This is a genomic window from Streptomyces sp. NPDC021356, assembly GCF_040641015.1.
Lineage (GTDB): Bacteria > Actinomycetota > Actinomycetes > Streptomycetales > Streptomycetaceae > Streptomyces.
The window spans coordinates 56428-106810 of the sequence record NZ_JBFACU010000030.1; the positions used below are offsets into that span (position 1 = coordinate 56428).

The following is a 50383-nucleotide window of genomic DNA, read 5'->3' on the forward strand; positions in this document are numbered from 1 at the left end:
CGTCGTTCCGTGCGGCGAGTTCGTACGCCCGCCCGCACGAAGGGGGAATTCCCTGTCCGTCCCCCTCGAAGATGTCCTGCCACTTCGTAGGGTCGAGTACGCTCCTCGTCCACTCTTCCGCAAGCTGCTTGCGGGCGTCCTGGGCTACCGCGAGTGCCGCCGCATCTGCGGCAGTCTGAGCGCTGCTTCGATTCACCGTTGCTTGGCCGACCGCGAAGTATGCCAACGCCAGGAAGAGCAGACCCGCCACCACCGTGATGTAGATGGGGAAGGCCTGCCCTGCGTCGCCACACCGGCGCAGGTGCGTCAATTGCCGACCTTGCCGATCAGCCCTGTGATCTTGCCCAGGATCGTCTGCCCGATGCTCGTGCCGTTGATGACCAGCACGATCGCGACGACGACGGCGAGGATGCCCAGGTACTCGACCGCCGTCTGCCCCTTGTCGCCGGCGCGGTCGCGCATCGCCTTTGTTGTCGTGTGCTTCCAGCCGTTCACGCGGACCTTGGTCGCCACCACGGTCTTCAGCATCAGGTCGCTCATGGTGTTCCCCTCCGGGTTCGGGCTCCATGCCGGTTGCGGCAGGGGCACCGTACGGCCGGGGCGCCGGGGTGGCCGAGGGTCCGTGGGCCCAATTCCGGGCCCAGATCCGTCGCGGCATCGCCGGTCACCTCGCCTCTCGCGTGGCGGAGCCCGGGGCCGTGCCCAGCCACTTCGCGGCGGCCTCGGCGCGACTGGTGCTGTGCAGCTTGGCGAAGATGCGGTTGATGTGGTTCTTGACGGTCTTCTCGCTGATGAAGCAGGCGGCGGCGATCTGCTGGTTCGTCATGCCGGACGCGATCAGGTCCATGATCTCCGCCTCCCTCGCGCTGAGTTGGAACCTCGATCTGTCGACCGGGGACGACTGTCTCACAGGTCGTTGCATCTGCGAAAGAGGTTCGACAGTGACACGCGGATTTCGGTGAGTTGAGGACATGAAGGTGTGTGCATTCGCATTGCCCAGGTCCTCCGGCAGGGAGCCCTCCGCAGGCGCCGGGCTCCGGCGCAGCCGGTCCAGCAGCGCTCCCGCCGCCGTGGCCGTGAGGTGGGCGCGGCCGTGCACGATGTCCCGTACGGCGTCCACCAGCTGGTCGGCCGTGAACTCGCCGTGGACCAGGTAGCCGCCCGCGCCCCTGCGCAGGGCCTCCTGGACGATCTCGGTCTCGCGGCTGTAGGTGAGCATCAGGACCGGGGCCACCGGGACCAGGTACGGCAGGGCGGAGATGCCGTCGACGCCGGGCATGCGGACGTCGAGGAGGACGACGTCCGGGCGGTGCCGGTGAGTGGCTTCCCAGGCCTCGCGGCCGTCCGCCGCCTGGGCGACGACCGTGATGTCCTCGCGGCCGCAGAGCAGGGCGGTCAGACCGGCGCGGACCACCGGATTGTCGTCGGCGACGACGACGCGCAGGGGCGCGGAGGGCGGGCGGGGCGGTGTCTCGTGCGGCATCGGGCCTCCTCTCGGGTGGAGTGGCGGGGGCGGCAAGGATGGATCGGATCGGGAACTCAGCGGGAGGGGGGCGGCAGGGCTGTGTCCTGGGGAACGTCCAGGGACACTTCCGTGCCCTTGGCCTGGCGGCCGGGGCCGATGCGCAGGCGGGCGCCGAGCGTCGCGGCCCGTTCGGCCATGCCGACCAGGCCGAAGTGGCCGGTGCGGCGGAGTTCGTCGAGGGTGGTGCCGGGGGGCAGGCCCCGGCCGTCGTCGTGGACGCTGAGGCGCAGCAGGCCGCCGTCGAGGCGCACCCGTACCTCCACGCGGCTCGGCGCTCCGTGGCGGTGGGCGTTCTCCATCGCCTCCGCGGCGATGGAGCGGAGCTGGCGGGCCACGGCGGGCGCCACCGGCAGGGCGCCGCTCGCCGCGTCGGCGCCCTCGGCGGGGAGGCAGGTGACGGGCAGGCCGGTGCGGTCGGTGAAGGCTTGGGTTTCGGCGACCAGTTCGGTCATCAGGTCGCTCGTCCGGGACGGACCGTGTTCGCACCGCAGGTCGGTGAGCAGTTCCCGTGACTCGGCCGCCGCGCGGCGGGCCGAGCGGGCCACGAGGTCCGCCTGCTGCCGCAGTATGGCCGGGTCCGGGCGGCCCGCACCGGCCGAACGGGCCAGACCGTCGGCGGCCAGGGCCACACCGTGCAGGGTCTTGGCCACCGAGTCGTGCATCTCCCGGGCCAAGCGGGCCCGTTCGGCGCTCACGGCCTCGGTGACGGCCAGCCGGGCCTGGACCTCGGTCAGGGTCCTGGTGGCCTCACCGAAGCGGAGGAGCAGTGTGCGCTGGGTGGCGCCGGCCGCGCCCGCGACGATGCACAGGCCGGGGAAGAGCGCGGACTGGGCCAGGTTGGCGTGCAGTTCCCGCGTCGCGGCGTAGACGAGGAAGAGGATGAGCGACTGGAGCGAGGCGAAGATCGCGGCGCCGCGCCAGCTGTAGACGAGACCGGCGAGCAGGGGTGTGCAGACGCTGACGTAGGCCAGGGTGCTGTCCGGTCCGGCGGCGACGAGCAGGAGGGCGCCGAAGAGGGTGTCCACGGCCAGCAGGGTGGGGTGGCGCAGCAGGAGTGGGCCGAAGCGTTCCCAGTCCCGGAAGAGGACGTAGGAGCCCATGACGGTGACCACCACCGCCGCGCCGACCAGGCGGACGGCCAGGCCGGGGGCTGCGTGGACGAGTGCGGCGGGGGCGGACAGGGCGATCATCGCCAGGCGGAAGGCGAAGACGTGGCGGCACATCGCCTGGAGGGCGCTGATCTGGAGCTTCTCCGGTGCGGCGAGGCCGCCGGGCGAGGCTGTCGCGGCGCCGGTCACCGCTGCGGGGGCGGCGACGGCCGCGGCTCCCGTGGCGGCAGCGGCCTCGGCGTTTGTTGCGACAACGGGAACCGCCGCATGTGGCGCGGCATCGGCCGTGGCATGCGGTGCGACGTCAGACACGGCATGTGGCGGGACGTCAGGCGTGGCATGTGGCGCGGCATCGGCCCGGGCGCCGGCTGCGGCACCGGGCACGGCAGCAACACCACCGGCGGTGGTTACGACGTCCCTCGCATCCTCGGCCGCGGGCCTCTGTCCGCGTGCGTCCGCCGCCCGGCCGTCGGTCACGGGGGCGGGCGTCCGCACCGGCGCCTTACGAGCGCCCGGCTGCCGCGGCAGCCCCGGCAGGCCCGAGTCCGCCGCAACCACCGGGGCCGCCGGGGCCCCCGCACCCCCTCGCACCCCCTCAGCCCGAGACGTCCCAGAGCCCTCAGGGTCCCCCTGGCGCGCCCCCTCGGCCACCGAGGCCACCGAGGCCACCGAGGCCACCTCGGACGCCCCGGCCGCCCCGGACGCCTCCGCGCAGCGGTGCGGCGGGCTCGCGTGGGCTTGTTCCTCCGTGGTGGCCATGGTCGTACCCACCTGCCCTCTACTTCCCCGTGACGGAGCCGAAGTCCACGCCGGAGCCCAGGAGGAGGCCCGCGCCGAGGAGGATGAGCGTGGCCGGGACCATGAAGGTGGTGATCATCATGGTGGCCTTGGGCACCGCGCGGGCGGCCTTGCGGCGGGCGTTCTGCGCGTCGGTGCGGCGCATGTCCTTGGCCAGGGACACGAGCGTGTCGACGATCGGCGCGCCCAGTTCCTCGCCCTGCTGGAGAGCGGTGACGAACATCGCGACCTGTTCGGAGTCGTTCCTGCGGCGCAGTTCCGCGAAGGCCTCGCGGCGGCTCATGCCGAGGTCCATCTGGCGCAGGGTGATGCGCAGTTCGTCGGCCCACGGGCCCTCGTAGCGGGAGGCGACCCGGTCCAGTGCCTGGCGGAAGCCGAGGCCCGCGCTGACGACGACGGCGAGGACGTCGAGGAAGTCGGGCAGCGTCCGTTCGATCACGTCCCGGCGGATGCGGATCGCCGACCAGATGCCCACCTCGGTCCAGAACGCGCCGAACGCGAAGAGGAGCAGGGCGACGACGAACTGGCCGCGCAGCAGGCAGATCAGGCCGCCGAAGCCGCCCAGGAAGCCGTACACCGCCCGGCGGGCCGCGTAGCGGTCGATGGTCAGGCCGCCGGGGTTGCCGGCCAGGTCGATCTTGCGGCGGTACCGGGCCACCAGTCTGGGCCCCATCAGGCGCAGTACGGCGGGGGCATAGCGCATGCCCAGGCGGTCGATGACCGAGCCCACGGCACCGGTGCGGGTGGAGCCGACCTCCAGGGCGAGCGCGAGGTCGCTGGGGAGCCGGGCGTCCGCGCGGTACATGCGGATGCCGGCGAAGGCTCCCCAGACACCGAGGCCCATCACGAGTGCGAGCAGCCATGCCATCGTCGATCCCCTCTCGTCCCGTTCCGTCCCACCCGGTTCTCTCCTGTCCCGTTCCGTCCCATCCGTTGCTCTCCTGCCTCTCCCAGCCGCGCTGTCTTCCTGCCGGCACCCGGTCAGACGTCGATGCGGGACATCCGGCGGATGAGGAAGAACCCGACGGCGTACAGCGCGAACGCGGTGATCACGGCAGCCTGGCCGAGGGGGGAGCCCGTCATGCGGTCCAGGGCGCCCGCCTTGACCCCGTTCATCAGGAAGAGCGCGCCGACGCCGAGCACCGGCACGGCGTACGAGGTCATGTTGACCTGGGACAGCTGGGTGCGGACCTCGCGGCGGGTCTCCTTGCGCTCCTCCAGGGTCTCCGTGAGGTTGCGCAGGGCGCTCACCACCTGGCCGCCGGCCCGGTTGGACAGGACCAGTGTGGTGACCAGGACGACGAGTTCGCGCGAGGGCAGCCGGTCGGCCAGTTCGCCGAGGGCGTCGTCCATCGACGCGCCCAGCGCCAGCTGGTGGCCCACCTTGCCCAGTTCCTCGCCGGCCGGGGCCTCCAGTTCCTCGGCGGCCATGCCGATGGCGGTCCGCAGGGCGAGCCCGGCCTGGGTGGCGTTGGCCAGGATGCGGGCCAGCTCGGGGAGCTGGTTGATGAACTTCTCGATGCGTCTGGCCCGCTGCCAGTTGAGGAACTGCACCGCCGCCCAGACGCCGAGGAGGCCGGCGAGCGGCCCGAAGAAGGGGGCGAGGGCGGCCTGGCCGATCAGCCAGAGGGCGGCGACCACGGCGAGCATGCAGGCGAAGAACTCGCCGGGGGTGATGTCGAGGCCGGTGGCGGCCAGTCGCCGTTCGAGTTTCCGGCCGAGGGTGGTGCGCCGCAGGCGGCGGTCCAGGGAGCGGAAGCGGCGCCGGCGCCCCGGCGCGCTCGCGCCGGTCAGGGCGAGCCGGTCGACGAGTTCCGCCCGCTGGGCCCGGCCCGTGCTGTAGGCGTGCACTCCGGTGACGGCCAGGACGCAGGCCAGCAGGGTGATGCCGGTGGTGAGGGTGACGAGGGTGCTCAGGTCCATGGGGGCTCCTACCTGGCTTCCCGGGTGGCCAGTTGGTCTGCGGACCGGGCGACGCCGAAGGCCTGGGGGACGGGCTGGCTCGCCATGTAGAGGCGGTCGGCGGCGCGGCGGGGCAGCGGGTGGTGCGCGTAGGCGCCGTGGATGCGGCCGTCGGCGGTCATGGGGCGCGCGTCGAAACGGGCCACGGTCGCCAGCCGGTACGGTTCGCCGCCGTGGCTGTCGAGCAGGGCGATCTCGGTGACGCGGCGGGCGCCGTCGGCGAAGCGGGTCAACTGGACGATGACGTCCACGGCGCTGTTGATCTGGTCGTGCAGGGCGGGGAAGGGGATCTCCACGTCGGACATGGAGGCGAGGGTCTGCAGGCGCATCAGGGCGTCCTCGGCGCTGTTGGCGTGCACGGTGGCGAGCGAGCCGTCGTGGCCGGTCGACATCGCCTGGAGCATGTCCAGCGACTCGCCGCCGCGGACCTCGCCGACGACGATGCGGTCGGGGCGCATGCGCAGCGAGTTGCGCACGAGGTCGCGGATGCTGATGCGGCCCCGGCCCTCCACGTTGGGCGGGCGTGCTTCGAGCCGTACGACGTGGGCCTGCTGGAGCTGGAGTTCGGCGGAGTCCTCGATGGTGATGATCCGGTCGCTCTCGGGGATCAGGCCGGAGAGGGCGTTGAGGAGGGTGGTCTTGCCGGTGCCGGTGGCGCCGGAGACGATGATGTTGAACCTGGCCTGCACGAGGGCGGCGAGCAGGTAGAGCATGTGCTCGTCGAGCGAGCCGAAGCCGATCAGCTCCTGGAGGGTGAAGGAGCGCGGGAAGCGGCGGATGGTGAGGGTGGGGCCGGTCAGCGCCAGCGGCGGGATGATCACGTTGACGCGTTCGCCGGACGGCAGCCGCGCGTCGACCATCGGGTTCGTCTCGTCGACGCGCCGGTTGACCGTGGAGACGATGCGTTCGATGGTCTGCATCAACTGGTCGTGGGAGGCGAAGCGGAGGGGGAGCTGTTCGACCCGGCCGCCGCGTTCGACGAAGATCGCGTCGGGGCCGTTGACCATGATCTCGGTGATGGAGGCGTCTTCGAGCAGAGGTTCGAGTATGCCGAGCCCGAGGGCCTCGTCGACCACCCGGCGGATCAGCTGGGAGCGCTCCGCGGTCGACAGGACCGGGCCCTCCCGGCTGATGATGTGCCCGAGCACGCGCTCAAGGCGTACCCGCCGCTCCGCCGGGGCGAGCGCGCTCATCTCCGCGAGGTCGATCTCCTCCAGGAGTTTCGCCCGGTAGGAGGCTACGAGGTGGCCGTCCTCGCCGCGGCTGCCGTGCTCCTCGGGGGAGTTGATGCGTGCGCGCAGGCTCATGGGTGCGGGGCTCCTCGTCCTCGGTCAGTGGTCGCGCGGGGGTCGTCGAGCGGCATGGTGGCGGTCTTGCGGGCGTCGCCGACGGGGTCCCACAGCGGGATGATCGACGGGATGCGGACGGTGGCGGTGACGGTGACGGTGTCGCCGCCCCGGGCCTCGGTGCAGCTCGTACGGCCGCTCAGCGAGTCGGACACCCCCTCCTGGCAGCCCTCCTGGGCGCTCCGTCCGAGCGAGGCCGCGCGCGCCCCGGCCCGTGCCGCGGTACCGGCCTGCTGGGCGGCGTAGGCGACCAGGCCGATCTGGATGACCGCGACCGCGACCAGCATCAGGATCGGGATGAACCCGAGGTACTCGATGGCGACCTGACCGCGGTCGCGGGGCCGGTGTCGTCGCACGTGAGGCGCGTCAGTACGCCACTCGCGGGGCATGCCCGTACGCCGCTCGCGGGGCATGCCCGTACGCCGCTCGCGGGGCACGTCAGTACGTCGCTCGTGAGGCATGTCAGTCCGTCACCTCCGCCACCGCGCCGGCGCGAGCGGTGACCGGGATCGGGAAGCCGACCAGGCCGGGGACGAGCACGGGGACCTCCAGCGTCACCGTGGCCCTGACGTAACCGGCCGCTCCGGGCACGCAACTGATCTCCGCGTCGCCCCGCCACGCGCTCGGCAGATCCTCCAGGCCCGCGCGTTCGCAGGCACCCTGCATGTCCCCGGTGGCGGCCGTCCCGGCCCGTACGGCCTCGTCCGCCGCGTTGCCCGCCAGCGTGTACGTGTATCCCAGCAGCGCGCACTGCCACAGCAGCACCAGCGTGATGAGGATGGTCGGCGCCATGCCCAGGAACTCGACGGCGACCTGGCCGCGGTCGGAGCGTAACCGCTGCCGCGCGCGCCCTGCCCCGCGTCCTCTCCCGCACCCTCTCCCCCTCCTCATCCCCCCGCCTCCCTGCGCCGCCGGAAGCTGACCGCGCCCCGGTCGCCGCGCATCCGGCCGTGGCCCTTGTGACCGCCCGCCGGGCCCTTGACCAGGCCGAGTTCGGCGGCCAGGCCCCACAGGGCCTGCTTGACCGTGCTCCTGGCGTCCAGCTCGTGGATGCGGCCGGCGTCGACCAGGCTCTGGAGTTCCTTGAAGTTCGCGGGGACCGCCGTGCCTGCCACCGGCGTGCCGGTGATCTTCCCGATGAGCGCCGGCTGGATCTCCGTGGCGCGGGTGTGGCGGTTGACGACGACGGTCGTCTCCTCCGCCTTGCGGATCTGCAGCCGGTCCCACATCCGCACGGTCCGCTTGGCGGCGCGCACCGCGACGACGTCCGGGGTGGTGAGGAGCAGAGCCGTGTCGGCCATCTCGACGGCGGCTGCGCCGGCGCCGCCGAGCTGGGCGCCGCAGTCCAGGACGACGACCTCGTAGCGCGAACGCAGGGCGCTGACGATCTGGCGGGCGGCCCGGTCGGTGACCTCTTCGCCGCGCTCGCCCTCGCCGGGGGCGAGCAGCAGGGCGATGCCCGTCTCGTGACGGAAGACGGCGTCGGCGAGGACGCGCGGGGAGATGTCCGTGATGGCGGCGAGGTCGACGACCGAGCGGCGGAACTGGACGTCCAGGTAGGAGGCGACGTCGCCGGTCTGGAGGTCCATGTCGACCAGGGCGGTGCCGTGACCGGAGGCCTGGGCGGCGAGGGCGAGCTGGATGGCGGTCAGGGTGGCGCCGACGCCGCCCTTGGCCCCGCTCACCGTCACGACCCGCCCGCCGGCCCCGCTGAACGCCTCGGCGCCGTGGCCGAGGTGGCGCCGGACGCCCACCGACCACTGGGCCACGGCCTGGACGCGGCTGGCGAGTTCCTCGTAGCTCAGCGGGAGGGAGACCAGGCCCCGGGCGCCGGAGTCCATGGCGGCGGAGAACAGGCCGGGGCTCGCGTCGGAGGTGACGAGGATGACGCCGACCGCCGGGAAGCGCAGCGCGACCTCGCGGATCAGCTCCAGAGCGGGGACGGGCCCGATCCGTTCGTGCACGACCACGATCTCGGGCAGCTCGTCGACGGATTCGGCGGCCAGGCGGGCCAGGGTGTCGATGAGCTGGGTGGAGTCGGCGACGGAGGTCACCGGCTCCGCGTCGGGGAGCTGGCTGAGCAGTGTCGTGAGGGACCGGACCGCGTCCGCGTCGCCGACTGCCGGGAGGATCCTGGTGGGCATGGCTGCGGGCCTCTCACTTGTCGTTCGCGAGTTCGTAGGTCCGGTCCTTGGCCGGGACGTCCGTGGCGCCGCCCGGCGCGACCAGTGCGAGCCGGACCCGCTGTGCGAAGGACTCGGCGTAGGTGAGGCGCTGGGCGTCGATCGTGGAGAGCGCGAAGGTGATGGGGACGGCCTCGGTGGGCTGCTGGTTCCTGTTGTCGGCGCCCGGGTCGAGGGCGGTGATGCGGCCGACGTCGAGCACTCTGGCGTTGGTCACGATGATCTTGGACTGGGCGGGGTCGCCCTGCCGCTGCCCGGGGAAGGTGGCGTAGACGTTGACCGAGGCGCCCGGGGTGATCTTGCCGGCCACGCCGGTCGCGGCGTCGATCATGATGGCGACCTCCTGCTGCCCCGGCCGCAGGGCGGGCCGGCTCACGATCATGTCGCTCTGGAGCAGGGAACCCTGGCGCAGGGTGGTGACCGCGATCTTGCCCTGCACCTGGCCGAGGTCGGTCACGGCGTTGGGCGAGAGCCACCGCTTGGGCATCCGGATCTTCTCGAACTGGCTTGCGCTGAGCGGCGTGTACGGCTTCACGTCGGCCTTCAGCTGGTACGCCGTGACCTCGGGGCCGACCTTCGACTTGACGTCGCTGATGACGGAGAGCACGCCCGCGAACGCGCCGAGGGCGCAGATCACGGACAGGACCAGGAGTATCACGCCGCGGCGCTGACGGGAGTTCATGAACCGTACGACCTCGTTGGGGGGTTGGTCCGAGCGGATTCGACGGATGACGGTGGGCGCGTGGGTGGCTCGAGTGACAGTTGTGGCGGCGGTGGCGGTGGCGGTGGCGGCGGTGGCGGTGGCGGCGGTGGCGGCGGTGGCGGTGGTGCGGGCTCACCCGGTGGGTGTGCGGCTCTCGGGGGCGGTCCGGTACGGCGCGTACGTCCCGGGGCTCCCGTACTGCCCCAGCTGCCCGTACTCCCCCTGCATGCCGTACTCCCCCTGTCTCCCGGGGTCCCCCTGCCTCACGGGGTCGTCCTCGCCGCCGGGGCCGGGCGGCGGGACGGCGGAGCAGAAGACGCAGCGGTCACCGATGACGTCGATGCCGCACCAGTGGCACACCCTCTGCCGCACCGAGGTGACCAACTGGTAGAGGACCGACAGGTCGGGCAGGTAGCTGCAGAACTCGATCAGCTTCCCGGTGCCCCACCAGGTCGCGGACTCGGCGGGCAGCGCGGCCTCCCGCAGGCCGAGCACCTTCCAGGCCGGGGCGAGGTGCGCGCCGACCCAGTCGGACTGGAACTGTCCCTTGGCGACGAGCATCCAGGTGCCGAAGTCCGGACCCGGCAGGGTCGCGCCGGGGCCGATGCGCACCAGGTGCGGGACGGGATGGGCGGTGACGCCGAACTGGCTGCCCGGCACCCAGGACCTCGCGTGGGCCTTGAGGTCGACCGGGACGCGGTCGAGGCGGGCGACGGAGCCGAGGACGGCGCCGCAGTGGACGTAGTGGGTGAGCAGGCGGCCCGCCGAGGCGAGGACGCCGGGACCTAGGTCGCAGGAGGCCAGTTGCCGTAACTGGCGGGCCAGGACGGCGGTGCCGAGCGGCGGCAGGTCGGGGCGGAAGAGCGCGATGCGGTCGCTCTCCAGCAGCGAGCGGATCGTGTGCAGCCGGCGCTCCGCGGCGGGGGGCAGGGCCCCGGAGTGGACGACGATCACGTGGCCGTGCTGGTCCAGCAGCGTCCGTATGCCGTCGAGGGTCCCGTCGAGCGGTTCCCGGTCCAGGTCCGGCAGGACGGCGGCGGGCACGGTCCGTTCGTCCTGCGCGGGCAGTGCCATGTCCGCGCCGGTCACAGCGATCGCAGTTGACACGCCAGCTCCCCGTCTGCCGCCTGTCGGGCCGCCGTCGCAGAGCCGGCGCACCGAGTTGACTTCACTGCGTGACTACTTGAGCACTGTATCCACGCCTCCGTGGCCGGAGAACAGCGATTCGTCAGCTCCGCGGCAACTGCGGTCGCACAAGTCACGTCAAAACGGGGCAGGTTACGCCTTCCGAGCGGGCTCGAAAGCATGGCGGCACGGCTGCTCGTTGACCGCGGCCGGAGGGCGGGGCGGCGACGATTTTGGTCTGGACCTCTTGACAACGCAATTGGTCTGGACCAACTTGTACGACCAGCGGCGGCACCGCAGTTCATGTCTCTCCCCCCGGACTCCCCCGAACTCCCCGGACTCCCCGGACTTCCCGGACTTCCCCCCGCCCGATCCCTTCCCCGCTCCGTTCCCCCTCTCCCCCTCCCTCTCCTCTCCCCCGGAGGCCCCAGTGGACCGCGTCCCAGGCACACCCGGCACCAGACGGCTTCGGCCGCTCGGCATCTGGTCCGGAGCCGTCACCGCAGCCCTCGCCCTCTCCCTCGCGGGCACCGGCCAGGCGTCGGCGGCCGACGTCAACAACGCCAAGAACGCCGGCTTCGAGTCGGGGCTGAGCAACTGGACCTGTTCGGCGGGCAGCGGTACGACCGTCTCCTCGCCCGTGCACGGCGGTTCGGCCGCGCTGAAGGCCACCCCGGCCGGGCAGGACAACGCCCAGTGCACCCAGACGGTGGCCGTCAAGCCCAACTCGACGTACAAGCTGAGCGCGTGGGTCCAGGGCGGGTACACCTACCTGGGCGCCACGGGCACGGGCACGACCGACGTCTCGACGTGGACGCCCGACACGACGGCCTGGAAGCAGCTCTCCACCACCTTCACCACCGGCTCCTCGACCACCTCGGTGACGGTGTACCTGCACGGCTGGTACGGCCAGGCGGCGTACTACGCCGACGACGTCTCGGTCTCCGGCCCCGACGGAGGCGGCGGCGGTGACCCCGCCCCGACGGTTCCGGCGGCCCCGGGCGGCCTCGCGGCCGGCGCCACCACCTCGTCCTCGGTCACCCTGTCCTGGAACACGGTCGCGGGCGCCACCGGCTACAACGTCTACCGCGACGGCACCAAGGTCTCGGCGGTCACCGGCACCTCGGCGACCGTGACCGGTCTGACGGCGTCGACCGCGTACTCCTTCCAGGTCACCGCGACCAACACGGCGGGCGAGTCGGCGAAGTCCGCGACCGTGACGGCCACCACGGCGGGCACGGGCGGCGGCGGTGACGGCGGCCACACCGGCCTGCCCAAGCACGCGGTGACGGGCTACTGGCAGAACTTCGACAACGGCGCGACCGTCCAGAAGATCTCCGACGTCCCCTCGGCCTACGACATCGTCGCGGTCGCCTTCGCCGACGCCACGACCACGCCCGGCGCCGTCACCTTCAACCTCGACTCGGCGGGCCTGAAGGGCTACACGGTCGACCAGTTCAAGGCGGACATCAAGGCCAAGCAGGCGGCCGGCAAGAAGGTCGTCATCTCCATCGGCGGCGAGAAGGGCACCGTTTCGGTCAGCGACCCGGCCTCCGCGACGAACTTCGCCGACTCGGTCTACTCGCTGATGCAGACGTACGGCTTCGACGGCGTCGACATCGACCTGGAGAACGGCCTCGACCCGACCTACATGACGCAGGCGCTGCGCGCGCTGTCCGCGAAGGCCGGCCCGAACCTGATCATCACCATGGCCCCGCAGACCATCGACATGCAGTCGACGTCCGCCGGGTACTTCAAGACGGCCCTGAACATCAAGGACATCCTCACGGTCGTCAACACCCAGTACTACAACAGCGGCACCATGCTGGGCTGCGACGGCAAGGTCTACTCGCAGGGCACGGTCGACTTCCTCACCGCCCTCGCCTGCATCCAGCTCGAAGGCGGCCTCGCGCCCTCCCAGGTCGGCCTCGGCCTGCCCGCCTCCCCGAGCGGCGCCGGCGGCGGCTACGTCTCCCCGACGGTGGTGAACAACGCCCTCGACTGCCTGGCGAAGCTGACCAACTGCGGCTCCTTCAAGCCGTCGAAGGCCTACCCCGACGTGCGCGGCGCGATGACCTGGTCCACCAACTGGGACGCGGCGGCGGGCAACGCCTGGTCCAACTCGGTGGGCGCACACGTGCACGCGATGCCGTAAGCGGCACTCGCGCCCTCGGCGCCCGTCCCCGGCCGGGGGCGGGCGCCGCTCGCGTGACGGTCAGCCCAGGGCCGGCCACGCCGGGTCGGTGGCGATCCGCTCCAGTCGCGCCAGGGCGAGGGCCGGGGTCCTGCGGGTCGCCGGGGCGTTCTAGGCGCCCGAGTTGAAGGCGCTGATCACGACGCGGCGGCCGCCGGGGCGGATGGTTTCCACCGTCCACATGACGCTGCCCCCGGTGTGTCGTCCGGCGCCGGCTTCGGCCACTGGGCGCGCGGGATCGCATCGGCGGCCTGCCCCCACTCGCGTGCGGTGACGAGCGCCTTCGACTGATCGGCCGACAGCGGGGGTTCCGCCCGGGTGACGGGGGCGTCCTTCTCGGCCGCGGCGTTCACGGGCACGGACGCGTGGGCGTGCGCCGGGCGCCGGGCGCCGGGGAGGCTCTGACGTGAGGTCAGTCCTGCTCGCCCTGCTCCTCTTTCTCGTCCTGCCCGTGTTCCCCGTCCTCGAAGTACGCGTCCAGCACCGCGTCCAGTTCCGTCTCCCAGACGCTGAAGCGGGACCGTGCCGGGGCCTCGATCTCGATGGGGTACCAGCGGCGGTCCGGGGTGTGGACGACGACGGTGAACCGCTTGCCGAAGCGGGAGGTCGCCGTCTCGACGGCACCCATCTCGTCCCAGCCGAACTCGCACTCCTGGTCGTCCAGGGCGAGGCGTACGCCCCGGTGGTCGGCGACGATCCGGGCGCGGCGGTCGGCGGCCTCGAAGACCGGGCCGTCGGGGGTCTCCTCCCCGGCGGCCTGCTCGTCGTCCCCGGCGGCGGGCTTCTCCACGGCGGACGCCTCCTCGGCGGACTCCCCTGCCGTGCCCGGGGCCGGTGCCTCGGCGTCCGGGGCGGTCCCCTCCGCCGCAGGCGTCCGCTCCGGCTCCTCCGGTGCCGCGTCCTCGGCGGACGCGGGTGAGGTGAGGCCGGGGACGAACGCCGGGTCGAATCCGGCGCCCTTCACGGGCTCGCTCTTCAGGGGCTGACTGCTCGAACCTATGCGCTGCTCCACAGCGGGCAGTATGGTCGACGATCCTGTGCCGGGGACAGCCAGCCCCTACTTCGTTATCAGACCCCTACAACCGGCCCGCCGACGCGGGCCGGACGGGCGTACGTCCGTCCGGCGGGCGACCGCTCACCGATCTCTTGCGAGGAGGCCCCGGCGTTCACGTCGGGGAGGAATCGCCTCCCTCGCCGCACCGGCTTGTCAGGGGCGCGGAGCGCCCCAACCGCCAGCCCTGGCGGAACCCAGCAAACGCGAACACCCTTACTACTGTTCACGGGTTGGAGTGAATGTGGCGAAAAGGCGTGCAGACGTTCCGGATTCGCACATACGGTCAGTGCAGGTCGGCCGTTCGGGGTCGGCTGACCGGAATCGGAACACGGGGCGGGGGGTGTGGCGGAGGTGCGGGAGGCCGAGGAGGCGGTGGGGCGTGCCCGGTACACGTACCGGCTACGCCTGTCCGTCACCGCCCGGGCCGGGCTGGAGGCGGAGTGGGACCGGTGCCGGTGGATCTGGAACGAGTCCGTCGCCCGCTCCCGGAAGGCCTACGCCGAGACGGAGGGGTGCGGTCCGGCCCGGCTGGACCGGATGCTCACCCAGGCCCGCGCGGTGACACCGTGGCTGGCTGCGGGCGCCTCGGTCCCGCAGCAGCAGACCATCCGGGACTTCGCCGCCTCCCGCGCCAAGGCCCTGATGGACATCAAGAACCGGCTCCCGCTGAAGCGGCGGGCCGGGATGCCGAGGCACAAGAAGAAGCACGGAGCGGACCCGAGCCTGAATTACACCCGGCGCGGCTTCCGGCTCAAGGACGGGCGGTTGCACCTGGCGGGTGGGATCGTCGTGACGGTGGTGTGGTCCCGTCCGCTGCCCGCCGAGCCGTCCTCGGTGCGGGTGTACCGCGACAGTCTCGGCCACTGGTATTGCTCCTTTGTGGTCCCCGCCCCGGTGGAGCCCCTTGCGCCCACCGGCCGGGTGATCGGTATCGACTGGGGCGTGACGCAGACGGCCACGACCACCTCCGACGCGCACGACCTTCCCCACCCGCAGCACGGCCGGAAGGCGAAGGAGAAGCTGTGCCGGTACGACCGGATGACGGCCCGCCGCAAACCTAAGCCAGGGCAGGCGGCGTCGAAGGGGTACCGGGAGGCGAAGCGGTGGCGGGCGAAGACTTACGCGAAGATCGCCCGGCAGCGGCAGGACACCGCCAGAAAGTGGGCGAAGAAGGTCGTCCGGGACCATGACGTGATCGCGGTGGAGGACTTCAGGCCCAAATTCCTCGCCAAGACATCGATGGCGCGCAAGGCGGCCGATGCCGCGATCGGCGCCACCAAACAGGCCCTGGTCGAGATGGGCCGCAAACACCGTCGGGACGTACGCCTCGTACGTCCCGCGCACACCACCATGGACTGCGGCAGGTGCGGAGCAAGAACCAAGCACGCACTCCCGCTGTCCGAACGCACCTACACCTGCACCACCTGCGGAGCCCTCTCCCCGAGGGACAAGAACTCCGCGCGTGCGATGCTCGTCCGGGCAGGTCTGGACCCGGCTGGTGTCGAGGGCGCAAGACCTCCCGGAGTGCCGCTCCGGGAGGCTGCCTGAGCCAGGAATCCCCTCCCCTCAGGGAGAGGAGCAGTCAAACGAACAGGCTCAGCACCGCCGCCACCGCGAAGCCCGCGAGCGAAAGGACGCTCTCCAGGACCGTCCACGTCTTCAGCGTGTCCCGCTCACTGATGCCGAAGTACTTCGCCACCATCCAGAAGCCGCCGTCGTTGACGTGCGAGGCGAAGATCGAACCGGCGGAGATCGCCATGACGACCAGGGCCACGAAAGCCTGCGAGTGGTGCCCCTCGGACAGCAGCGGGGCGACGATGCCCGCCGTCGTCACGATGGCGACGGTCGCCGAGCCCTGCGCCACCCGCAGCACCACAGAGATCAGGTAGGACAGCACGATCACCGGCAGGCCGACGCCGTTGAAGGTGTCCGAGAGGGCCTGGGCGACGCCGCTCGCCTTGAGGACGGCGCCGAAGACCCCGCCCGCGCCGACGACCAGCAGGATGTTGCCGACCGGCTTCAGCGACGCCGTCGAGACGGTCTCCAGCGACTTGCGCGACCAGCCGCGGCGGATGCCCAGCAGGTAGTAGGCCAGCAGCAGGGCGATGCTGAGCGCCACGAACGGGTGGCCGAAGAACTCGATCACCGACCACCCGGATGGGGGTCCCCCCTGCTCGGAGCCTGCCGAAGAGCTTGGGGGAGGGTCGAGGGCGATGGAGGAGAAGGTGGCCGCGAGGATCAGGACGAGCGGGGTGCCGATGATGCCGAGGACCGCGCCGAGCGGCACCGGCGCCTCCCGCGGCTCCACTCCGGAGGCCCGCTGCTCGGCCAGGACCGCCCGCTTGGCCTCCTCGGCCGCCTCGACCATGTCCTGCGGCACCTCGACGAAGACGTGCTTGCCGATCCACGCCGAGTACGCCCAGGCGGCCAGCACCGCCGGGATGCCGCAGACGACGCCCATGAGGATGATCCAGCCGAGCTGCACGTGCAGCAGTCCGGCGGCGGCCACCGGGCCGGGGTGGGGCGGCAGGAAGGCGTGGGTCATGGACAGGCCCGCCAGCAGCGGCATGCAGTACAGGACGACCGACTTGCCGCCCCGCTTGGCGGCGGCGTAGACGAGGGGCGCCAGGACGAAGATGCCCACGTCGAAGAAGACCGGGATGCCGAAGATGAGGCCGGTCAGGCCCATGGCGAGCGGGGCGCGCTTCTCTCCGAAGAGTCCCAGGAGCCGGGAGGCCAGGACCTCCGCTCCGCCGCTGACCTCCAGGATGGCGCCGAGCATGGTGCCCAGGCCGATGATGACGGCGATGTGGCCGAGGATGCCGCCCATGCCGGACTCGATGGTGGAGACGGCGTCGGAGCGCTGCACGGTGCCGAAGAGCTCGGTGACCGACAGGCCGGCCAGCAGGCCGACGGCTATGGAGACGGCCAGCAGCGCGACGAACGGCTGGAGCCGCGCCTTGATGATCAGGAACAGCAGCAGCGCGATGCCGATCCCGGCAACGAGCAGCAGGCCGGTCGTGCCGTCGACGAGGAGGAGCAGACCGCCGGTGTGCGGGGGTGACTGCGGGGCTGCCGCGGCGAGCGGGTGGGACATACGGGGGTCCTCTGGGTGAGTACATACAGCTTTCGGGCAAGGAGGATCGCGGCGCGGCGCCCGAAGGGGTGGGGGCGCCGCGCCGTGAAGGGTGTGCGGTGGTGCGGGAGTCGGGAGAGGCGTCAGCCGAGTACGGCGAGCGCGTCGATCTCGATGAGGAGACCCGCGGGCAGGCCGACGTAGACCGTGGTGCGCGCGGCGGGCGGCTGGGTGAGGCCCTGCTCCTCGAAGTAGGCGTTGTAGATGTCGTTCATCTCGGCGAAGTGGTCCACGTCGGTGAGGTAGACGCGGAGCATCATCACGTCGTCCCAGCCCGCGCCGCCCTCTTCGAGGATCGCCTTGACGTTGGCGAGGGTCTGGAGGGTCTGCTCGCGCAGGGTGGGGCCGGCCGGCGTAGGGGCCTTGCCCTCCTCGTGGGGCAGGAATCCGACCTGGCCGGCGACCTGGAGGATGTTGCCCTTCTTCACCCCGTGGGAGAACTTGGCGGGCGGCACGGTGTGGGTCTTCGGGGTGAGCGCGGTCTTGTCGGTCATGCGGTGTCCCTGTCCGGTGTGGTTGCGGGGGTGGGTACGGGGGTTCTCCCGGAGTACTCGCCGCTGACGGCGTCCGCGGTACGGCGCACCAGCGGGAGCAGGGTGAGGAGTTCGTCGGCGGTGACGACGACGTTCGGCGCGGAGACCGACATCGCGGCGACCACCCGGCCGTCGGCGCCGCGGATGGGGGCGCCGACGCAGTTGATGGACTCCTCGTGGCCGCCGAGGTCGGTGGCCCAGCCCTGTTCGCGCACCGTCGCCAGCTCCTTGAGGAAGGCGGCGGCGTGGGGGGTCGAACGGGCCGTGTACAGGGGGTAGTCGAGCTTCTCGGCGATCGCGCGCCGCTCGGCCTCGGGCAGGTCGGCGAGGAGCAGCTTGGCGACGGCGGCGACGGTGATCGCGACCGGTTTTCCGATCCGCGAGTACATGCGCACCGGGTAGCGGCTCTCCACCTTGTCGATGTACAGCACCTCGTTCTCCTCGTAGACGGCGAGGTGCACGGTGTGGCCGCAGGTCTCGTTGAGGCGCACCAGGTGGGGGTGGGCGATCTCGCGGATGTCGAGGTTCTCCATCGCCTCCTGGGCGAGGGAGAAGAGGCGGGCGCCGAGCCGGTAGCGCTGGTCGGACTGGCGGTAGACCAGGCCGTGTTCGTGCAGGGTGCGCAGCAGCCTGAGCGCGGTGGACTTGTGGACGCCGAGGCGGTCGGCGACCCGTCCGAGGTCGGCGGGCCCCTCGGCGAGCAGCGGCAGGATGCTCAGCGCGCGGTCGACGGTCTGGCTCATGGCGTACGTACCTCCTCCTCGGCCCCTTCAGCGGTGCGCGTCCAGCCGGGGCCCAGACGCAGTCTCCCCCAAGCGGCCTCGTCGAGGGCGGCCAGCCGGTCGGCGTGGCCGCGGGGGGCGGGTACGGCGAGGTCGCCGGGGACGGTGAGCGCGGCGGCGGCCATGAGGTGGCCGTGCCGGAGGCGGTCGCGTACGGGCAGCCCGCGCAGGGTCGCGGAGAGGAACCCGGCGGCAAAGGCGTCCCCGGCGCCGACCGGCGCGACGACGTCGACGTGGAGGGAGGGGACGGAGGTGCTGCCGCCGGGGTGGAAGGCGGTGGCTCCCTCGGCGCCCTGCTTGACCACCAGGACGGCGGGTTCGGGCAGCAGGGCGCGGATGGCGCCGGGGCCGCCGGTGATGCCCCAGGCCGCCTCGGCCTCGTCCTCGCCGACGAAGACGAGGTCGGCGCCGCGGGCCAGCTCCAGCAGAACGCGGGTGCCACCGCTGCCACCGTCGCCCCCGCTGCCTGCGCCGCCGTCGCCGCTCTCGTCCCCGGACGCGCCCGCGCCGGTGCGCCACAGGCCGGGCCGGTGGTTGACGTCGAAGGAGACGAGGGGGCGGCCGGAGCGGGGCGCGGTCAGCTCGCGCAGCAGTTCGAGGCAGCCGGTGGACAGGGCCGCCGTGATCCCGGACAGGTGCAGCACGCGGCAGGCGCGCAGGGCCGCCTCGTCCACGGTGCCTGCGGCCATCGCGGAGGCCGCGGACCCGGCCCGGTAGTAGGCCACCTCGTGGGCGTCGGTGGCCCGGTCCCCCGCGGTGCGGAAGTAGATGCCGGTCGGACGGTGCGGGTCGCGCCGTACGGACGTCACGTCGACGCCGTACGCCCCGATGGTCTCCAGCAGGTGGTCGCCGAATCCGTCGGCGCCGACCCGGCTCACCCAGCGCGCGGAGTGTCCGGCGGCGGCGAGCATGCAGGCCACGTTGGACTCGGCGCCGCCGATGGCGCGGGTGAAGGCGGGGACGTCGGCGAGGCGGCCGGGGCGGGAGGGCAGGAAGGTGACCATGGACTCGCCTAGCGCGGCGACGTCCACGTCGCCGGTGCCATTGCGGGGTCCGGTGGCGGTCACGATGCTCGTAGCTCCTCGGTGGGGGATGCGGGGCGCGGGGCGTTTCGTTGACCTCGCGTGGCCGAGATGTTAGACAGCATCAAGCGGTCCGTGCAATGAGCGTTGCAAAATATGCAACGCGATCGATCAGGGAGGCTCCATGGGTACCGAGGCGCTCGCACGCCTGGCCGAGGAACGCGTCGACCACCGGTTCAAGGGGCTCCCGCCGGACGCGGACGGGCTGACCGTCGGCGAGCTGACGGCCGAGCGCCGCAACCTGTTCACCGGCGGCTTCACCACGCCCGTGCTCGCGCTGTCCGCCGAGCGACTGGAGCACAACCTGAAGCTGATGGAGACCTACGCGGCCCGGCACGGCCTCGCCTTCGCCCCGCACGGCAAGACGTCCATGGCCCCCCAGCTCTTCCAGCGCCAGCTGGAGCACGGCGCCTGGGGCATCACCCTCGCGGTGCCGCATCAGGTGCGCGTGGCGCGGGCGTTCGGCTTCCGGCGCGTCTTCCTGGCCAACGAGCTGGTGGACCCGGCCGCGCTGCGCTGGGTCGCCGCCGAACTCGCCGCCGACCCCGCCTTCCGGCTCGTCTGCTACGTCGACTCCCTGCGCGGTGTGCGGCTGATGGACGCGGTGCTGCGCGAGGCCGGTGCCGGGCGCCCGCTCGACGTGGTCGTGGAGCTGGGCACGGGCGAGGGCGCGCGCACCGGGGTCCGTACCGAGGCGGAGTGCGCGGCGGTCGCCGACGCGGTCGCGGCCACGGACACCCTGCGGCTGGCCGGGGTCGCCGGGTACGAGGGCGAGGTGCCGCGGGCGGATCCGGAGCGGGTGACCGCGTGGCTGCGCCGGCTCGTCGGTCTGGCCGTGGAGTTCGACAAGGCGGGCCGGTTCGCGGAGGCGGAGGAGATCGTGGTGAGCGCGGGCGGCAGCGCCTGGTTCGACGCGGTCGCCGACGTGTTCGGCGAGATCCCGGAGCTGTCCCGGCCGGTGCTGAAGCTGCTGCGCTCGGGCGCGTACGTCTCGCACGACGACGGCCACTACCGGGAGATCACCCCGTTCAACCGGGTCCCGCAGGAGGGTGCCCTGGAGCCCGCCTTCCGCTTGTGGGCGCAGGTCGTCTCCCGGCCCGCCGACGGGCAGGCCTTCGCCAACGCGGGCAAGCGGGACGCGGCCTACGACCTCGACCTGCCCCTCGCCCAGGTGGTCCGCCGCGACGGCGCCGAACGCCCCGCGACCGGCATCACCGTGACCGGCCTGTCCGACCAGCACACCTGGCTCGGCACGGACCCGGGAGCCGACCTGGCGGTCGGCGACTGGATCGGTCTCGGCCTGTCCCATCCGTGCACCTCCTTCGACAAGTGGCAGCTGATCCCGGTGGCCGAGGCGGACGGCACGGTCGTCGACTACATCCGTACGTTCTTCTAGAGGCCGGGCCTTGGCGGGCCAGGAACCCGGACGCCGAGAAAGGGAGTCACCCATGGATCCGGTCGAGCTGGCCGATCTCACCGACCTCGTCATCCGTGACGCGGACGTCGTGGACGGCTCCGGCGCACCCTCCTACCGCGCGGACGTCGCGGTCAAGGGCGGCCGGATCGTGTCGATCGTCAAGGAGGCCGCGGCGGCCGGCTGCGCGCGGCCCCGGGCCCGGCGCGAGCTGGACGCGGAGGGGCTGGTCCTCTCCCCCGGCTTCATCGACATGCACGCGCACAGCGACCTGGCCCTGCTGCGCGACCCCGACCACAGCGCGAAGGCCGCCCAGGGTGTGACCCTGGAGGTGATCGGGCAGGACGGGCTGTCGTACGCGCCGGTCGACGACCGTACGCTCGCCGAGGTGCGCCGGGCGATCACCGGCTGGAACGGCCACGGCGACGACATCGACTTCACCTGGCGCTCGGTGGGCGGGTACCTGGACCGGCTCGACCACGGTTTCGGCGGTCAGGGCGTCGCCGTCAACGCGGCCTACCTGATCCCGCAGGGCACCGTGCGCGCCCTCGCGGTCGGCTGGGAGGACCGCCCGGCCACGCCGGACGAACTGGACCTGATGCGCCGCCTGGTCGCCGAGGGCCTGGAGCAGGGCGCGGTCGGCATGTCCTCCGGGCTCACCTACACACCCGGGATGTACGCCGAGGACGCCGAACTGACCGAGCTGTGCCGGGTGGTGGCCGCGCACGGCGGCTACTACTGCCCCCACCACCGCAGTTACGGCGCCGGGGCGCTCCAGGCGTACGAGGAGATGGTGGCCCTGACCCGAGCGGCCGGCTGCCCGCTGCACCTGGCGCACGCCACCATGAACTTCGGCCCGAACAAGGGCCGGGCGCCCGAGCTGCTGGCGCTGCTGGACGACGCGCTCGCGTCGGGCGCCGACATCACCCTCGACACCTACCCCTACACGCCGGGCTGCACCACCCTGGTCGCGCTGCTGCCGAGCTGGGCGAGCGAGGGCGGCCCGGAGAAGATCCTCGACCGGCTCGCCGACGAGGACACCGCCGAGCGGATCCGCCACCACCTGGAGGTCACCGGCGCGGACGGCTGCCACGGGGTGCCGGTGGAGTGGGACACCATCGAGATCTCCGGAGTGGCCGATCCCGCGTTCGCCGGGTACGTCGGGCGGACGGTCTCCCGGTCGGCGGCCCTGCGCGGCGAGAGCCCCTGGACGGTCGCGCGCCGCCTGCTGGTCGGCGACCGGCTCGGCTCGACGATCCTCCAGCACGTCGGCCACGAGGAGAACGTACGGGCGATCATGCGTCACCGGGTGCACACCGGCGGTTCCGACGGCATCCTCCAGGGCACCAAGCCGCACCCGCGCGCCTACGGCACCTTCCCGCAGTACCTCGGCCGGTACGTGCGGGAGTTGGGGGTGCTGTCCCTGGAGGAGTGCGTCGCGCACCTCACCGCCCGCCCGGCGGCCCGGCTGCGGCTGCCGGACCGCGGGCTCGTCCGCGAGGGGTACCGCGCCGACCTGGTCCTGTTCGACCCGGCCACGGTCGCGGCCGGGTCGACCTTCGAGCAGCCGCGCGCGCTGCCCACCGGGATCCCGTACGTCCTGATCGACGGCCGGTTCGTGATCGAGGACGGGCGGCGCACGGACGTCCTGGCGGGCCGGGCGGTCCGCCGCACGCCGCGGTGACCACCCGTCCGCGCGTCCGCCCGAAGGAGGCTACGGCTTGGGCAGGACGCAGCCGGCCGCGTTCAGGTCAAGCCGGTTGCCGGTCGTGAAACAGGCCGGGATCTGGTAGGTCTCCTCGGCGTAGTTGATGCCCTGGCGGACGGTGACGTTGCCGTTCTGGTCGACCTCGCAGGGGTTGTTCTCGGTGCAGCGCTCGCCGTCCTCGTTGCCGGTGTTGTTGACGGCGACGACCTTCCCGGTGGCGGTGTCGACGACGGGCGAGCCGGACGTGCCGCCGATGGTGTTGCAGGCGGAGGTGTAGCGGACGGAGTCCTTCCAGGTCCAGCCGCCCTCCTTGAGCCGGTAGACGAACCCGTCGACGTTGCAGCTGTAGGTGCGCTTCCAGTAGCCGGAGACCACCTTGATGGCGGTGCCGGCGACCGGGTGGGTGTCGCTGACGGTGAGCGGGCTGATCCCGTAGGAGCTCTTGATCTGCGCGTAGGTGCGGGTGAGCTGGTAGATCGTGACGTCGGTGTCGGTCATCGTCGAGTAGACGACCTTGTTGGCGCGCAGGGTCGCGACCTGGGAGCCGGCGGAGTTGAGCAGCCCGAAGGAGCGGCTGGAGCTCTGGCCGACGATGACCTCGCCGGGCGACGGGAAGCCGGTCTCCAGGCAGTGGCCGTTGCTGAGCACGAGCGCCGGGTCGCTGTCCGCGGAGGCGGGGAAGCGGATGACCGAGCCGGAGCAGTTGCTCAGCGCCACGGTGCCGGCGAAGTCGACGGCCTTCGCGGCGTGCGCGGTCCGCGCACGGCCGGGCGCGGCGCTCTGGGCCGTGGCGGCGGCCGCGGGTGCCACGCCCGCCCCGGTGATCACCAGGGTCGTGAGCGCGGCAAGGAGAGGCTTGTTCATGTGGGGGTCCCCTCTTCAGACGTGAGCGACCGGAGATCTTCCGGTCGCCTGTCTTGTCATGCGCATTGTGAGGGGCGGGCGGGGGTCCGGACAAGAAGCGGACGAGAAGCCGTCACCCTGCCGTGCGATCGTCACCCGGTGGGAATCCCGGCACGGCGCCCGGCCACGGTCCCGCCGCGACCCGGCCGCAATCCCTGCCCGCGGCCGCGCCGGAACCCCCCGGGCGGCCCGCCTGCGTGTCTCAAGTGGCGGAAAACACGAGCCACCGGCCGTTACCCGGCCGTAAGCTCCCATACATGCAGGTGATCCAGTCGACCAAGCTCGCCAACGTCTGTTACGAGATCCGGGGACCGGTGCTCGAGGAGGCGATGCGGCTGGAGGCGGCCGGTCACCGCATCCTGAAGCTGAACACCGGCAACCCGGCCGCGTTCGGCTTCGAGTGCCCGCCGGAGATCCTGGAGGACATCCTCCGCAACGTCTCCACCGCCCACGGCTACGGCGACGCCAAGGGCCTGCTGGCGGCGCGGCGCGCGGTCGTCATGCACAACCAGACGCTCGGCATCGAGACCGACGTCGAGCACGTCTTCATCGGCAACGGCGTCTCCGAGCTGATCGTGATGGCCATGCAGGCCCTGCTCGACGACGGCGACGAGGTCCTCGTGCCGGCACCGGACTACCCGCTGTGGACCGCCGCCGTCTCGCTGTCCGGCGGCACCGCCGTGCACTACCGCTGCGACGAGCAGTCCGACTGGATGCCCGACCTCGCCGACGTCGAGCGCAAGGTCACCGACCGCACGAAGGCGATCGTCGTCATCAACCCGAACAACCCCACCGGCGCGGTCTACGACCCGGCCCTGCTCAAGGGCCTGACCGACATCGCCCGCCGGCACAACCTGCTCGTCTGCTCCGACGAGATCTACGACAAGATCCTCTACGACGGCGCCACCCACACACCGACGGCCTCGGTCGCCCCGGACCTGCTGACCCTCACCTTCAACGGGATGTCCAAGGCGTACCGGGTGGCGGGCTACCGGGTCGGCTGGATGGCGGTCTCCGGTCCGCGCGCCCACGCCGACTCCTACATCGAGGGCCTGACCATCCTGGCGAACATGCGCCTGTGCGCGAACATGCCGGGGCAGCACGGCGTGGTCGCGGCCCTCAGCGGGCGGCAGACGATCACCGACCTGGTCCTGCCCGGCGGGCGGCTCAAGGAGCAGATGGACGTCGCCCACGAGCTGCTGACGCAGATCCCCGGCGTGACCTGCGTACGCCCCAAGGGCGCGCTGTACCTCTTCCCGCGCCTGGACCCCAAGGTCTTCAAGATCAAGGACGACCGGCGGATGGTGCTCGACCTGCTGCGCCGCGAGAAGATCATGGTCGTCCACGGCACCGGCTTCAACTGGCCCGAGCCCGACCACTTCCGCGTCGTCACCCTGCCCACGGCCGGCGACCTGCGCGACGCGGTGACCCGGATCGGCACCTTCCTGGACGGCTACGGCCAGCCCTGACGCTCACGCTGGGTGCCCTTACGGACCGGTTCCGCGAACCGACTCAACTTTAGACGGGTTCTAATGTAGGATGCTTTCTGTCAGAGCACAGGAGGCCGTCCCATGTACGAACCGATCCGCAGCAAGTCGGTCCACACCACGATGGCCGGCGCCACCTCCGACTTCCCCCACCGCTCCCGCGAGGAGGAGCTGGACATCCAGCTCGCGGGCCACCTCGCGGCGCTGCTCGCCGTCACGGACGAGCTGCGCACCCTGGCCCCGGAAGCAGGCCTGGACGCGGCGGCCGAACGGCTCGCCGCCCAGGTGTCCCGGCTGCGGGGCGGGCACGCGCCCGTGCGCACCTCGGTGGCCGCGGTCGCCGAGCCGCTGACCCTGCACCGGCGGGCCCACGCGCTGGCCGGCCGGGCCCTCGTCGTCGCCGCCTCCCGGGCGGACACGGCGGCGGCCATCCTGGCGGCCGAGCGGATGGACGCGCACGCCGCCGCGCAGGCGGCACCCCGGGCGAACCCGCCCGGGCGCGAGGCGCGGGGGAACGCGCAGAAGCTGAGTGGCGCCGCCCAGTAGCCCTCCCGGAGGGCTCCCCGCACGGCCCCGGTCCGCGCGCACCCGCAGCGACGCGCGGACCGGGTGCCCTACACTGCGCGGGCCGCGCCCCCGAGGCCGCCGCGCCGTGTCCGCGCCCAGGTGAGAGAGAAGACGTGCCCGTTCCCGCCGCCACCGTCCGGCCCGTCCGCCGCGCCGATCTCCCCACCGTCGCCGCCGTCTACGGCCACTACGCCCTGCACAGCGTCGCCACCTTCGACGAGACACCCCGCTCACTTGCGGAATGGGAACTCAAGTGCGGCGACCTGGCCGGGCGCGGGCTGCCGTTCCTGGTCGCCGAGGAGGCGGAGCGCGTGGTGGGGTTCGCGTACGCCGGGCCGTACCGCCCCAAGCCCGCCTACCGGTACACGGTGGAGGACACTGTCTACCTCGCCCCGGAGGCCACCGGGCGCGGACTCGGCGCCGCCCTGCTGGGGGAGCTGATCGAGGGCTGCGCCCGGGCCGGGGCGCAGCGCATCATCGCGGTGATCGCCGAGCCGGGCGGCGACGCCTCGGCCGCGCTGCACCGCCGCTTCGGCTTCACCGAGGCGGGGCGGCTGACCGCCGTGGGGTACAAGCACGGCCGCCGGCTCGACACCCTTCTGCTCCAGCGCGCGCTGTGACCGTGCGCCGGCGTGCGCGGTGACTGGGCACCGGCGGCGCGACGACTCCGCACCGGCGGCACGGTGGCTCCGGCCGGACGCGCGGTGGCTCCGGCCGGACGGCCCAATGACGCGTTCGCGTCAACCAAAGATCACGACGAAGAGCACGAACAGCACGAGGATCGCCAGGACCACCATCCAGACCGGCCAGTTGCCGCGCCCCTGCGGCTCCTCGGGGCCGCCGCCGCGCGGGCGGTCCTCGGCAAGGTCCGGGTTCTCGGGACGGTCGTGCTTGTAGAAGTCACCGTCTCCAGCCATGCCCACATCACACTCCTTCACCGGGACGACTCCCGGGTACCCGCAGTGGGCCCGGCCATACGGAGGGCTCCGCCGAACGGGTGAGCGCGCACCGGGTGCGCGCACCGGGAAGGGGCCGCCCCCGCACGCCGTTGTGCGGGGGCGGCCCCTGGGGCCCCTCATCGGGTCCTGCCGCGGCCGACCGGAGCGACGGTGCAGGTCAGGGCAGGTCGCGGTCGGCCGCGGAGTGCTGGGACGCGGGCGGCTCAGCCCAGACGCGCGACGAGCGCGCGGTACTGCTCCCACAGCTCCTCGGGCGTGTGGTCACCGAAGGTGTTCAGGTGGTCGGGGACCAGGGCGGCCTCCTCGCGCCACACCTCCTTGTCGACCGTGAGCAGGAAGCGCAGGTCGGAGGCGGACAGGTCCAGGCCGTCGGTGTCCAGCGCGGCCTCGGTCGGCAGGATGCCGATCGGCGTCTCGACGCCCTCCGCCTTGCCCTCCAGGCGCTCGACGATCCACTTCAGCACGCGGCTGTTCTCGCCGAAGCCCGGCCAGACGAACTTGCCCTGGTCGTCCTTGCGGAACCAGTTCACGTAGTAGATCTTCGGCAGCTTGGACTGGTCCTTGTCCGCGCCGACCTCGATCCAGTGGCCCATGTAGTCGCCCATGTTGTAGCCGCAGAACGGCAGCATGGCGAACGGGTCGCGGCGCAGCTCGCCGACCTTGCCCTCGGCGGCGGCGGTCTTCTCGGAGGCGACGTTCGCGCCGAGGAACACGCCGTGGTTCCAGTCGAAGGACTCCGTCACCAGCGGCACGGCGCTGGCGCGGCGGCCGCCGAAGAGGATCGCCGAGATCGGCACGCCCCTGGGGTCCTCCCACTCCGGCGCGATGATCGGGCACTGGGCGGCGGGGGTGGTGAAGCGCGCGTTGGGGTGGGCGGCCGGGGTGCCCGAGGCGGGCGTCCAGTCGTTGCCCTTCCAGTCGGTCAGGTGGGCCGGGGTCTCCTCCGTCATGCCCTCCCACCACACGTCGTTGTCGTCGGTGAGGGCGACGTTGGTGAAGACGGAGTTGCCCCACAGCGTCTTCATCGCGTTGGCGTTGGTGTGCTCACCGGTGCCGGGCGCGACGCCGAAGAAGCCGGCCTCGGGGTTGATCGCGTACAGGCGGCCGTCCTCGCCGAACCGCATCCACGCGATGTCGTCGCCGATGGTCTCCACGCTCCAGCCGGAGATCGTCGGCTCCAGCATGGCGAGGTTGGTCTTGCCGCAGGCGCTCGGGAACGCGGCGGCGACGTACTTGGCCTCGCCGGTGGGCGGGGTGAGCTTGAGGATCAGCATGTGCTCGGCCAGCCAGCCCTCGTCGCGGGCCATGACGGAGGCGATGCGCAGGGCGTAGCACTTCTTGCCGAGCAGGGCGTTGCCGCCGTAGCCGGAGCCGTAGGACCAGATCTCGCGGTCCTCGGGGAAGTGCGAGATGTACTTGGTGGAGTTGCACGGCCAGGGGACGTCCTCCTGGCCCTGCTCCAGCGGGGCGCCGACGGTGTGGACGGCCTTGACGAAGAAGCCGTCGTCACCGAGTTCGTCGAGGACGGGCTGTCCCATGCGGGTCATGGTGCGCATGGACACGGCGACGTAGGCCGAGTCGGTGATCTCGACGCCGATCGCGGAGAGCGGGGAGCCGAGGGGGCCCATGCAGAACGGGACGACGTACATCGTCCGGCCCTTCATGGAGCCGCGGAAGACGCCGCCCTCGCCCCGGAAGATCTCCCGCATCTCGGCGGGGGCCTTCCAGTGGTTGGTGGGGCCGGCGTCCTCCTCCTTCGCGGAGCAGATGAACGTACGGTCCTCGACGCGGGCCACGTCGGAGGGGTCGGAGGCCGCGTAGTAGGAGTTGGGGCGCTTGATCGGGTCGAGTTTCCGGAAGGTGCCCTTCTCGACGAGCTCCCCGCACAGTCGCTCGTACTCGGCCTCGGATCCGTCGCACCAGACCACCCTGTCCGGCTGCGTGAGGTCCGCGATCTCGTCGACCCACGAGATCAGGTCCTTGTGGTTGGTCGGAAGGGCGGAGGGAGCCGCGATGTCGCGCGCCACGATTGCTCCTAAATGAGGGGTTTTTTGTCTTGTCGCCCCGTGGGGGCTGCGACCCGGATGCTTCGTAGCCGCTCATCCGGTGCCGACCGCACTCATTTGATCATCCGACGCAGGCGCCCATCTGTCCAGAGGGCCGCACAGGTGAGCAGGGTGAGGAATCCCACGGTCACCGCGGTTCTTTGCGTCCGCGTTGTCGACGGCTGAAGGACTTTTTGCGTTCGCCCGGATTTCCGGTGACGGCCCTGCCCGCACGGTGCGCTGATGCCTGACTTACGGGGACGTGGGTACCATGCGGCGCATGACTGCGTCCGCCTCCGACGCGCCCCTGGACACGCCGGCCGGTGGCCGCGGTCCGGCCGCGCTCTCCCTGCCCCATCCGGTCAAGCCGAAACTGCGCGGCTGGCTGCACCTCGGGATGTTCCCCGCCGTGCTGATAGCGGGGCTCGTGCTCACCGCCCTCGCCGACTCGCCCCGGGGCCGCATGGCCTGCGGCATCTACGTCCTCACCGCCTGCCTGCTCTTCGGGGTCAGCGCGCTCTACCACCGCGGCAACTGGGGCCCCCGCCTGAGCGGCCTGCTGCGCCGCCTCGACCACGCGAACATCTTCCTGATCATCGCGGGCACCTACACCCCGCTGACCCTGCTGCTCCTGCCCGGCGCCAAGGGCCAGTGGCTGCTCTGGGGCATCTGGTCGGCCGCCGCGGCAGGCATCGTCTTCCGCGTCTTCTGGGTCGGCGCCCCGCGCTGGCTCTACACCCCGTGCTACATCGCGATGGGCTGGGCGGCCGTCTTCTACCTGCCGGACTTCCTACGCACCGGCGGCATCGTGGTCATGGTCCTGGTCATCGCCGGCGGACTGCTCTACAGCGCGGGCGGCATCGTCTACGGCATCAAACGCCCCAACCCCTCCCCCCGCTGGTTCGGCTTCCACGAGGTCTTCCACTCCTTCACGCTGGCCGCCTTCGCCGTGCACTACGTGTGCATCTCCCTCGTCGCCTACCAGCACGCGTAGCCGCCGGAGCCGCTGCCCCGGGGCGGCCGCGGCCGGCTCCGGTGCCGGACAATGGCCCCATGACGGCCGCACAGTCCCCCTCCCCTTCCGCCGCCCCCGGCTCCCCCGCCGGCCCCCCGCTCGGCCTGCGGGAACGGAAGAAGATCAAGACCCGCGAGACGATCCGCGCGGCCACGTACGCGCTCGTGCGCGAGCAGGGGTACGACGCCACCACGACCGAGCAGATCGCCGAGCGGGCGGAGGTCTCGCCCTCCACCGTCTGCCGGTACTTCCCCACCAAGGAGGACATCGTCCTCACCGACGAGTGGGACCCGCTCCTCGCAAACGCCCTGCGCGCCCGGCCCGCCGGCGAACCGTGGACGCGCTCCGTCCGCGAGGTGCTGCGCCAGGCCGTGGACCGGGGCATGGCCGACGACCCGGAGGCGTCGCGGCTGCGCACCCGGCTGATGGTCGAGGTGCCGGCGGTGCGCGCCCGGATGAGGGAGAGCATGTCGGTCACCGGCCGGCTGCTCCGCGCCGCCGTCGCCGAGCGCACCGGCCGCGACCCGGAGAGCCTCGAAGTGCGGGCCTGGGCCATGTCCCTCCTCGGAGCGCTGATGGAGACCACCCTGTTCTGGGCGGAGAGGGGCCACCGCGACGACCTCGCCGGCCTCGTCGACCGCACCCTCACCGTCCTCGAACACGGCCTGCCCGCCGAGAACACCTGAGGCGCACGCGCCCGGCCGTGCCATCCTGACCGGGTGAACGGTCCCGAGATCCACGTCGAATTCGCGCCCGGCCTGCAGGTCTTCGTCCCGCACACCCGCCGCCGGGGCGCCACCGCCGTCGTCACCGACGGCGTCTCGTCGCTCGGCCACGTCGTGGAGTCCCTCGGCGTCCCGCTGACCGAGGTCGGCACGCTGGTCGTGGACGGCCGCGAGGTGCCCGTGTCGCACGTCCCGCGGGCGGACGAGACCGTACAGGTACGCGCCGTCCAGCGCCCCCAGCAGGTCCCCGGCGCGCCCCTGCGCTTCCTCCTCGATGTGCACCTGGGCACCCTCGCCCGCCGCCTGCGCCTGCTCGGCGTCGACACGGCGTACGAATCGACGGACATCGGCGACCCGGCCCTCGCCGCGCGCTCGGCGGCCGAGAAGCGGGTCCTGCTCAGCCGCGACCGGGGCCTGCTGCGCCGCCGCGAACTGTGGGCCGGCGCGTTCGTCTACAGCACCCGCCCCGACGACCAGCTCCGCGACGTCCTCGGCCGCTTCCACCCCGAGCTGCGGCCCTGGACGCGCTGCACCGCCTGCAACGGCCTGCTGAGGCAGGCCACCAAGGACGAGGTGGCCGACCAGCTGGAGCACGGCACCCAGCGCACGTACGACGTCTTCGCCCGGTGCCGCGCCTGCGGCCGCGCCTACTGGAAGGGCGCCCACCACGACCAGCTGGAGGCGATCGTGGAACAGGCGATGAGTATGCGCGCGCAGGGAAGTTGAGTACGCGGACCGATCAGCGGGGCGGCCCGGCCCGGTTTGCTGGAGCCATGACAGCGACGACGCGGAACGCGGCAGCCAGGGAGCCCGGACACAACAGCACGGTGTGGGCCGCCGTGGGACTGGGCCTGCTCCTGCCCATGGTCATCGGCTGCTGGCTGCTCGCCCTGTCCACCCAGCACGGCACGCAGTGCGTGATGTACGGCGACTACTACCAGGACTGCCACCAGGGTTCGGGAGACGTTCTCTACGGCTTCTTCTTCGCCTCCGTGGCCGCCGGGGTGAGCGCGCTGGTGCTCCCCCGCCGGTGGGCGTCCGCCCGCGCCGGGGCCGCCGCACTCCAGTGGGCCGCCCAGGCACTGCTGGCGTTCCTCATCCTCGCCTTCAACTCCTGACGCGCGCCCCTCACTCGCTCAGCGCGGCGCGCAGCCGGGCCGGGTCGGTGGTCGGGGCGTCGCAGGTGAAGTTGCGGCAGACGTAGGCGGCGGGCTCCCCGTTCACCAGGGGGCGGTCGGCGAGCAGCGGGAACTCGTCGCTGCCCGCGGTGCCGTAGGCGACGACGGCGCCGGGGGCGGGGGCCAGAAGTGCCGTGCGGTGCAGGGCCCGTGCCCGCTCGTCGGCCAGGGCTGGGCCGACGACGGCGACCTCGCGCGGGCCGTCGAACGCGGCCTCGGCGACGGCCAGACCCCAGCCGATGAAGCGCGGCACGCGCGGGCCGAGCGCCCGGACCACGCCCAGCGCCCGTTCCGCCGCGGTGCGGTGGGGCTGGGAGCCGGTATGGGCGGCGTAGGCGAGCAGGGCGCCCGCCGCGGCCGTCCAGCCGGACGGGGCGGCGTTGTCGGTGGGGTCCTGGGGGCGGCGGATCAGCTTCTCGGCGTCGGCGGCGGTGTCGTAGAGGGAGCCGGACTCCGCGTCGGTGAAGCGGGTCAGGACGTGGTCGAGGAGCAGACCCGCGAAGTCGAGCCAGACGCCCTCGCCGGTGACCGCGGCGAGCGCGAGGAAGCCCTCGGCGACGTCCGCGTAGTCCTCCAGCACCCCGGCGTTCGCCCCGGCCCGCCCGTCCCTGCTGGTGCGCCCCAGCGCGGCGTGCTCGTCCATGTGCAGCCGTACGAGCAGGTCGGCGGCGCCGAGCGCGGCCTCCACCAGGTCGGGGCGGTCGAAGTAGGCGCCGGTCTCGGCGAGGGCGGCGATCGCCAGACCGTTCCATGCGGCGACGACCTTGTCGTCCCGGCCGGGGGCGGGCCGGACGGCGCGCGCCTCGAACAGCCGGCGGCGGATCGCGTCGATGCGCGCCGCGTCGTGGACGCCCTCGCGCACCGGCAGCTGGAGGACGGAGGCCCCCTGCTCGAAGGTGCCCTCCTCGGTGACTCCGAAGTACTGGGCGGCGAGTTCGGCGTCCTCGGCGCCGAGCACCTCGCGCAACTGCTCGGGCGTCCAGACGTAGTAGGCGCCCTCCACGTGCCCGCCGGTGCCGTCGTCGCTGTCGGCGTCCAGCGCGGAGGCGAACCCGCCCTGCTCCGTGCGCAGTTCACGGACCATGAAGTCGGCGGTCTCCAGGGCCACGCGGCGGGCCAGCTCCGAGCCGGTGGTGCGCCACAGGTGGGCGTAGACCCGGCAGAGCAGCGCGTTGTCGTACAGCATCTTCTCGAAGTGCGGCACGGCCCAGTCGCGGTCCACGGAGTAGCGGGCGAAGCCCCCGCCGAGCTGGTCGTAGATGCCGCCGCGGGCCATCCGCTCACAGGTGTCCCGGGCCATCTGCAGGGCGCCCTCGGAGCCGGTGCGGGCGTGGTGGCGCAGCAGGAACTCCAGCACCATGGACGGCGGGAACTTGGGCGCCCCGCCGAACCCGCCGCGCTGCGGATCGTACTCACGGGTCAGCGCGAGCAGCGCCTGCCCCAGCTCCTCGCCGCCCGGTGTCCGCGTACCGCCGTAGTCGATCTCCCGCTGGGCCAGGTCCCGGACGATCTTCCCGGCGACGTCGGTGACCTCCTCGCGGCGGGTCTCCCAGGCCTGCTGGACACCCTGGAGCACCTGCCGGAAGGAGGGCATGCCCTGCCGGGGCGCGGGCGGGAAGTAGGTGCCGAAGTAGAACGGTTCGGCCTCGGGTGTCAGGAACACGGTCATCGGCCAGCCGCCCTGCCCGGTGGCCGCCTGCACCGCCTCCATGTAGACGGCGTCGACGTCGGGCCGCTCCTCCCGGTCGACCTTGACGCTGACGAAGTGCTCGTTGAGGTAGTCGGCGACTGCTTCGTCCTCGAAGCTTTCCGCTGCGAGGACATGGCACCAATGGCAGCTCGAATAGCCGACGCTCAGGTGCACGGGCACACCACGCCGCCGCGCCTCCTCGAACGCTTCCGACGACCAGGGCCACCAGTCGACGGGGTTGTCGGCGTGCTGGAGGAGATAGGGGGAGGTTTCCTGAGCCAGGCGATTCGGCATGGTCCCATCCTGCCTGACGGGGGCGACAGATCGCAGAACGACCTGCGCGTCGTCCCCCGGAGACCCCGTCGTCGCCGCCCGGCCCGCTCAGCGCCGGACGGGGGCGAGCCGGGAAAAGTCCCAGGCCTGCTTTCCCTTCACGCCGGGCCGGACGATGCAGTGCACCAGGACTGATCCGGCGATCTGCCGCCTCTCCGTCAGCTCGCCGGACTTCCAGCGTCCACGCATCTCCTGCGTCAAGCTCGGCCCTGCCGGTGATCCGGAGAACAGAAGTCGCTCAAGAGCCTCATCCGCCAGTGGACCACTGATGCTGCACCGCTGACAGGACCGGCACGAGTAGACGTAGGGGCTTTGGCGGCTCCTGCCCTTCTGCGCGGCCCAGGGCGCCGCGGCACAGCGTGCCATCGGTCCGTTGCGCACCGCAGCGCAGGAAGCCGGTGGCCAGGTGCCGTGGAGCGGGGCGCCCCCCGCCTTTGCATCGGGGAGTCCCGCTCCCCCTGTGCGGGTACGAACTGCCGGGGGAGAACGTCGCACACACCGCCTGCCACCGGTGCGGCGCCACGATGGGCTCCCAGCACCCCAGTACGGGTTCTCCCGTCTCCGGCGTCAGCAACAGACGTCTGCTGTTGGACCGGTGTCCGCACACCCTGGGGGCCGTGATGATCTGTGTGACGGTCTGCGCATTGGGCTGCCGCCCCGGGTTCCTGTGACGCCGAGGCCGCACCAGTCGCGGGCGATCGCCCGGACCGCCTTTCCGGCGACGCGCTCGCCGATCGCCTGCTCGACCAACGCCGCCTCCTGAGAGTGCCGGGTGATCCTGTCCTCCTGCCGTCCGAAGGGCCGCGGCCCGCTGTGCGGCACGCCCTCGACGGCACGGGCCCCATGCCAGTTCAGCACCCGCTCGCTCCTGAGCCGCGTCTCCATGACCGCCGCCTCCAGCGACCTCACTGCCTGCAGCAGGCCTTCCTGCGTGTACGGATCCCGGAAACCCGCCGGATCGAGGTACACCCGGCCGGGTCTGCTTGTCAGCGCGGCGAAGAATCGGGCCAGGGCCCTTCTGGTGGATCTCCGCGAGGGAAGAAGCGGCGTTCGGTGCGTGCTCTGGGGGTCCCCCCTGCTCGAAGAGCTTGGGGGAGTGCCGCGTGGGAGCCCTCGCAGCGGAGCTACTTGGGCTTGCGCGCGGTGCGGCGAAAGTGCGTGCCGGGCGTCGCGACGCTGCGGAGATCCACCAGAAGGGCCCTAGGTCCTCGGGACGTCGCTACAGGCGATCGTCGGCAACGCAGACGACTCCGTGTACGTCCCGACCCTCGGCCGTGCGCCCCCGCACCAGATCCTCGAGCAACCGATCGAACGCGGGCCGCACCACGCCTTCCTTGGACGCGGTGCGCCCGTTGTCGACGTAGGTGGCCACCACCCGGCAGCCGTGCTCGTGTGCGGTGCGCTCATCGATCCGCAGCTGAGGGCGGACTCCGTGGCCGTTCCTTTGCCGGAAATCCTCGGATGTCCGGGCGTGGGACGCGACATTGAGGAGTTCGCTTTGCCAGTGCGTATGAACGTCGTTCATGTTCCCCCTTCCGACCACCAGATCGACGTTCACAAAAACGAGCGAGTCTTACGAAAGTCACGACAACGGCGCCAGTGATCGCCACCCCCTCGCGCCGGCGCGCCGCTCGAAGGACACTCGTAGGCGAAGGAGTTGCCGCCGGAGGGGGACGGGACATGCGGGACGCTCATCGGGCGGAGGCCGAACGGCTGCTGGGCCGGGCCGTGGAGGAGGAGGTGCGCCGGTCGGGCGGGCGTGTGGACGGCGGCGTCCTGCTCTCGCGCGCCAAGGCCGCGCTGGACTCCCTCGCCCGGCCCGCGCAGGAGGAGTACGAGGCGTACACCCGGGCGCTGGACGAGGCGGCGGCCGGGCAGCTGACCTTCGCGCAGCGCTACGCGCGCGAAGGGGCCGGAACACCCCTGATGGTCTCGGTCGTTGCCGCGCTCGCCGCCGCCGTGGGCGACCTGGCGCTCGGCACCGGGGCGGGCACCGCCCTCGGCGCGGGTGCCGTCGCCGGCGTGGCGGGCGCCGCCGCCACCGTCGTCAAGGTGAGCGCCACCCATCTGCCCGCCGCCCACCGGCGGGCGGGCGCGGCCGGTCAGCCCGGTGGCCCCGAGCAGCTGCGGCTGCAGTGGCTCACCGCCCTGGAGGTGCGCGGCATCCGGCCGTTCCTGGACCAGCAGCGCGTGCTCACCGCCTCCGCCGCGCCGAAGAAGGCGGCGCCCCGGCTGCGCGGCACGGACAAGAGCGCGGCGGCCCGCCGGCGCAGCGTGCTGGAGCAGTCCTTCGGCCAACTACCGCAGCCGGACGGCATGTTCGCCGGGCGTCGGCAGGAGCTGGCGCGGATTGGGCAGTGGGTGCAGGCGGCCCGCGCCCACACCGAGACCCGGCCGACGGTCGTCGTGCTGCACGGCGCGCCCGGCTCCGGACGCTCCACCCTCGCCGTGCGCGCGGCGCACGAGCTGCGCGACCAGTTCCGCGGCGCGGTCGTCGTCGACCTGCGCGGCGACAGCGCGGACGAACCGCCGCTGTCGACCCGCGACGCGCTGCTGCACCTGCTGAACCGGCTCGGAGCGCCCCGCGAGCAGCTCCTGTTCCGCGACCGTTCCTCCCCCGACCAGCAGGTCAAACGGCTGGGCGAGCTGTACGACCAGCATCTGACGGGCCTGCCGGTGACCATCGTGCTGGACGACGCCCCGGACGCCGGACAGGTGCGGGCCCTGGTGCCCGAGCGCTCCGACGGCCTGGTCCTGGTCACCGCCCGCACCCCGCTGGAACTGCCCGCCGACCTGCCGGCCTGGGTGTACCAGCTGCCGGTCGAGGCCCTGGACGAGGCGGGCGCCGAGGAACTGCTGGGCGCCGCCGCCGAGGACACCTCCGGGCCCTACGACGCGGAGTCGGCCGAGCGGATCCACGCGCTGTGCGGCGGACTGCCGCTGGCGCTGCGGATCGCGGGCTCCGCCCTCGGCCCGCGCTCGCCGCGCCGGCTGGCCACCGACCTCGCGGCGTACGGCCCGGTCGACCCGGTCGAACGGGCCCTGTGGCTGCGCTACACCGACCAGGCGGAACCCGCCCGCCGGCTGCTGCGCCGGCTCGCCCTGGCGGGACGCGCCTCACTGGGCGCCGCGGCGGCGGCAGCTCTGCTGGCCACGGACGAGGCCGAGGCGACCCGGCACCTGACGGCCCTGGCCCGCGCCGGTCTGATCGACCACGTGCGGGGCAGCCGCTACCGGCTGCACGACCTGGTACGGGCCTTCGCCCACGCCCGGCTGCTGGACGAGGAGGACCCCGCCGAGCGCACGGCCGCGCAGGAGCGGCTGATCGGGAACTACGCCGAGCTGGCCGACTCCGTGCTGCGCCTGGTCGACGGCAACAACTCGACCCGCTCGGACCGCTTCAGCCCGCACGGCTTCACCTCCCTCGACGAGGCGCTGCGCTGGCTGGACGACGAGTCCAGCTTCATCACGGCGGCCCTGCGGCACGCCGAGGAAGTGGACCAGGCCGCCGTCCTCAACCTGCTGGGCGCGCTGTGCGACTACTGCCTGCTGCGCGGCGACCTGTACCGGCTGGGCGAGATCAGCGAGCTGACCCAGGCCGTCGACCAGGGGCTGCTCGTCCGCTCGGTGCAGTGGCGCACCGGTATCGCGGCCCGGCAGCTGGGCGAACTGGACCAGGCCCGCGCCACGCTCGCCTCGGTCGTCGACCTGTACCGGGAGGCGCACCACGAGGCGGGTGCGGCCCGCGCGCTGAACTCGCTCGGCATCACGCTGCACCACCAGGGCAACCTGGGCGAGGCCGCGGCCCGGCTGCGCGAGGCCCTGGCGCTGCAGGACGTGCCGCAGCTGGCCACCGACCGGGCGTGGACGATGCACGCGCTGGCGGCGGTGGAGCGCGACCGGGGCAATCTCGCCGAGGCGCTGGACCTGCTGACGCGTTCCCTGGTGCTGCACCGCGAGGGCGGCTCGCTGCACGGCGAGGCGTGGGCCCACTTCCAGCTGGGCCAGCTCGCGCTGCGCCAGGGCGACGTGGAGCGCGCCGAGACGAACCTGCGCGAGGCCCTGGAGCGCTACGGCCGCACCCGCGACGCCCGCGGCGAGGCCTGGGCGCTGACCCAGCTGGCCCGCGCCCGGCTGCTGGCCGGGGAGAGGGCCGAGGCGGTGGAGGCGCTGCGCGGGGCGGCCGCCCGGCACCGCGACAACGAGGACGCCCGCGGCGAGGCATGGACGCTGTACTACCTGGGGCAGGCGCTGGAGGAGACCGGCGGCCTGGACCATGCGGTGCGCGAGCTGGAACGGGCCCGCACGATGTTCTCCCGGATGCGCGACGTCTACGGCCTGGCCTGCGCCCGCCACCACTCGGCCCGGGTGACCCGCGACCAGCGGGCGGCGCAGACCGGCTCGCTGCGCAACTCGGGTTTCGCCCGCCAGCTCCTGGTCGACGCCCGCGCCGACTTCCAGCGCATCGGCGTGGCGCACGGCGAGGCCTGGACCTGCCTGGAGCTGGCTGTGGTCGACGCGGGCAACGCCCGCACGCCGCAGGCCCTCGCCCTGTGCGACGAGGCGCTGGCCCTGTTCGCCTCCTACGGTGACCGGCGCGGCGAGGACTGGGCGCGCTTCCTGCGCTGCACGCTGCTGCCGTACGCGGCGCCCGGCGGCGTGGAGGTCGGCACGGCGGTCGCCCAGGAGGACCTGGCCGCCCTGGCCCGAGCCGGGCACCCGCTGCGGGACCGGAAGCTGGAGGGCTACGTCGAGGCGTACCGGCTCGTCCTGGAACGCGGTGTGAGCCTGGAGGCGGGCTGGCAGGCGTGGCGCCTGGGCATGGTCCCGGACCGGCACGCCCGCGAGGTGATGGGGGTGGAGGCGGCCCCGGCGCGGGGGTGAGGGGGAAGCGCGCGGCGGGTGCGCGGGCATGCCTCAGGGTGATCGCGCCCACCGGGAGCGGTGGCGCGATCACCCTGGGACGGACGCGCGGCCGTGACGCCGACGCGCAGGTCCCTGGCCGGCTAGCCCTTGGAGGGGTGGGCCCGGCCCGGGCCGCCTGCGCCCTTGCCGGGCTGGTTGCCGTCGGCGTCCGCGGACTCCTTGAAGTCCACCTTGCCCATGTGGCGGTTCATGGACTTCATCAGGAACCACACCGCCAGGGCCATCACCGCGAAGACGATGAAACCGAGGACGCCGGGGGTGACCTTGTTCTTGTCGAACTCGGCCAGGGTGACCAGATGCGTCGTTGCCAGGCTCGCGCTTGCGCTCATGTCAGGCATTCTCCCTCAGGGCTACCGGACGCCCGCAAAGAGGTCGTCCTCGGGCAGCGAGGTGTCCACGAGCGACTTCGCCAGCTCGTACTCCTCGGTCGGCCAGACCTCCTTCTGGATGTCCATCGGCACCCGGAACCAGCCGCCGTCGGGGTCGATCTGCGTGGCGTGGGCGATCAGCGCCTTGTCGCGGGTCTCGAAGAAGTCCGCGCAGGGAACGTGCGTGGTCAGCGTGCGGTCCTTGTGACCGGACTTCTCCCAGCGCTCCAGCCACTCGCCGTAGGGGGACTCCAGGCCCCGGTCGAGCAGGGCCTTGTGCAGTGCCTCGGTGCGCGCGCGGTTGAAGCCCTGGTTGTAGTACAGCTTCACCGGCCGGTACGCCGGGCCGTACTCCTCCTCCGGGTACTTCTCGGTGTCCGTCGCGCCCTCGAACGCCACCATCGAGATCTTGTGGGTCATGATGTGGTCGGGGTGCGGGTAGCCGCCGTTCTCGTCGTAGGTGGTGATCACCTGCGGGCGGAAGGAACGGATCTGGCGCACCAGCTCGCCGGCCGCCTTGTCGACGTCCTCCAGGGCGAAACAGCCCTCGGGCAGCGGCGGCAGCGGGTCGCCCTCGGGCAGGCCGGAGTCGACGAAGCCGAGCCACTCCTGCTTGACGCCGAGGATCTCGCGGGCCTCGTCCATCTCCTTCTTGCGCACTTCGTGGATGTGCTCCTCGATGTACGTGTCGCCCTGGAGCTTGGGGTTGAGGATGGAGCCGCGCTCTCCGCCCGTGCAGGTCACCACCAGCACGTCCACCCCCTCGGACACGTACTTCGCCATGGTGGCCGCGCCCTTGCTCGACTCGTCGTCGGGGTGCGCGTGCACGGCCATCAGTCGCAGCTGGTCAGTCAAGGCTCAATCCTCAAGGTCAAGTCGGTGCCCTGTGTCGCCGGGCGTTCCATGGCCGCCGCCACGGTGCCTCGTCGTTCCGGGGTGGCGGCCGAGCCGCGGTCCCGGGCTTCTATAGTGACCGAATCGGGGGGCGAATAATTCCGGAGCCCGCTCCGGGCCCCTCACGGGACGTCCGTCCCGCCCCCTGCCGAGAGGACGATCATGAGTACGGCGAGCACCCGGCTGCCCGAGGGCCGCTACGGCCGCTCCCCGGACGAACGCGCCGACCACAAACTCAAGATCGCCGGTGCCGTCCTGGGCGCCCTCCTCCTCGTCCTGATCGGTTACTTCGCCTACCACTACGTCGGGCAGAACAAGATCAGCGCGCAGGTCGTCTCGTTCGAGGCGTCGGACGACGCGGTGCAGATCCATCTGGAGGTGCACAAGGACGCCGACGCGCGCGGCTACTGCACGCTGCGCTCCCAGGCGGCCGACGGCACCGAGGTGGGCCGGGCCGACTTCCGCTTCGACCAGCACGCCAAGCAGGTCGACAAGGTCCTCACCCTGCGCACGACGGCCCGGGGGACGACCGGCGAGCTGCTGGGCTGCCACGCCGGCTGACGCCGGGCGCGGCGTCCGGTGCGCCGGTCGGCTGGGCGTCTGAAGCGCCGGTCGGCGGGGCCACGCCCGGCAACGCCACCGCGCCAGGTGGAATACGCAGGCGCTGACCTGCGTTGACGCACATTAGATGGCTTATGTCCTCCCCCTTTCGCCGCTGAATTGTTAGGCTCGTGGTTTCGCCCATCCATGAGGGACCATTCTTCTGGGTAGGGCGATGCTTTGTATTCCCAGTACCGACGAGGAGCACCTGTGACCCAGACCAGCGAGAACGTCACCTGGCTGACCCAGGAGGCGTACAACAAGCTCAAGGACGAGCTTGAGTACCTTACTGGTCCTGCGCGCACCGAGATCGCCGCCAAGATCGCGGCCGCGCGTGAGGAGGGCGACCTGCGCGAGAACGGTGGGTACCACGCGGCCAAGGAGGAGCAGGGCAAGCAGGAGCTCCGTGTGCGCCAGCTGACCCAGCTCCTTGAGAACGCCCAGGTCGGCGAGGCTCCGGCCTCCGCGGACGGCGCGGTCGCGCCGGGCATGGTCGTCACGATCGCCTTCGACGGGGACGAGGACGACACGCTGACCTTCCTGCTGGCCTCCCGCGAATACGCGAGCGCCGACATCGAGACCTACTCTCCCCAGTCGCCCCTCGGCTCCGGCGTGATCGGCCACAAGGTCGGCGAGGACGCGGAGTACGAGCTGCCGAACGGCAAGAAGGCTTCGGTGACGATCCTCAAGGCCGACCCGTACAACGCCTGAACCCCGCCCTGCCTGACGGGCAGGGCCTGAGCCCCCGCCGCCCCTCACCGGGCGCCGGGGGCTCCGTCACGTTCCGGGGCGCCGGATTCAGACCGTGGCCGAGCGGTACTTGCGCACCGCCCAGGTCCGGAAGACGAGGATGATCAGGGCCGAGTAGATCAACGAGGCCCACACCGGGTGCTCCATGGGCCAGGCCGTCGAGTGCGACTGCCCCGGGTTGCCGAAGAGCACGCGGCACGCCTGGACGGTCGCACTGAACGGGTTCCACTCGGCTATGTGCCGCAGCCACGGCGTCATCCGGCCGGAATCCACGAACGCGTTCGAGATGAACGTCACCGGGAAGAGCCACACCAGTCCACCGGAGGTGGCCGCCTCGGGCGTGCGCACCGACAGGCCGATCAGGGCGCCGATCCAGGTGAAGGCGTACCCGAGCAGGAGCAGCAGACCGAAGGCGGCGAGCACCCGGCCGGCGTTCGTGCCGTGCTCCGAGCCGACGCGCCAGCCGACCAGCAGGGCGACGACGGCGAGGACGAGCAGGGTGAGCGCCGTCTGCACCAGGTCGGCCAGGGTGCGCCCGGTCAGGACCGCACCCCGCGCCATGGGCAGCGAGCGGAAGCGGTCGATGAGGCCCTTGTGCATGTCGTCGGCGATGCCCGCGCCGGAACTGGCGGTGGCGAACGTGACGGTCTGCGCGAAGATGCCGGCCATCAGGAAGTTCTTGTAGGTGCCGGGGTCGGTGGTCCCGCCTATCGTCATGGAACCGCCGAACACGTAGGTGAACAGCACCACGAACATGATCGGCTGGATGAGCCCGAAGATCACCACCTCGGGAATCCTGGACATCCGGATCAGGTTCCGCTGGGCGACCACGAGGGAGTCGCGGACGGACCGGGTCAGGGCGTTGCCCGGCGCGAGGGTCCGCGCCGTGTCGGTGACGGCACTCACTTGACGGTCTCCTTCTTGCGCCCGTTGTCCTTCGCCGCGGCGCCGCTCGCCCCGGCCTCGCCGGTCGCGCCGTCCTTCTCCTTCGCGGCGTGGCCTGTCAGGGAGAGGAAGACGTCGTCCAGGGTGGGGCGGCGCAGACCGACGTCGTCGATCTCGATCCCGCGGGAGTCCAGTTCGCGGATGACCTCGGCCAGCAGCTTGGCGCCGCCCGAGACGGGCACGGTGAGTTTGCGGGTGTGTTTCTCGACGGTGGTCTCGCCCTTGCCGAAGCCGCCCAGCACCTCGGCGGCGGTGGTGATGTGCTCGCGCTCGCGCACCACGACCTCGACGCGCTCGCCGCCGGTGCGGGCCTTGAGCTGGTCGGAGGTGCCGCGGGCGATGACCCGGCCGTGGTCGACCACGGCTATCTCGTGCGCGAGGTGGTCGGCCTCCTCCAGGTACTGCGTGGTCAGCAGCAGGGTCGTACCGCCGGAGACCAGTTCTTTGATGACCTCCCACAACTGCTGGCGGTTGCGGGGGTCGAGGCCGGTGGTCGGCTCGTCCATGAACATCACCGGCGGGGCGACCACGAGCGCCGCCGCGAGGTCGAGCCTGCGGCGCATGCCGCCGGAGTAGGTCTTCGCGGGCCGGTCGGCCGCCTCGGCGAGGCGGAACTGCTCCAGCAGCTCCTGGGCGCGGGCCTTCGCGGCCCTGGCCCGCATCTGGTAGAGCCGGCCGACCATCTGGAGGTTCTCGCGGCCGGTCAGGTACTCGTCGACCGCGGCGAACTGGCCGGACAGGCCGATCGAGCGGCGTACCTCGTCGGGCTGCCGGAGCACGTCGATGCCCGCGACGACGGCTTTGCCGCTGTCGGGCCGCAGCAGCGTGGTCAGACAGCGGACGGTGGTGGTCTTACCCGCGCCGTTCGGTCCGAGCAGTCCGAGCACGGTGCCCTCGGGGACGTCGAGGTCGACGCCGTCCAGAGCCCTTACGTCACCGAAGGTCTTCACGAGGCCTTCGGCGTAGATGGCGCCTGGCATGTGAGTCTCCACGTCATCAGTGGTGGTCAGGAGTGGTCCGAGCCGTTCACACCATAACGCGATGTATCGCGTTCCTCAATGCATTTCACCGAACGAGTGACGGAGAGGAATCGGAGCCGCGCGTTCCGCCGGGACGGCTCAGGCGATGACCGTGTAACCGGCCTCGCGCAGGGCCTGGCCGACCTCGGCGCAGTGCGCCGGCCCCTTCGTCTCCAGGTGGAGCTCGACCTCCGCCTCCGTGAGCCCGAGCCGCGGGTCGGTCCGTACGTGACTCACATCGAGAACATTGGCATCCACCACTGACAACACCCCGAGCAGCGTGGCCAGAGCCCCGGGACGGTCCGTCAGGCGCAGCCGGACGGCCAGGTAGCGGCCCTGGGCCGCCATGCCGTGCCGCAGGACGCGCTGGAGCAGCACCGGATCGACGTTGCCACCGGAGAGCACCGCCACGACCGGCCCCGCCAAGGCCTCCTCGGCCCCCTCGGCCCCCTCCGCGCCGAGCAGCGCCGCCACCGGGCTCGCGCCGGCCGGCTCCACCACCAGCTTGGCCCGCTCCAGGCACAGCAGCAGCGCGGCCGAGAGCTGGTCCTCGCCGACCGTGCGCACTTCGTCCACCAGTTCGGAGACGATCCCGAACGGCACGTCACCCGGCCGCCCGACCCTGATCCCGTCGGCCATCGTCGTCGGGTTCCCGATCGCCACCGGCCGCCCCGCGGCCAGCGAGGGCGGGTACGCGGCCGAGCCCGCCGCCTGCACCCCGATGATCCGCACGTCCGGCCGCAGCGCCTTCACCGCCACCGCGATCCCGGCCGCGAGCCCGCCGCCGCCGATGCCGACGACGATCGTGCGCACCTGCGGGCACTGCTCCAGGATCTCGAGCCCCACCGTGCCCTGCCCCGCGATCACGTCCGGGTGATCGAAGGGGTGGATGAAGACCGCGCCGGTCTCGGCCGCGTACTCCTGCGCGGCGGCCAGCGTCTCGTCGACCACCTGGCCGTGCAGGCGCACCTCCGCGCCGTACCCCTCGGTCGCACTGATCTTCGGCAGCGGGGCGCCCTTCGGCATGAACACGGTGGCGTGCACCCCGAGCAGCGCCGAGGCGAGGGCGACGCCCTGCGCGTGGTTGCCCGCGCTCGCGGCCACCACCCCCGCGGCGCGCTCCTCCGGGAGCAGGCCGGCGATCCGGACGTAGGCGCCGCGCAGCTTGAACGAACCCGTGCGCTGGAGGTTCTCGCACTTGAGGAAGACCGGCGCGCCCGCCAGCTCGGACAGGTGCCTGCTGCTCTCCATCGCGGTCACCCGCGCCACGCCGGAGAGCATCTTCTGGGCACCCCGCACGTCGTCCAGCGTGACGGGCGGGAAGGACTCAGCCGTGCCGTAGCTCATGATTCGAGTCTCGCAGTTCACGGCCGCGGCACGCCGGTGTGACCAACCTGCGAGACCGGTTTGCGCAGCGCCGGTACGCCCCGGCGCCCGGCCGCGTACCCTGTCCCCCAACCCAGCAGCCCGTCAGAAGTGAGCCTCCGGCCATGCCCACAACACCCGAAATGTCGATGGACATGACGACCGTCGGTGACACCGGTCTCCTCGAAACCCTCCAGCATGAGGTGGCGCTGTTCGCCCGCCGTGCGGAACAGACCCGGCTCGGCGGGGTGGGGCAGGTGCGCAACTCCATGGACCGGGCTGCCTACCTGCTGCTCAACCGCCTCGACAAGGAAGGCCCGATGGGCGTCAAGGCGCTCGCAGGCAGCATGGGCATCGACTCCTCCACCGTCACCCGGCAGGTGGCGCCGCTCGTCGACACCGGGCTCGTCAAGCGCACCTCGCACCCCGAGGACGGGCGGGCCGTGGTGCTGCAGCTCTCCCCGCGCGGGCTGACGCGGCTGGAGGAGGTGCGTACGTCCAGGCGCCGGCTGATGGCCGAGCTGACCGAGGACTGGACGCCCGAGGAGCGTGCGACGTTCTGCTCCTTGCTGACCCGCTTCAACAGCGCCCTCTCCGGCCGCCAGTCGCCGCAGGGCGGCACGGCCCGGGAGGCAGGGCCGGCGTCCTGACCCCCGGGCGCACGGACGGCACGGCGTGCCACCTGGCGTGCCGACCGCCGCGCCCGGCGCGGGCCGTGGCCGAGGCCCCTCCCGTCCCCCCGGACCGGCCCGATGCCACATGCCGCCTGCGCGGCTCTTGACCGGCGGGCCGCCCCTGGCCTGATATGAGACCCGGGGGCCGGTCGCACCGGTTTCGCGTCCCGTCGCACGGGCACCGGGCCCCGTCTTCCGACGATCGCCCTTGGCAGGAGGCGCGGTGCGAGAACGGCAGGCGTCGCACGGCGCGCGCCGGGTCCGGGAGTTCGAGGCGTTCGTCGCGGGCGCGGCGGGGCGGCTGCTGCATGCCGCCACTCTGCTCACCGCGGAGGCCCCGGACGACAACCCGCGCGCGCGGCGGCTGCTGACGCTGGCCCTCGCGCACACGTACGCGCGCTGGGACCGGTTGCGCGGCGAGGACCCCTACGAACGCGCCCGCCAGACGCTGGCCGTCCGGTTCGCCCGCGAGGCGTGGCACCAGCACGGCGTACGGGGCCGCGCCCGCCCCGCGCCGCCCGGCGCCCTGGCCGCCCTGACGCCGCAGGAGCGGCTGGTCATCGTCCTCAGGCTGTACGAGGGCGTCGCCGAGGAGCAGGCGGCCGCTCTGCTGGGCCTGCCCATCGAACGGGTCCGGGTCATCTGCGACCGGTCGATCGCCGCGCTCACCCACGCACCCGCGCGCGGCGCCCCTGCCGGAGACGGCCCGAAGGTGGCTCCTTCGTAGTCGGCGCGGGGCCGGTCGGCATCACGGGCACGACGGAGACCCAACGGGGGCTGAAGTGAACAGAGTGGAGCGTGAGTCGGCGGTACGGCGGATCCTGGAGCAGACGCCGCCCCAGGTGCCCACCGAGCTGTATGACGATGCCGTACGCCGCGGGGGCCGTATGCTGCGCCGCCGCACGCTCGCCCGCCGCGCGCTGTGGCTGCTGCTGTGTGCCGCGGCCGTGGCCTTCGTGGTGTGGGCGCTGACGGTACGCCCGTGGGCGGTGCCGCCGTCGCAGACGACCCCGCCCGTGACGGGCTGGTGAGGCCGGCCCCGGCTGCCCGGTCCGGCTGCCCGGCCTGACTAGTGCTGCGGCCGGAAGGGTTCACCGGCTCGCGACGCCCGGCACGGCGCCTCGCCGCGTTGTCGCACCACCCGAGTACGTCCAGTACGCGGGTAATGCTCCGCCTTGCGATGCACCGCACCGGACGCCGCGAGCTTCCGGCAAACCCTTCCGGCCACAGCACTAGCCGAGGGCCTGCTGCAGGTCTTCCAGCAGGTCGTCGACGTTCTCGATGCCGACGGAGAGACGGACCAGGTCCGCGGGGACCTCCAGGGCGGAGCCCGCCGCGGAGGCGTGGGTCATGCGTCCCGGATGCTCGATCAGGGACTCGACGCCACCCAGCGACTCACCGAGGGTGAACACCTTGGCCCGGTTGCAGACCTGCACAGCGGCCTCCTCGCCGCCCTCGACCCGGAAGGAGACCATGCCGCCGAACGCCTTCATCTGCTTCCCGGCGACCTCGTGGCCGGGGTGGTCGGGCAGTCCCGGGTACAGGACGCGTGTCACGCGCGCGTGCCGGGACAGCATGTCGGCGACCTTCGTGGCGTTCTCGCTGTGCCGGTCCATGCGCACCGCGAGCGTCTTGGTGCCGCGCAGCACCAGCCAGGAGTCGAAGGGGCCGGCGACCGCGCCCATGGCGTTCTGGTGGTACGCCAGCTCGTCACCGAGCCCGGCGTCGCTCACGATCAGCGCACCGCCGACGACGTCCGAGTGGCCGCCCATGTACTTGGTCAGGGAGTGCACGACGACGTCGGCGCCGAGCGCGAGCGGCTGCTGCAGGTACGGCGTGGCGAAGGTGTTGTCCACGACGAGCCTGGCCCCGGCGTCCCGGGCGACCTGGGCGACGGCGGCGATGTCGGTGATGCCGAGCAGCGGGTTGGAGGGGGTCTCCACCCACACCACCTTCGTCCTTTCCGTGAGGGCGGCCCGTACGGCGGCCGGGTCGCTGGTGTCGGCGACCGACCACTCCACGCCCCAGCGGGAGACGACCTTGGCGAACAGGCGGAACGTGCCGCCGTAGGCGTCATCGGGGATCACGACGTGGTCGCCGGGGACGAGCAGCGTGCGCAGCAGGCAGTCCTCGGCCGCCAGTCCGGACGCGAACGCGAGCCCCCGCCGGCCGCCCTCCAGGGCGGCGAGGTTCTCCTCCAGGGCGGTCCTGGTCGGGTTGGCGCTGCGGCTGTACTCGTAACCGCCGCGCAGACCGCCGACGCCGTCCTGCTTGTAGGTCGAGACCTGGTAGATCGGCGGGACGACCGCGCCGGTGAGGGGATCGGCGGTGTTGCCCGCGTGGATCGCGAGGGTCTCGAAGTGCTGACTGATGTGCTCGTCGCTCATGGGCCCGAGCGTAGTGCTCCCACGGCGTCGGCGCGGGAGGCAGGGCGCGCCGCCGCCGCGGGCCGGGCCACCGGGCCCGGCACCAGGCTCGCCACCGGGCACGCCACCGGTCCGGTCGTCGGTTTTCCACAGGCTCGGGCCGCAGGTTGGCCAATTGTCGGCGCGGTCTGGTTCGCTTGAGGCATGGAGATTCTCTGGGCCCTGACGGCGCTGGTGCTGCTGAGCTTCGTGCTGCTCCCGTTCCTGCGGCGCAGGCGGGGCGTCATCGAGCAGGTGCCGCCGGGGCACCCGGACGCCGCGGACCCGGCGAACTACGGATTCGTGCGGCAGGAGGAGCTGGACGTCCGCATGCCCGGCCCCGACCAGGACCTGCTGGACGTGCTGGACCTCGTGCAGCGCACCCAGGACTACCGGGCGGCCTCCCAACTGCTGGCGGGCACCGAGGCGGAGGGCGAGCTGCGCTGGCAGCGCGTGCAGGCCTTCGCCGGCGCCGCCGCACTGGAGCTCCAGCAGCGTCCGGGCGGTGTCAGCCAGACGCCGGGCGGGCAGTGGCTGCGGGTGTGGCGGGCCGAGGCTCCCAAGGACGCGGGCGGCGCGGCGGTGCACGCCGAGTTCCTGGTCCAGCAGGCGTGGCGGACGTCGACGCCGGGGACGGACGAGTTCCGGATCATCATGGAGGAGGCCAGGGTGTCGTGCGGCGAGGCCGCGCTGCTGGCACCGGGCGACCCGGTCCCGTACATCGTCGAGCTGGCGATCGCGCGCGGACTGTCCTACGCACAGCCGGAGTTCGAGCAGCTGTGGCTGAAGATCCTCGACCGTGCCCCGGCCCACATGGGCGCGCACCTGGCCGCCCTGCACTACTGGTGCGAGAAGTGGCACGGCTCGCGCCGGCTGGCGATGGAGTTCGCCCAGGCCGCGGCCGCCCGCGCCCCGCAGGGCTCACTGCTCGCCGCCATGCCGCTGTTCGCGGTCTTCGAGCACCTTCCCGAGGTGAACCTCGTCCGCGGCTTCTACCAGAGCGAGGTCGTCACCAAGGCCATCCACGGCGCCCTGCACGCGATCCACGCCGCCCGCCCCGGTGACCCGATGGCCGCGCACGTCCGCCACCTGCTGGTGTTCTTCCTGGTCCGCTCCGAACGCTGGGCGGAGGCCATGGACCAGCTCATACACGTCGACGGCCATGTGGGCGCCCTCCCCTGGACCCTGTCCGAGGATCCGGCGGCGGAGTTCGCCGTCTACCGGGCCCTGGCGGTGGCGGGCTACGAGGCCAACGGCGGCAGCCCGGCCACACTGCCCCACTGACCTGGCATCTGACAGGTGAACCGGCGCCCCGCCGCGGCCCGCCCCGCGGTCACCGCCGTCAACAGATCCACGGCTCCCCCGGCCCCCGTCCCGGCCGCCCACCAGTCCCGGTGGGTACGACCGTGCCCCGGCTGCCCGCACCGTCCGGGAGGACGTTGGCGAGCGGCGGGGGCGGGGCCATAAGGGCGCGGGCGGGGGCCCGGCCGGGTCAGATCGTCGCCGTGTCGATCACGAAGCGGTAGCGCACGTCGCTGGCCTGGACCCGCTCGTAGGCCTCGTTGATCCGGTCCGCGTCGATCAGCTCGATCTCGGCGCCCAGGCCGTGAGCGGCGCAGAAGTCCAGCATCTCCTGGGTCTCGGCGATGCCGCCGATGTTGGAGCTGGTGAGGTTGCGCCGGTTGCCGAAGAGCGCGGAGAGCGGGATCTCGACCGGCTCCTCGGGCAGGCCGACGTTCACCATCGCGCCGTTCGTGCGCAGCAGGGACAGGAACGCGGGGAAGTCGAGCGGGGCCGAGACCGTGTTCAGGATCAGGTCGAAGGTGCCCGCGAGCTTCTCGAACGTCGCCGGGTCACTGGTGGCGTAGTAGTGGTCGGCGCCCAGGCGCAGGCCGTCGTCCTGCTTGCGCAGGGACTGGGAGAGGACGGTGACCTCCGCGCCGAGCGCGTGGGCGATCTTGACGCCCATGTGCCCGAGGCCGCCGAAGCCCACCACGGCGACCTTCTTGCCGGGGCCGGTGTTCCAGTGCTTCAGCGGGGAGTACGTGGTGATGCCGGCGCACAGCAGCGGTGCGGCCACGTCCAGGGCCAGGCCGTCGGGGATGCGGACGACGTAGTTCTCGTCGACCACGATCTTCTGGGAGTAGCCGCCGTGGGTCGGCTCCCCGTCCCGGCCGACGGCGTTGTACGTCCAGGTGGGGCGGCGGGTGCAGTACTGCTCCAGGCCCGCCGCGCAGTTCTCGCACTCACGGCAGGAGTCGACCATGCAGCCGACGCCCACGCGGTCGCCGACGGCGTACCGGGTGACGCCGGGGCCGACCTGGGAGACGATGCCCGCGATCTCGTGGCCGGGGACCATCGGGAAGATGGCCTGGCCCCAGCCCTCGCGGGCCTGGTGGATGTCCGAGTGGCAGATGCCGGCGAACTTGATGTCGATCAGCACATCGAACTCGCCGACTGCGCGGCGCTCGATGGTGGTGCGCTCCAGCGGCGCCTTCGCTGCGGGGGCGGCGTATGCGGCGACAGTGGTCATGCCGAGGGGTCTCCTAGCGGTTGCCGTGCCCGGCTGCCTTCCGGCCGGGCACGTTTTCCAGCGTGCTGCATCGCGTCCCGTTCGCCCAGGTCACGGCTCTGCCTACGACCACCGTGCCTACTACTGGCGGGGGCAGGATGCGGTGCGTAGGACCAGGGATACTGGACGTATGGACGAAAAGCCCGAAACGGTCGCGGCGGGAGACGGAGCGGAGGCCGGCGCCCGGGCCGGCGGCGCGGAAGCCGGTCCCGGTGCGGAGGCCGGCGCCCGGGCCGGCGGCGCGGAAGCCGGTCCCGGTGCGGAGGCCGGCGCCCGGGCCGGCGGCGCGGAAGCCGGTCCCGGTGCGGA

Annotated in this window: 48 protein-coding genes (1 of these 48 cut by a window edge); 18 read left to right on the forward strand and 30 right to left on the reverse strand. The window is 72.4% G+C overall.

All coding sequences use genetic code 11. The annotated features are described in order from the left end of the window. From AB0G56_RS31560 to AB0G56_RS31615, 12 genes are all read right to left on the reverse strand, one after another. Nucleotides 1-310 carry the 5' portion of a pilus assembly protein TadG-related protein gene (locus tag AB0G56_RS31560; RefSeq protein WP_360976066.1) on the reverse strand. The gene continues 296 nt to the left of window position 1, outside the view, so 310 of the gene's 606 nt are visible here — the first part of the coding sequence; it begins with the start codon at nt 308-310; the stop codon falls past the left edge of the window. After that, nucleotides 307-540, reverse strand: coding sequence for a hypothetical protein (locus tag AB0G56_RS31565; RefSeq protein ID WP_360976069.1), 234 nt, complete (start codon nt 538-540; stop codon nt 307-309). Before AB0G56_RS31565 ends, AB0G56_RS31560 begins: the two co-directional genes overlap by 4 nt. 124 nt (nt 541-664) lie before the next feature. After that, nucleotides 665-1483 carry a response regulator transcription factor gene (locus AB0G56_RS31570; protein ID WP_360976072.1) on the reverse strand — a complete coding sequence of 273 codons (819 nt, stop codon included), beginning with the start codon at nt 1481-1483 and terminating at the stop codon, nt 665-667. Nucleotides 1484-1539: 56 nt separating this feature from the next. Continuing rightward, nucleotides 1540-2748, reverse strand: coding sequence for a histidine kinase (locus AB0G56_RS31575; RefSeq protein WP_360976203.1), 1209 nt, complete (start codon nt 2746-2748; stop codon nt 1540-1542). A 664-nt stretch (nt 2749-3412) separates the two neighbouring features. Continuing rightward, nucleotides 3413-4300: a DUF5936 domain-containing protein gene (locus AB0G56_RS31580; RefSeq protein WP_360976075.1), complete on the reverse strand. Its 888-nt coding sequence runs from the start codon at nt 4298-4300 to the stop codon at nt 3413-3415. A 113-nt stretch (nt 4301-4413) separates the two neighbouring features. Then, the gene (locus AB0G56_RS31585; protein WP_360976078.1) at nt 4414-5355 is read right to left on the reverse strand and encodes a type II secretion system F family protein; all 942 of its coding nucleotides are present in this window, start codon (nt 5353-5355) and stop codon (nt 4414-4416) included. Nucleotides 5356-5363: 8 nt separating this feature from the next. Further along, on the reverse strand, nt 5364-6701 hold the full coding sequence (locus AB0G56_RS31590; protein ID WP_360976081.1) for a CpaF family protein: 1338 nt from the start codon (nt 6699-6701) through the stop codon (nt 5364-5366). Next, on the reverse strand, nt 6698-7096 hold the full coding sequence (locus tag AB0G56_RS31595) for a TadE/TadG family type IV pilus assembly protein (RefSeq protein ID WP_360976084.1): 399 nt from the start codon (nt 7094-7096) through the stop codon (nt 6698-6700). Before AB0G56_RS31595 ends, AB0G56_RS31590 begins: the two co-directional genes overlap by 4 nt. Nucleotides 7097-7202: 106 nt before the next feature. Then, nucleotides 7203-7532: a pilus assembly protein gene (locus AB0G56_RS31600; RefSeq protein ID WP_360976087.1), complete on the reverse strand. Its 330-nt coding sequence runs from the start codon at nt 7530-7532 to the stop codon at nt 7203-7205. A 95-nt stretch (nt 7533-7627) separates the two neighbouring features. Beyond that, the gene (locus AB0G56_RS31605) at nt 7628-8884 is read right to left on the reverse strand and encodes an AAA family ATPase (RefSeq protein ID WP_360976090.1); all 1257 of its coding nucleotides are present in this window, start codon (nt 8882-8884) and stop codon (nt 7628-7630) included. A gap of 13 nt (nt 8885-8897) precedes the next feature. Continuing rightward, on the reverse strand, nt 8898-9605 hold the full coding sequence (gene cpaB / locus AB0G56_RS31610) for a Flp pilus assembly protein CpaB (protein ID WP_360976093.1): 708 nt from the start codon (nt 9603-9605) through the stop codon (nt 8898-8900). A gap of 153 nt (nt 9606-9758) precedes the next feature. Then, nucleotides 9759-10700: a hypothetical protein gene (locus AB0G56_RS31615; RefSeq protein ID WP_360976206.1), complete on the reverse strand. Its 942-nt coding sequence runs from the start codon at nt 10698-10700 to the stop codon at nt 9759-9761. 481 nt (nt 10701-11181) lie between these two features. On the opposite strand from AB0G56_RS31615, the gene AB0G56_RS31620 reads away from it, so the two are divergent. After that, a complete protein-coding gene (locus tag AB0G56_RS31620) occupies nt 11182-12906 on the forward strand; it encodes a glycoside hydrolase family 18 protein (RefSeq protein WP_360976096.1) in 1725 nt (574 codons plus the stop codon). Between the two features lie 451 nt (nt 12907-13357). Here AB0G56_RS31620 and AB0G56_RS31625 read toward each other — a convergent pair whose 3' ends face one another. Then, nucleotides 13358-13957 carry a hypothetical protein gene (locus AB0G56_RS31625; RefSeq protein ID WP_360976098.1) on the reverse strand — a complete coding sequence of 200 codons (600 nt, stop codon included), beginning with the start codon at nt 13955-13957 and terminating at the stop codon, nt 13358-13360. Between the two features lie 384 nt (nt 13958-14341). Between AB0G56_RS31625 and AB0G56_RS31630 the strand changes: the two genes are divergently transcribed. Further along, nucleotides 14342-15547, forward strand: coding sequence for a transposase (locus tag AB0G56_RS31630; protein WP_360976101.1), 1206 nt, complete (start codon nt 14342-14344; stop codon nt 15545-15547). A gap of 34 nt (nt 15548-15581) precedes the next feature. On the opposite strand, the gene AB0G56_RS31635 is transcribed toward AB0G56_RS31630, so the two are convergent. From AB0G56_RS31635 to AB0G56_RS31650, 4 genes are all read right to left on the reverse strand, one after another. Next, nucleotides 15582-17096: a gluconate:H+ symporter gene (locus AB0G56_RS31635; RefSeq protein WP_360976104.1), complete on the reverse strand. Its 1515-nt coding sequence runs from the start codon at nt 17094-17096 to the stop codon at nt 15582-15584. Nucleotides 17097-17218: 122 nt separating this feature from the next. Further along, nucleotides 17219-17629: a RidA family protein gene (locus AB0G56_RS31640; RefSeq protein WP_360976107.1), complete on the reverse strand. Its 411-nt coding sequence runs from the start codon at nt 17627-17629 to the stop codon at nt 17219-17221. Next, on the reverse strand, nt 17626-18411 hold the full coding sequence (locus tag AB0G56_RS31645; protein WP_360976109.1) for an IclR family transcriptional regulator: 786 nt from the start codon (nt 18409-18411) through the stop codon (nt 17626-17628). Before AB0G56_RS31645 ends, AB0G56_RS31640 begins: the two co-directional genes overlap by 4 nt. Further along, the gene (locus tag AB0G56_RS31650) at nt 18408-19517 is read right to left on the reverse strand and encodes a sugar kinase (protein WP_360976112.1); all 1110 of its coding nucleotides are present in this window, start codon (nt 19515-19517) and stop codon (nt 18408-18410) included. Before AB0G56_RS31650 ends, AB0G56_RS31645 begins: the two co-directional genes overlap by 4 nt. A 139-nt stretch (nt 19518-19656) precedes the next feature. On the opposite strand from AB0G56_RS31650, the gene AB0G56_RS31655 reads away from it, so the two are divergent. Next, on the forward strand, nt 19657-20928 hold the full coding sequence (locus AB0G56_RS31655) for an amino acid deaminase (RefSeq protein ID WP_360976115.1): 1272 nt from the start codon (nt 19657-19659) through the stop codon (nt 20926-20928). 52 nt (nt 20929-20980) lie between these two features. Next, nucleotides 20981-22630: a D-aminoacylase gene (locus tag AB0G56_RS31660; protein ID WP_360976118.1), complete on the forward strand. Its 1650-nt coding sequence runs from the start codon at nt 20981-20983 to the stop codon at nt 22628-22630. Nucleotides 22631-22660: 30 nt separating this feature from the next. On the opposite strand, the gene AB0G56_RS31665 is transcribed toward AB0G56_RS31660, so the two are convergent. Beyond that, the gene (locus AB0G56_RS31665; RefSeq protein WP_360976121.1) at nt 22661-23518 is read right to left on the reverse strand and encodes a serine protease; all 858 of its coding nucleotides are present in this window, start codon (nt 23516-23518) and stop codon (nt 22661-22663) included. Nucleotides 23519-23814: 296 nt separating this feature from the next. On the opposite strand from AB0G56_RS31665, the gene AB0G56_RS31670 reads away from it, so the two are divergent. The 3 genes from AB0G56_RS31670 to AB0G56_RS31680 all read left to right on the forward strand — a co-directional run bounded on the left by AB0G56_RS31670 (nt 23815) and on the right by AB0G56_RS31680 (nt 26231). Continuing rightward, the gene (locus AB0G56_RS31670; protein WP_360976124.1) at nt 23815-25026 is read left to right on the forward strand and encodes a pyridoxal phosphate-dependent aminotransferase; all 1212 of its coding nucleotides are present in this window, start codon (nt 23815-23817) and stop codon (nt 25024-25026) included. Between the two features lie 102 nt (nt 25027-25128). Continuing rightward, the gene (locus AB0G56_RS31675) at nt 25129-25590 is read left to right on the forward strand and encodes a hypothetical protein (protein ID WP_360976126.1); all 462 of its coding nucleotides are present in this window, start codon (nt 25129-25131) and stop codon (nt 25588-25590) included. Between the two features lie 134 nt (nt 25591-25724). Then, the gene (locus AB0G56_RS31680; RefSeq protein ID WP_360976128.1) at nt 25725-26231 is read left to right on the forward strand and encodes an N-acetyltransferase family protein; all 507 of its coding nucleotides are present in this window, start codon (nt 25725-25727) and stop codon (nt 26229-26231) included. A gap of 120 nt (nt 26232-26351) precedes the next feature. Here AB0G56_RS31680 and AB0G56_RS31685 read toward each other — a convergent pair whose 3' ends face one another. Both AB0G56_RS31685 and AB0G56_RS31690 read right to left on the reverse strand, forming a co-directional pair. Beyond that, nucleotides 26352-26528 (reverse strand): hypothetical protein, encoded by a 177-nt coding sequence (locus AB0G56_RS31685; RefSeq protein ID WP_360976131.1) that lies wholly within the window; start codon nt 26526-26528, stop codon nt 26352-26354. A gap of 245 nt (nt 26529-26773) precedes the next feature. Continuing rightward, complete coding sequence (locus tag AB0G56_RS31690) at nt 26774-28597, reverse strand: phosphoenolpyruvate carboxykinase (GTP) (RefSeq protein WP_360976134.1); 1824 nt, start codon at nt 28595-28597, stop codon at nt 26774-26776. Between the two features lie 298 nt (nt 28598-28895). Between AB0G56_RS31690 and AB0G56_RS31695 the strand changes: the two genes are divergently transcribed. Genes AB0G56_RS31695 through AB0G56_RS31710 form a run of 4 tightly spaced genes read left to right on the forward strand, consistent with a single transcriptional unit; the run spans nt 28896 to nt 31473 of the window. Beyond that, the gene (locus AB0G56_RS31695) at nt 28896-29609 is read left to right on the forward strand and encodes a hemolysin III family protein (RefSeq protein ID WP_360976137.1); all 714 of its coding nucleotides are present in this window, start codon (nt 28896-28898) and stop codon (nt 29607-29609) included. Nucleotides 29610-29668: 59 nt separating this feature from the next. Further along, nucleotides 29669-30316, forward strand: coding sequence for a TetR family transcriptional regulator (locus tag AB0G56_RS31700; RefSeq protein ID WP_360976140.1), 648 nt, complete (start codon nt 29669-29671; stop codon nt 30314-30316). 33 nt (nt 30317-30349) lie between these two features. Further along, on the forward strand, nt 30350-31081 hold the full coding sequence (locus tag AB0G56_RS31705) for a Mut7-C RNAse domain-containing protein (protein WP_360976143.1): 732 nt from the start codon (nt 30350-30352) through the stop codon (nt 31079-31081). Between the two features lie 47 nt (nt 31082-31128). Continuing rightward, complete coding sequence (locus tag AB0G56_RS31710; protein ID WP_360976146.1) at nt 31129-31473, forward strand: hypothetical protein; 345 nt, start codon at nt 31129-31131, stop codon at nt 31471-31473. A 10-nt stretch (nt 31474-31483) separates the two neighbouring features. On the opposite strand, the gene AB0G56_RS31715 is transcribed toward AB0G56_RS31710, so the two are convergent. The 3 genes from AB0G56_RS31715 to AB0G56_RS31725 form a co-directional block, all read right to left on the reverse strand. Beyond that, on the reverse strand, nt 31484-33517 hold the full coding sequence (locus tag AB0G56_RS31715) for a thioredoxin domain-containing protein (RefSeq protein WP_360976149.1): 2034 nt from the start codon (nt 33515-33517) through the stop codon (nt 31484-31486). 87 nt (nt 33518-33604) lie between these two features. Beyond that, nucleotides 33605-33745 (reverse strand): hypothetical protein, encoded by a 141-nt coding sequence (locus AB0G56_RS31720; RefSeq protein WP_360976152.1) that lies wholly within the window; start codon nt 33743-33745, stop codon nt 33605-33607. A gap of 1030 nt (nt 33746-34775) precedes the next feature. Next, on the reverse strand, nt 34776-35114 hold the full coding sequence (locus AB0G56_RS31725; protein WP_360976155.1) for a recombinase family protein: 339 nt from the start codon (nt 35112-35114) through the stop codon (nt 34776-34778). 122 nt (nt 35115-35236) lie between these two features. On the opposite strand from AB0G56_RS31725, the gene AB0G56_RS31730 reads away from it, so the two are divergent. Further along, the gene (locus AB0G56_RS31730) at nt 35237-38440 is read left to right on the forward strand and encodes a tetratricopeptide repeat protein (protein WP_360976158.1); all 3204 of its coding nucleotides are present in this window, start codon (nt 35237-35239) and stop codon (nt 38438-38440) included. A 122-nt stretch (nt 38441-38562) separates the two neighbouring features. On the opposite strand, the gene AB0G56_RS31735 is transcribed toward AB0G56_RS31730, so the two are convergent. After that, nucleotides 38563-38820: a hypothetical protein gene (locus AB0G56_RS31735; protein WP_360976161.1), complete on the reverse strand. Its 258-nt coding sequence runs from the start codon at nt 38818-38820 to the stop codon at nt 38563-38565. Nucleotides 38821-38832: 12 nt separating this feature from the next. After that, nucleotides 38833-39684, reverse strand: a complete 852-nt coding sequence (gene mca, locus AB0G56_RS31740; protein WP_360976209.1) for a mycothiol conjugate amidase Mca — start codon at nt 39682-39684, stop codon at nt 38833-38835. 222 nt (nt 39685-39906) lie between these two features. Here mca and AB0G56_RS31745 point away from each other — a divergent pair, with 222 nt between their 5' ends. Further along, a complete protein-coding gene (locus tag AB0G56_RS31745; protein WP_360976164.1) occupies nt 39907-40305 on the forward strand; it encodes a DUF4307 domain-containing protein in 399 nt (132 codons plus the stop codon). Between the two features lie 249 nt (nt 40306-40554). Next, nucleotides 40555-41055, forward strand: coding sequence for a transcription elongation factor GreA (greA, locus tag AB0G56_RS31750; protein ID WP_360976167.1), 501 nt, complete (start codon nt 40555-40557; stop codon nt 41053-41055). Nucleotides 41056-41142: 87 nt separating this feature from the next. On the opposite strand, the gene AB0G56_RS31755 is transcribed toward greA, so the two are convergent. The 3 genes from AB0G56_RS31755 to ilvA all read right to left on the reverse strand — a co-directional run bounded on the left by AB0G56_RS31755 (nt 41143) and on the right by ilvA (nt 44405). Then, the gene (locus AB0G56_RS31755; protein WP_360976170.1) at nt 41143-42000 is read right to left on the reverse strand and encodes an ABC transporter permease; all 858 of its coding nucleotides are present in this window, start codon (nt 41998-42000) and stop codon (nt 41143-41145) included. Further along, entirely contained in the window at nt 41997-43019 is a 1023-nt protein-coding gene (locus tag AB0G56_RS31760) for an ATP-binding cassette domain-containing protein (protein ID WP_360976173.1), read from the reverse strand. The genes AB0G56_RS31755 and AB0G56_RS31760 overlap by 4 nt, the downstream gene beginning before the upstream one ends. A 138-nt stretch (nt 43020-43157) precedes the next feature. Next, a complete protein-coding gene (gene ilvA, locus AB0G56_RS31765) occupies nt 43158-44405 on the reverse strand; it encodes a threonine ammonia-lyase (protein ID WP_360976176.1) in 1248 nt (415 codons plus the stop codon). Nucleotides 44406-44548: 143 nt separating this feature from the next. On the opposite strand from ilvA, the gene AB0G56_RS31770 reads away from it, so the two are divergent. The 3 genes from AB0G56_RS31770 (at nt 44549) to AB0G56_RS31780 (ending at nt 46128) form a co-directional block, all read left to right on the forward strand. Continuing rightward, nucleotides 44549-45073 (forward strand): MarR family transcriptional regulator, encoded by a 525-nt coding sequence (locus tag AB0G56_RS31770; RefSeq protein WP_360976179.1) that lies wholly within the window; start codon nt 44549-44551, stop codon nt 45071-45073. Between the two features lie 247 nt (nt 45074-45320). After that, on the forward strand, nt 45321-45824 hold the full coding sequence (locus AB0G56_RS31775; RefSeq protein ID WP_360976182.1) for a sigma factor-like helix-turn-helix DNA-binding protein: 504 nt from the start codon (nt 45321-45323) through the stop codon (nt 45822-45824). 55 nt (nt 45825-45879) lie between these two features. Next, the gene (locus AB0G56_RS31780; protein ID WP_360976185.1) at nt 45880-46128 is read left to right on the forward strand and encodes a hypothetical protein; all 249 of its coding nucleotides are present in this window, start codon (nt 45880-45882) and stop codon (nt 46126-46128) included. 201 nt (nt 46129-46329) lie between these two features. Here the strand turns inward: AB0G56_RS31780 and AB0G56_RS31785 are convergent, their stop codons facing one another. Then, entirely contained in the window at nt 46330-47484 is a 1155-nt protein-coding gene (locus tag AB0G56_RS31785) for a cystathionine gamma-synthase (protein ID WP_360976188.1), read from the reverse strand. Nucleotides 47485-47667: 183 nt separating this feature from the next. Between AB0G56_RS31785 and AB0G56_RS31790 the strand changes: the two genes are divergently transcribed. Beyond that, nucleotides 47668-48786, forward strand: coding sequence for a hypothetical protein (locus AB0G56_RS31790; RefSeq protein WP_360976191.1), 1119 nt, complete (start codon nt 47668-47670; stop codon nt 48784-48786). 208 nt (nt 48787-48994) lie between these two features. On the opposite strand, the gene AB0G56_RS31795 is transcribed toward AB0G56_RS31790, so the two are convergent. Beyond that, complete coding sequence (locus AB0G56_RS31795; RefSeq protein ID WP_360976194.1) at nt 48995-50035, reverse strand: NAD(P)-dependent alcohol dehydrogenase; 1041 nt, start codon at nt 50033-50035, stop codon at nt 48995-48997. Nucleotides 50036-50383: the final 348 nt, after the last annotated feature.

Bases quoted from the DNA above. Each gene is read 5' to 3' on its own strand.
- AB0G56_RS31565 (WP_360976069.1), bottom strand. From the start codon at position 540: ATGAGCGACCTGATGCTGAAGACCGTGGTGGCGACCAAGGTCCGCGTG.
- AB0G56_RS31570 (WP_360976072.1), bottom strand. From the start codon at position 1,483: ATGCCGCACGAGACACCGCCCCGCCCGCCCTCCGCGCCCCTGCGCGTC.
- AB0G56_RS31575 (WP_360976203.1), bottom strand. From the start codon at position 2,748: ATGTGCCGCCACGTCTTCGCCTTCCGCCTGGCGATGATCGCCCTGTCC.
- AB0G56_RS31580 (WP_360976075.1), bottom strand. From the start codon at position 4,300: ATGGCATGGCTGCTCGCACTCGTGATGGGCCTCGGTGTCTGGGGAGCC.
- AB0G56_RS31585 (WP_360976078.1), bottom strand. From the start codon at position 5,355: ATGGACCTGAGCACCCTCGTCACCCTCACCACCGGCATCACCCTGCTG.
- AB0G56_RS31590 (WP_360976081.1), bottom strand. From the start codon at position 6,701: ATGAGCCTGCGCGCACGCATCAACTCCCCCGAGGAGCACGGCAGCCGC.
- AB0G56_RS31600 (WP_360976087.1), bottom strand. From the start codon at position 7,532: ATGGCGCCGACCATCCTCATCACGCTGGTGCTGCTGTGGCAGTGCGCG.
- AB0G56_RS31605 (WP_360976090.1), bottom strand. From the start codon at position 8,884: ATGCCCACCAGGATCCTCCCGGCAGTCGGCGACGCGGACGCGGTCCGG.
- cpaB (WP_360976093.1), bottom strand. From the start codon at position 9,605: ATGAACTCCCGTCAGCGCCGCGGCGTGATACTCCTGGTCCTGTCCGTG.
- AB0G56_RS31615 (WP_360976206.1), bottom strand. From the start codon at position 10,700: ATGGCACTGCCCGCGCAGGACGAACGGACCGTGCCCGCCGCCGTCCTG.
- AB0G56_RS31635 (WP_360976104.1), bottom strand. From the start codon at position 17,096: ATGTCCCACCCGCTCGCCGCGGCAGCCCCGCAGTCACCCCCGCACACC.
- AB0G56_RS31640 (WP_360976107.1), bottom strand. From the start codon at position 17,629: ATGACCGACAAGACCGCGCTCACCCCGAAGACCCACACCGTGCCGCCC.
- AB0G56_RS31645 (WP_360976109.1), bottom strand. From the start codon at position 18,411: ATGAGCCAGACCGTCGACCGCGCGCTGAGCATCCTGCCGCTGCTCGCC.
- AB0G56_RS31655 (WP_360976115.1), top strand. From the start codon at position 19,657: ATGGGTACCGAGGCGCTCGCACGCCTGGCCGAGGAACGCGTCGACCAC.
- AB0G56_RS31660 (WP_360976118.1), top strand. From the start codon at position 20,981: ATGGATCCGGTCGAGCTGGCCGATCTCACCGACCTCGTCATCCGTGAC.
- AB0G56_RS31665 (WP_360976121.1), bottom strand. From the start codon at position 23,518: ATGAACAAGCCTCTCCTTGCCGCGCTCACGACCCTGGTGATCACCGGG.
- AB0G56_RS31670 (WP_360976124.1), top strand. From the start codon at position 23,815: ATGCAGGTGATCCAGTCGACCAAGCTCGCCAACGTCTGTTACGAGATC.
- AB0G56_RS31675 (WP_360976126.1), top strand. From the start codon at position 25,129: ATGTACGAACCGATCCGCAGCAAGTCGGTCCACACCACGATGGCCGGC.
- AB0G56_RS31685 (WP_360976131.1), bottom strand. From the start codon at position 26,528: ATGGCTGGAGACGGTGACTTCTACAAGCACGACCGTCCCGAGAACCCG.
- AB0G56_RS31695 (WP_360976137.1), top strand. From the start codon at position 28,896: ATGACTGCGTCCGCCTCCGACGCGCCCCTGGACACGCCGGCCGGTGGC.
- AB0G56_RS31700 (WP_360976140.1), top strand. From the start codon at position 29,669: ATGACGGCCGCACAGTCCCCCTCCCCTTCCGCCGCCCCCGGCTCCCCC.
- AB0G56_RS31710 (WP_360976146.1), top strand. From the start codon at position 31,129: ATGACAGCGACGACGCGGAACGCGGCAGCCAGGGAGCCCGGACACAAC.
- AB0G56_RS31715 (WP_360976149.1), bottom strand. From the start codon at position 33,517: ATGCCGAATCGCCTGGCTCAGGAAACCTCCCCCTATCTCCTCCAGCAC.
- AB0G56_RS31720 (WP_360976152.1), bottom strand. From the start codon at position 33,745: ATGCGTGGACGCTGGAAGTCCGGCGAGCTGACGGAGAGGCGGCAGATC.
- AB0G56_RS31730 (WP_360976158.1), top strand. From the start codon at position 35,237: ATGCGGGACGCTCATCGGGCGGAGGCCGAACGGCTGCTGGGCCGGGCC.
- AB0G56_RS31735 (WP_360976161.1), bottom strand. From the start codon at position 38,820: ATGCCTGACATGAGCGCAAGCGCGAGCCTGGCAACGACGCATCTGGTC.
- mca (WP_360976209.1), bottom strand. From the start codon at position 39,684: ATGGCCGTGCACGCGCACCCCGACGACGAGTCGAGCAAGGGCGCGGCC.
- AB0G56_RS31745 (WP_360976164.1), top strand. From the start codon at position 39,907: ATGAGTACGGCGAGCACCCGGCTGCCCGAGGGCCGCTACGGCCGCTCC.
- AB0G56_RS31760 (WP_360976173.1), bottom strand. From the start codon at position 43,019: ATGCCAGGCGCCATCTACGCCGAAGGCCTCGTGAAGACCTTCGGTGAC.
- ilvA (WP_360976176.1), bottom strand. From the start codon at position 44,405: ATGAGCTACGGCACGGCTGAGTCCTTCCCGCCCGTCACGCTGGACGAC.
- AB0G56_RS31770 (WP_360976179.1), top strand. From the start codon at position 44,549: ATGCCCACAACACCCGAAATGTCGATGGACATGACGACCGTCGGTGAC.
- AB0G56_RS31785 (WP_360976188.1), bottom strand. From the start codon at position 47,484: ATGAGCGACGAGCACATCAGTCAGCACTTCGAGACCCTCGCGATCCAC.
- AB0G56_RS31790 (WP_360976191.1), top strand. From the start codon at position 47,668: ATGGAGATTCTCTGGGCCCTGACGGCGCTGGTGCTGCTGAGCTTCGTG.
- AB0G56_RS31795 (WP_360976194.1), bottom strand. From the start codon at position 50,035: ATGACCACTGTCGCCGCATACGCCGCCCCCGCAGCGAAGGCGCCGCTG.